Origin of the sequence: Tumidithrix helvetica PCC 7403 (assembly GCF_965232925.1) — a bacterium.
Classification (GTDB): Bacteria; Cyanobacteriota; Cyanobacteriia; order Pseudanabaenales; family Pseudanabaenaceae; genus Tumidithrix; species Tumidithrix helvetica.
On sequence record NZ_CBDDRA010000027.1, the window covers coordinates 1 to 57,671 of the forward strand.

The window sequence follows — 57,671 nt, forward strand, 5'->3', positions numbered from 1 at the left end:
TTGGAGTTTCTGGAAAATCATTATTGTCAATGTCAATTTTGGTTAATTGATCATTGCTCTTTTGGCAGTTTGTGCCAAGCACCTGCTGCCTTTTTTTCTTTTTCTAGTCCAAAGTCCAGTAAATCATCAGCCAGAAGCAAAGTACGGTTAACCCAACGAGCAAAAACAGATGGGGGAGATTACTCAACCACGATCGCTTCGTAATTCGCAATAGCGGATAGGGACTGAAGGCCAGCGCCGAGAGCAGCGTCACCCCTTGCAAAAATTGAGCTACATCCAAACTCCAAGTCAGCGTCGGCAAACCCGCACCGCTCAAGCCCAAAGTACGGGCAGAGATAGGCAGAATCCGACCCGCTTCCATAATAAAAGCGGGAATATAGTGAGCCAGATTTGCGGCAAGCGTCAAAGGCAGATAGGCATAGATAACCGTGAGATAATCGGGTTGCTCTGGATCGAAGAAACGGGCGATCGCATGGGTTGCATAGGTTAACAGGGCGGGAATACTGAGGAGTGTCAGCGCGATGGGGATACTTGTAAGTAAGCGATCGGCATTGACAGGAATGGAACCAAATCCCAACCATTCTAGAAGCACTTGGGAATGATGCATAAATACGCCACCCAACAACAGCAGCAACAGCGCCACCTCTGCCCAAAAGCCTTGGTGATTATCTAGCAAATCGGATGCGGGGAATCGTAAATTTAACTGCGCCGAGCGATTGGGACATGCCTTTAGACAGGTCATACATAGCATACAGTCTCGGTTATCCTGCAATTGCGCTGGATGGGAATAGAGCGGACATCCCTCCGTAGCCTGACCTTCGTTGGGAAGGGCATCGACAAAGGTGACTGTCGTGATACTACTGCCTTTATAGCAACCAAAAGTATTGCACTGACTCCCACAGACCTGTTGGGTCGATCGCAACTCTACCATTGATAGTTTGGCGAACATCCCATTCATACCCCCGATCGGACAGAGATAGCGACACCATAATCTTCGTTCGTAGATCAGGCTGAAAATCACCGCTCCAGCCGTAATCGCCAGTAACAGCCATGCAGATAGATAGGCATGATGTGGCAAGTCCCAGAGTTTTTCCCACAGGTAAATCGCTACGAAGCCTATGAACAAAATCCAAGCTCCCCATCGGTTCAACCATTGTGTATTCCAAGTCAGTTGCTGGCGTGGAAATAGCCAGAGAGAAATCCGTCGCAACCATTCAGCAGCAATCGTAAATGGGCAGACGGCACACCAGATCCGCCCTAAAAATGCAAATAGAAATAGATACCCAGGCCACCACCATGCCCAAAACAGATTTAGAGTGATACTGCTATCGCGATCTTGCGCCCCCACGAAGCCCAAGATCGTGACGGGGACAAAAATTACCATCATCACCATCCAGATTCCCTCTGGATACCAGCGGCTTAGCAATACTTGACGCAGCCAAGGCACATGGGTTAGCAGATCCAGCCGAAACGCATTTTTGTTGGACTGTACCGACCACAGAGCTTGTTCTGGCACGACCGCACAACCTGCTGGCGTCATGATTACAGCTCGGTGCAAAATCTCTGCCAGTTCCGCCAGATTGCCAGGGTATTCGTAGCTGAGCAGGCGGCGCAGATCGGACTGATCCAGTTGCAGCAACGGGCGATTCTGTTCGCGGCAAAATAGGTTCAAAAAGTAGCGGGCAAACTCTGGAATATCTGCCTTGCGCTGCGGTAGGGTAAAAAGTTTAATCGTAATGGCGTTCATATCGGGCAAATCCAGCTTGTTCGGCGATGCCAAAATCAGACGCACCCAAGATTGAATCGGCTGTGGCGGTTCCGTCGCTAGATCGGTTTTGCCCATAATGCCGTGATTGGGCAGAACCAATCCAGTCTTGAGGTAGTGGCATAAACGGGTGCGATCGCCCTCACTCAAGACCTGCACGTTATCCAGCAGTAGCGTTCCTCGTTCCAACAATTCGAGAATGCCCGATCGCTGACCAATTCGACCAAACAGGGCATCCGTATCCAGCCGACCATCCTCTCTACGGGGCAGATCGGCACAGTCCATTTCGGCAAAAGGTTGGGATGCCAGCCCAGAACGCGTATGGATTGAGCTTGCTAGGAATGTTTTCCCAGTGCCAGCCAGTGCCTGAAACACAACAGGATTAAGATTCGCGGCGGCAAGATCGATCTGTTCTGCCAGTTTTTGTGTGGCTTTACTACTGCCCAGAATCCTGATGTCGCTGGGGACTGGCTGGATATAGGACTGCAAACCTTGAATTCGCACCTGTTCCCAAGCAATGCGAGCCGCATACTCATTCAAATCCTGAGAGAGCAGGGAATGGATTGCCTGTTGCATCGATGGGTATTCAAGCATAAGTGCTTGAAATGCCGCCTGTGGGAGAAACCAAATTTCGCTAGCCGTGAGCGCGATCGCGCTGGTTTGATAGGTATCTGTCTTCGCTACCAGCGTATAGCCAAACAAATCCCCTGCATGGCGATCGCAAATCAGCGATTTGCCAATGGACGATCGCCGAAAGATTTCCACCGTTCCAACTTTGAGTAAATAAAGCCCAATTGGCGTTTGCCCCTCTTGGTAGATCGGCGTCTTGGGTTCTACGCAAAAGTATTGAAAAGACTGGGCGATCGCTTGCAATACCTCGGTTGGTAATTGACCCAAAAAACGATGAGAACTCAACCAATCTCTACATACATCAACAACTGCGCCATCGGTAGGAACATCATTCATTCCCTCTGCGATCGCTGGCAATGGCTGCTCCAGAACAGTAGTTCCCGCTTGACTCTCAATGGTTGCGAAGGTTACGGTGGAATCCATTTCAGCCCTCATGAATAATTTAAATCGGCTTCACAGCAACAAGCGTTCGATGACGCGGATCGCTGGCGACGGTTGTCTTATAGTCTAGTCCCACCTGTTGAATCGCACCTTCGATCTCGAAGGTATAGTATTCATCGCTCCAAGGCTCCGTACTTTTCATCAATAGAAATAGGGCTGGGGGTAAGCCTTGAATCACTGGAGAAGCGGGATTATTGTCCACAATTGCTAAAACCCCACCCGGACGTAAAATCCGCTTTGCTTCTCGAAAGATTTGACAGGATGGAAGCTGAGGCAGTTCGTGTAAAAGGAACTGAATCGCGATCAGATCGAAGGTGTTGTCGGGAAAGTCTGTCCTTTCAGCATTGCCATGCACCCAATTCGCAATCTCTTGTTTTTCATCCAATACCTTTGCTACCGACAGCATATAGGGTGACAAATCCAGCCCCATCGTCTGAATCGGTGCGGATTGCCGTTGTTGCAGATAGCGGTGGAGCGCGAGCGTCGAGATTCCCACGGAACAGCCAATATCTAAAACCTTTTCTAACCGATCGGGCAAATAGGCAGCGATCGCCTCATGAAAACAACCACGTAAGCGCTCGTGGGCTTCTTCCCAAGTTAAGGATTCATTTTTCCAAACCCGCAGGGCGATCGCATAGGTGGCAGAGGGAACTTCCAAGGCAGCTTGCCAACATAAATTGCCCTGCTCGTAGGCATGAAAGGGAACTTGATAATAATCGGGATAAGCGATCGCGGAATTCGTCACAGAGGCGAGTAGCGATTTTGCAGGACTATTCTCTAAGGCTTGATAGTTTTTGCGCCAAGCCACGCCTTTTTTCTCGGCGGTATCGATCATGATGCGACGCGCTTGCTGTTTCATCAGTTGATACAGCGGCTTGGTCTGAATTAAGAAATTCACGACATGAGAGAGGAAATCGGTTCCTGCCCAATCGGGTTTTAACTTTTCTACCATAACGATTTCAGTAAACGGTGGGCATGAGTGACGGTATAATTTGTATTTGTATTATTATATAACTATATAATTGTTAAAATCGCGATCTGTCATCAACTCCATAGGTCGAAGGCTAGCATGAAGGCGATCGCTCAAGACACTGTCTAATCGAACAATTTTTCCAAGCCTGCCGAATTCGTTGAGATTTGATACCATTTTCAAAAAGTGATGCAACGCATCTTTTTGAAAAGACCGCGCTCCACGCGGAACATAAAACCCGATCTGTCGCAATTTCAAGAGAAATTGGTATGATTTCACCTTTTGGTTGGCATGCAGGGCATCCACAGAGTTTGCGATCGTGCGCTTCAGGAAAATATCGTCAAGCCAAAACCTGCGGCAAAGAACGGATACGGTCGATTTCACCTACCTTAATTTTACGAGGAATAAAGATTTCGTATCCTTCAATTTTTGATTACAACCAGTTCCATTTCAATTTGCTTAGCAACATTATTAAATTGCTTGAGGATTTGCATGATTTCTGCACCTCCGACCTTACCAGAGATATATTGCGATCGCCAAGGTTCATCTAGGTAATAGCACCAGCGTACAAGTTCAAAATCAATATTGAGATACAAGCCCAGCAGTGAGTTTGCGACTTTATTGGCAATCCAATCGCGATTTTGGGCTTGCGAAAACAACATCAGCCCCTCTGGGGTAACTGCGCGGACATGACTGGGGTCGTTCATAAAATCATCATGACGCGGATGGGGAACGTTGATATGAATCCTTGCATAGGGCTTGCAAATGCGATAAAGCTCTTTAAAGACGCCCAAATAGATATCTGGTGTAGCACCAAGATGCTCGAGCACATGATTGAGCCTGACTTCACCCACACTATTGTCAGCCCATTGCCATGGGAAAACTTCTAGGTCAACGCGCAAATCTGGATTGCCAAACTTATCGACATTGATAAACCCTTCGAGATGCCTTTCTCCACAGCCCAAATTTAATTTTATATCGGTATCGTCAGGTAAAATATGAGCGATCTGCTTAGTATTGACAAAGCTGATTTTGCCCTGGTGTTGATAGGCTTTCGCAAGCTGCTTGAGAATTTCAGAACGAATTTCAGGTTGGGGTGATTGCATCAAAAGACAGTCATAAAAGCAGGCGATCGCTTCCTCAACTTGTCCAGCCTCCAAATGTAAATTGCCCAAACCAATTAGATTCTCTATATTTTCTGGGGCATTCGCCTGGATATGCTGGCGAATTAACCAAGATTTGGCGAAGTTTCCCTGAGATTCCCACTGTTTTGCCTCGACATCCAATGTCGCAATTAATTCAGAAGTCCATTGTTCCACTTGCTCGGGCGTTCCGTCTGAAATTGCAGAGAACCAGACCATTTGGGCATCCTCTTCTCTTTCGAGCAATAGCAAATTCAATCCTAAATGCCAATAATTAGACTTATTCTGCGGATCGTTGGCGATCGCTCGTTCGTAAATCTCTATCTCTGTTTCTAGTTTTTGCAGAGAATCTAGAATCGTTGCCTGTCGCTGCTCAGTCAATGCCATCAGCCATTTGCTCCATTCCGTCGCACGTACAGCCCAAATACAAGACTGATTGATGTAATCAACCTGTTGTCTCAACTGGGATGCAATCCCATGCGTTGGCTCGCCCTGCAAATCACTCAACAGGTTTCTGAGGAATTGGACTGTAGCATCCACAAACTGCTCTTTATAAACTGCCCAATCCCCTATCTCAATTAGCTCGGCAAAACCACGGGTTGTTTCAGGGAGTGCCCCTAAATTACTGGTAATTACCTTGCAGCCACTAGCGATCGCTTCCATAACCGCAATACAGGAAGTCTCGGCAAAGGTATTGGGATAGGCTAAAGCTGAAACAGATTTGAGCGCTTTGGCTAACTCAGGTTGAGGCAGCGAACCAATATATTCCACACCTTCTGTATTGTAACAGCGCTGATAAAGATTACCAAACTGCTCCTTATCCATTGCATCGGATGCTTGATAGACCTTCATGCTAGAGAAAATCTGCAATCTTGCATTGGGTATAGCTTGACGAATTTTGGGGAAGACATCTAAAAGAATCTCTAGACCCCGAAATGGAGTACTGGTATAGGCAAGGATTGGATCTCCAGATTTCTGACTGAGAATATTTGCATCCCGCTCGAAGAGATTGGTGAATGTAGGTGCGATCGCATTACGAAAAACAGCGATGCGATCGGATGGAATACCAAAGTAGCGACAATATTCTTGACGTTGCCATGCGCTCACGCAGGCGATCGCATCATAGATATCCTGTTCGGTGCGATCGAGCAAAGGCTGCATCGCAGGCTGGTCGATGTCATGCTGCGTCCAAAGTACAAAGCAAGTTTGTTCTCCTAGTTGCGATCGCAGGGTTTTACTATATCCCGTTGAGTTTAGCGTGATCGCAACATCTAGATTTTGCAAAATTTCACTCGGAACCTGATTTAAATTGAGGCAGGTAACCCCTCTGGAAATTCCTGTTTCTGCGGTTTGATTTAGTAAGAATACTTCATGGTTTTGCTGCGCCAAGGCTTCCGCTAGGTAACATAATGCTGATTGCGAACCTCCTAATGGTCTTTGGTAGGCACTTTCAATCCGATAGTCCCAATCAATCGTGTCTACAAAGGCAATTTTCATAAGGTACTAATGGTTAATCTTAATTTTTGAAAGGTTTGAGCTTTCTAAGGGTCTGGGAAAATTTAGGGGCGGTATCCATTCATATTACTGTAGGACGTGGAAATACCAAGCTGTAAGCAAGCAAGTACCAGTCTATAGCTACCCTATTTTATTTGTAATTTGCTGCATAAGCAGTCGGGGGCAATTCATGAATTGCCCCCGACGATTCCTAGCTGCATCTAGAAACTGCCATTTACCTAATTCACCATCCGTTCAGAAAATCAACCCTTAATGCAAACAACCTGCTTGAGTGTTGCCACAACCTCCACCAAATCTGCCTGATTTTGCATCACTTGGTCGATGGACTTGTAGGCAGATGGAATTTCATCAATCACACCTTCGTCTTTACGGCATTCCACACCCTGAGTCTGTTCGATCAGGTCATCTAGGGTAAATTGCAACTTCGCTTTATTGCGAGACATCAGCCGCCCCGCACCATGCGAGCAAGAACAGTAACTATCAGCATTTCCTTTTCCCTTGACAATGAAAGACTTTGCTCCCATTGAGCCAGGGATAATGCCATAGTCCTCCGTATGGGCGCGTACAGCCCCCTTACGGGTGACATAAACATCTTCGCCAAAATGGACTTCCTTTTCAGCATAGTTGTGATGACAATTGACTTCTAACAAAGGCTTGATTAATTTTCCACCCACAAGGTGCTTTTCCACCACCTTCTTAAAGCGAGCCATCATCACGTCACGGTTAAAACGGGCATAGTTTTGCGCCCATTGCAGATCGTGCCAGTAAGCATGAAATTTAGGAGATTGCGTCACAAAATATGCCAAATCTGGATCGGGCAAGTAAGTGTTGGTCAGCTTGGCTAAATCCTTAGCCGAGCCGATATGACACTGCGCCATGATATTGCCGATACCACGAGAGCCAGAGTGTAACATCAGCCATACCTGTCCCTCCGTATCAAGGCAAACTTCGATAAAGTGATTGCCACCACCCAGCGAACCGAGTTGACGCATGGCTTTGCCAAATTGATCTTGCACGCCAGGGTGAAGCTGTTTAAATTCGTTCCATCCCTGCCAATTCTGCACAGATTTTTCGACTTCCTTATTGTCGTTAAAACCTACGGGAATCGCAGCTTCTAGATCTAGACGAATCTTTTTGAGCTTCCCTTCTAGCTGTTCGGCTTTAAATGGAGTCTGGATCGCAGCCATGCCGCAACCAATGTCAACGCCTACCGCCGCAGGAATGATGGCATCTTTGGTCGCCACTACGGAACCAACCAACGCTCCCTTGCCTAAATGAACATCTGGCATGAGCGCAACGTGCTTGAAAACAAAGGGTAAAGAGGCAACATTCTTTGCCATCTTGACTTCTTCATGCCCTAGTTCATGATTTGCCCAAGACAGCACGGGACTAGGGGTAGATAATTCGAGCTGTTCGTAAGGCATCGCTTTGTCCTTGTAATTAATCTGTCGCGCTTATACTACAACATACTACAAGATTTAGCAAGACACCGATCTTGGATGAGTTCTGTGAAACTACTTACCAATCGTATTAGATAGACTCTTTTCTATGGGCATTCTGAATTTCTGATATTGAGATTTCAATACTGAGTGAATTAACTTTCTATAGCGAGATCGAAGGCAGCGCGATCGGGCAAGATCGTGAAAATCTTATCCATCTTTGTCATTTCTAGAATAATTTTAAGCTGATCGTTGAGCGAACAGAGATAAAGAGTAGCTCCTTTTGCACGTACTGCTTGGAGTGTGGCAACCATAGCACCAAGCCCCGAGCTGTCCATAAATGTAATATTTTGGAAGTCAAGCAAAATCGTTTCTATACCAGCATCAAGTAAATCGGCTACCTCTCGACGCAACTGATTACCACCTACGCTATCGATCATACCTTCGGGTTCTAATACTCTTACAGATGTACTCATGGTTTACTCCTCATTTGTAAATGAATCACAGATTTTATTTAGTTTCTTCTTTAGGTTGCCATACAGCGGCTTGAATTACAACAGATAGTAAGCAAAGGTTATAGATTGCCCAACTACTATTCAGTAAATGTACCCAAGGATCGGGGAGCGTTCCCATCGCAAAGCGAATCAGGCTAAATGCCATTCCGACGATCGTAAGAATCACAATCGTCAACTGGGGAGTAACTAATTTCAGATAGTTGCCTGATTGTCTTTGTTTGGGCGTAACTTGAAAATTAAGTGGTGTGCGTGAGAAAACGCTCCAAACAGATTGGATAAATAGTGGGAAGAGCGCGATCGCATATTGTTCCGATCGCCAGAGTTCGCGAGCTGGTATTCCCCAAGTTGCGGCGAGGAAGGTCAGACGGTTGATGATAAAGGCTGGGAAAAAATGGATTGCGAAATCCGAACCAAAAGCACTGACAGGAATGATACCCGTAAAGAAGAAAATAATGGGACAGATAATAAAAATGAGCGTGAAAAAGCCAGAGAAATAGCTATACATGGTTTGAAAGTATTGCAGTCTTTGCCAAAAGCTCAAACCTGACTTGGTTAACGGATTTTCTTGCAACAATACTTGAATAGTTCCTTGTGCCCAGCGCAAGCGTTGTTTGAGCGTGGAGGCAAGATCGTCGGGGGCAAGTCCCTCGGCTAGAAGTTCGTTGTGATAGACAGACTGCCAACCCGCACTATGTAAGCGCATGGCAGTGTTCATATCTTCAGTAATGCTACTACTCGACATCCCACCGATGAGGTGAAATTCATCAATCCGAGAGGCATCTTTATCTAAAGCATCCGAAAAGTATTGCAAACCGACATTCAGTAAGGCTTCGCGGCGCAAAATCGCATTGGTTCCCGTATAAAAAGCCGAGTTTAAGCCATCTTTTCCCTGTTGGATCGGGCCGTAAAATAGGTGGGCTGAATGTCCGTAAGGATCGCCTTCAGGTAGATTGTAAAAGTCTTGCGGCGTTTGCACGAAAGCAATGCGATTGCCTTCATATTTACCAGTCCACTGATTATAGGTATAAAAGTAGGGCAAGACGCGCTTGAGAAATTGCGGCTTGGGAATATGATCGGCGTCAAGGGTAAGAATAAACGAACCATTGGTCTCGCCTGAGAAGATGGCATGGTTAATGTTGCCTGCCTTGGCGTGATGCGGCTTACCTGGAACTTTGGTGCGGGCGATATAACGACAACGAGCTAGGTCGCTCGATTCTCTCTCTTTTTGTTGAATCGCTTTTTCAAGGCGTTTTTGTTCGGTGGCAAGGCGATCGCTGACGCTAACCCCAGATGAAGCATTACCATGAATCAAAACAAAGGAATCTCGAAGCGTCTGCAAAAATCTAACCGCAGGATGGGAGTCTGTGGGATTTTGCAGAAAGACCTCTGCCGCTTTGGTGTCGGGTAGAAGTGACTGTAATTGCTGTAGCCTTGTCTCTAGTTCGGCACGTTCGTTTTCAATACGTTCGGCTTCGGCTTGCATTTTGGGCGATCGCAAATCTTCGATCGCTAAGCTCTGCGACATCGCGCGCATGGCATCGGACTTGCCATCATCGAGAATATAGACGCGCAGCTTGTTTGTAGGATAGTCAATGGTAAGAGCGGCTCTTGCAGTTTCTTCAACCATCTCGGTCGGTTCGTTGTAGCAGGTGATAAACACATCGACGGTCGGATAATCGATCGCAGGTAAAGGCGGGCGCATTTGGTCGAGCGATCGCACTTCCCGTTCTAACGGTCGCCATAGCCCAATCGTAAACATGGCTCCCCCGATAAAACTGTAAATCTCGGCAAGCAGGAGGGGAATCGACAGCCACAGCGCGTTAAAGTTGATGGAACTTGTAATCCGCCAGCTTAAATACCATAAGCCTAAGATGAGATTAATCTCGGCAAGATAGCGAAATAACAACGTGCGTTGCTTGAGCCGCGATCGCAGATTGCCAATAAAGCTGGGTGAGTTCTCGATGATGGTGGTGGGTGAAGTCATAAACTACCTGTGCGACTAAGGAATTCTGTACGAAAGCGAAAGAGCAACTGCACGAAATTATTTTGGAACTTTTCCCATTGGGCTAGGTTTTGGGAGCGTTACTTGAGAAAAAGAATCTACAACTTGGGCGATCTCGCGCGGATCTGCATAGCCAAAGGCAGGATTCGCCACGATCGCTTTATAGCTTTCGGCTGCATTCTGACTTTGAGGATTTAAAGCCCAATCGCATTCTTTTTGAATGTTGAAGTAGAGAATTGCTTGTACAGCTGGAGCTTTAGCTAAATATCCATAGGATTCGTACAACCATTTTTCTTTAGCCAGATCGTTGGGATAGTTGGGAGTGCTGTAGCTGCTGGAAGCCATTTGAGTAATAAAAATCGGTTTGTCGGGTGCCATCTTTTGCATGCGATCGATATAGACACCATATCCTTCTTCGGGTCGATCCCATAGCCTTCTTTGGTTGAGAGAGCTATGACAATAACCCCAGTTATAGGAGCTAAACCCTACAATATCGACGCGAGCATCAGAGGGATAATAGTTCTCAAAATCGTGATTGCGTCCTCGACTAAAGCCATTGGGTGAAAATACCCAACGCACAGCTTGTGAGGAAACACCAGATTCTGCAAATATTTGCTGGATGCGTTTGTAGGAAAGTTTGAAGTTCTCAGGGTCGAGACTGTAGGATTCGCCTTCAATATTCATTTCTTGGAGAGGCGCAACAAACATCATGCGTCCATCTCCTTTGTTCGTCCAATCTGCCACCGCACTGGCAACTCTGCGCAAGTCACTGTCTAGATCGCCTCTAGCAATCTCGGCAGCTAAACGCGTAGATTTGAGATTGATGAAGGCGGTATAACCATTCTCTCGCAGGAGTTCCAAACGATGTCCGATATTGTAGGCAGGATTGTCCCCTTGGATATCCATAAATATGCCCACAATCGCGTGTTTTTTGCCAGACCATTCATCTACCTGATGCAGTTCGCGATCGATCGTACTTTGACTGCCTGCATAGCCATCAGTGTATAAACCAAGTAGTACGGGCGGTTTGGCAATTGGAGCCGTTTGGAGCAAAAGGCGATCGGGTGGTTTGGGAGAGAGAGGGTCTCGTTCGTTCGCAACTGCCATCAGATCGTGCCCGCTTGCGATCGCAAGAACGAATAAAAGCCCCAAAACAAACATTCCAACCCATAACAAAGTACGTTGTTTGACTCTGAATTTGCGAGTAGGATGCTTGTTTTTGCTTTTCATAAAACTGTCCATAAATTCTAAACGCTGGCTTGAAGTGATAAGAAGGCTCAATGAGAGCGAGCAATCAGGTCAAGAAACCAGAGTGATATTTCCCCTTGCTTTATACAGCAAGCTTTCCAAGATGATGCCGTTGGTGTTGACATCCATGACGCGGTTTACCCCAAGACCAGGATTCTCATATTGACCCGAAAAATAGCCCCGATCGCCATCTGCAAGATTAATCACGGTATTACGCAACGTAGAAGCATAGGGATCTTTTGCCATCAAAGCGCTCCAACCAAAGGCGGCTTTGGTACTGACGAATTTTAGGTCGGGATAGGATTTGCCAAAACTGTCGATCGCTTGCCAAGGTTGTCCGTTCACATAAACGCTGTAGTAGAGAAAGTAGGGCGATCGGTCGATCGAGTCTTCGTTAATACAGGTAACGATTTTGGTTTGCCCAAACCGCTGGGCTTGCAATCGATAGAGTGCCTCCGATTGACGCTTGCCTGCTTCATCCCAACCTATCTCTAACCCCCAGAGTACGTAGGGGTCGTTGGTGAGATGGTTGCTAGCCCCAGAAGTCGCCAGATCGCGTCGATCGACGTCGATCGCGATGCCATCGATTTTGATGTTTTGTACGGGGGGCTTAGACAGGGCATTGGTTGCTTCAAGGTTCCACAGCTTCAAACAATAGGCAGCATATTGCTCGTAGCCAAGTCGTCCTTCTTGCAAATATTGCAGGCGATCGCTGGCGTCTGGATGCCCCCCATACAGCCAACCGTCCTTAACCAATTTGGTCAGTTGCCAGCGCTTTACGATGCGCTCGACGCGATCGCGGTAGCTGGGATAGTGCGTTCGCAAAACATGCATCGCAGCCAAAAAACGCGCCGTATCAAGCGTCGACCAACCACTGATGCCTTCAGGATCGGGGGTATTGTCTAGCTGGTACATTGTTGCTGAGATCGTGCTGTATGCCTTATTAGGCAGACCATGTTGCGGTAAAGGTAAGGTTTCGAGCGTTCCTAGCAGCTTGGTGAGATGCTGTTGAAAGGTTTCAGCCGAGATTACGCCTAACTGATTGGCGGCATGTAGGCCAAACACCGCACTGCCCTGATCCCAAAGAGTCGTCCATTCGTAGCGATCGACTGCATTCACTAATCCTGTGGAGGCATTCCAATTACGCTCAAAATATTTCCAAGCTTTTTTTGCCACACCCTTATCCTCTTCCGATAAGGCGATCGGCATTATTTTCACAGGCTGTGTCACGACCGTCTGAGTCGGTTGCGGCTTTGGGGTTGGTTTTGATTGCGGCTTTATGGTCGGCTTTGTGGATGGTTGCGGAGTCGGTTGCGGGGTTGTTACTACTGTCTGAGTTGGTTGCGGCTTTGGTGTAGGTTTGACTTGGATCGGAGTTGGTTTGGGAGTTGGTTTAGGCGTTGGATTGGCAGCGATCGCAGGGGGTGTTGGTACGCTTGAGGTTTCGAGGCTCGACGATACCCAGTAAGTATCCGTTCCATCGGTGACAAATTTTGCTGTTTGTTGCTTTTGACTGGGCAGCCCTCTAGAGTTATCACCCGCACCGATCGCCTGCCACCAAGCAGAATTCATCGAGGCTGGACGCAACAGAGGTTGGCGATCGGTGGCACGATAGAGCAATGCTTGCAAAATCAGGCTATTGGTATTGGAAGTATGGTTGTTTTCTCTTTGTCCCGAAACTTCGTAAAAGCCTTCATAGTAGCCGAGTTGGGGATTATAGAGGTCGATAACAGATTGCAAGAGTTCGCGGCTGTAAGGCTCGTCAGGATAGAGGGCATAAAAGGCAAAAGCTACGCCCGTACTCACAAGACGCTCGCTGGCGGGCTTCCCTTCATCGTCGATCGCTGCCCAGGCTTTCCCATTGCCGACGACTGTACTGTGCAGGATATAGGGAGGGGCATTCACTGCTGCCGAGTTCGCTGCCGTAAACAACTTCGTGCGGCGGTAGCGATCGGCTTGCGCCTTAAAAATCGGCTCGGCGAGGGCTTTCATTTGCGGGTCGAAGCCAAATTCTAAGCCATAGAGCAAAAATGGTTCGCTGACGGTTACTTCATTCTCTTTGGTTTTACTCTCTTTCGTTTTTAAGACATCTTTACGCCTTATGGGAATCTCAAACCCGTCCAAATTAATCTTGTCGTACTGACCGCCGACGGCAACGCGATCGATATCAAAGCCCCATAACTGAAATCCGCGTGCGGCATATTCGCTATAACCTAGCCGAGTTTCAGGCACAGTTCTGGCTAGCGATCGCCCCGAATCGTCCCTGGCAACCGTGCCATTGTATAGGGTGCGATCGCGTACAGCTCGCAAATACGACCAGTCCAACAAGGTACGATCGACCGCATTGGTATATTCAGGATGGCAGGACTTTAAACCATACAAAGCAGCTAAAAGTCTGCCCAAATCGGCTGCCGACCAGCCCGTTCCCCCACTGATGGGATTGCCACCATAGTCTACGGGCTGCAAAGACCAAGGGTCGTAGCCTCGACTCGGCAGTTCGCCGCCAAACAAGGGGAGTTGCCGCACCGTACCGAGTAGCTGCCGAACGCGTTGATCGAAATCATTTTGTGGAATCAGCTCTAAGACTTTTGCCGATCGCAATGCCATCAAGTAATCGCCCAAACCCCACAGCGTTACTCCTTTAAAATCGCTACGATCGTTGATTAAGCCTGTTGCTTGGGTATTACTGCGAAAATATTGCCAAGCCGTTTGGGCATAGCGTTGCTCGACCAAAGACAGGGCTTGCGTTAATTTAGGGCAAGGCGTTGCTTCGGCAGTGACAGGTGCGATCGGGGCAGGGATTTCTACACTCGCGACCGTGTCACTACTCTCGATCAGGGGACGATTGCCCCGTGCCTTGTAATATAGAATCTCTAGAATTAAGCCGTTCGTATTGCCTGTAAGGGATTTATTCGGCTTCTTTGAGGCTTCGTACAGCCCTGCATAGAAGCCATCATTTTTGGGACTGCGCAAATCTTTGACCGCATCAAAGACCTTACGAGCGTAGGTGTTACTGGGATAGAGATAACGCCAGCCAAATGCTGCCTTGGTGCTGATACTGCGAAATTGTGGGATAGGTTTATTCTCATCAGTGATCGCCGCCCAAGGTACGCCATTGGAATAGACGGTGTTGTAGATAAAATAGGGCGCTTCGTCGATGTTGTCTTCGGTGACAGCAGTGAGTTGTCCAGTGAGCGAATAACGACGCCTTTGAGCCTCTAGGACTCTACCTGCATAGTCAGCTCCCTCAGCATCCCAACCAAACTCAATCCCATCCAGAATGTAGGATTCGCTAACCACATAGTTATTGGCGTTTGTAGTCTGATAGTCGCGCAGATCGGCAGGAATTTGGACGCCGTAAATATCGACAAATTTGAAGGGTTGGTAAGCTTTGGCTTTATCGGCTTTATAGCCCCAAAGTTCGTAACCGCGCACGGCATACTCTTCGTAGCCTAGGCGTCCCTCTTGTACTAGCAGGGTTTTGTTATCAGGCAAAACCGTTGCCCCATAAAGTTGGTCGTTGGCAAGGGATTTGGCGATTTGCCAGCTGTTAATAATTCCCTTCATCCAGTCGCCATACTTAGGGTGGCAGGTGCGAATAATATGAAAAGCCGCTAATAATCTGCCGATATCCAGTGCCGACCAACCAATACCGCGTGGGGTGGGCTGGTTGCCATAGTTCACCATGGCACCATTGGAAGTGTTGTAGACCTTGTTAGGTAAAGCGCCTTCAAAGAGTTTAAGCGAGCCGAAGGTAGCAAGAAATTTATTAAGTTTTTCGTCAAATTCTTTTTGGGGAATCAAATTGAGCCAACGGGCTGTATTGAGCGCTACCAGATAGTTGCCTTCATCCCAAAGGGTTGCCGATGGGTAGCCTCCCGTGGCATTCACAAAACCTGTGTTGGGTTGATAGTTTTTGACAAAATATTGCCACGCTGCTCTGGCATAGCCTTGTTCTTCAGACGTGAGCGGAGATGCGATCGCCGCGCAAGAATTAGACGAAGGCAACACGCGATTGCGCTGTGCAATCGCCGACTCTAGGCTCACCTGCGAGCACAAGAGCGAAAACATCACCCCCACAAGAAACAATGCCACCAGTTTGATCCAACGCGGATAAACGCTCAAGGTTGAATTCCTGCCCATACGGTTAAAGGCTGTCCCACTTTTTTGTAAAGTATACTTTCCAAAATCACCCCGTTATTGTTGGCTGTGAGGGCTTTATTCGGTTCGTTTAAAGACTCGTAAAAGCCGTTATACCAGCCCCATTCCGCTTTGAGCTTGCTGTTGACAAAATCATAGAGACTGCGCGTGTAGGGCGTACCATATAGCACGTACCAGCCGATCGCTGCCTTGGCACTGAGAAATCGTAGATTGTTGGCTGTTTTGCGCGAGTCGGTAATCGTTGCCCAGGCTTGACCGTTTACGAATAGCGTGTTGTAGACAAAATAGGGCTCGCGATCGAGGTTGTCTTCGGTCAAAGCGGTGAGTTGCTTGGTGGCTTGGTAGCGCTGCTCTTGGGCGGCAAGAATGCGATCGGCATAGGCTTTGGGTAACGTTTGAAACCCTGTTTCAATGCCATCTAAAAAATAGGGTTCGCTCAAGACATAATTATTTGCCTGTGAAGTCGCAAAGTCGCGCTTGTCATAGGGAACTCCCTGTCCGTAAAGCTCCACAAAGGCAACTTGCGATTTGATATCCATTGCTTGAGAGACATCTAACCCCCAAAGCTTTAAGCCATAGGCAGCATAGCTTTCGTAACCGAGTCTACCCTCTTGGTTATATTCTTCCTTACCTTTGACGACACTGGTTCCATACATCTGTCCGTTTTTGGTGAGACGAGCGACTTTCCAACTGCGCCATACGGCTTCGGTATCGTCTTTAAATTGAGGATATTTAGTACCAACAATTTTGAGCCAGATTGCCATTCTGCCAATATCGAGCGCCGACCAGCCAATTTCCTCGCGCTTGTCTAGTTGCCCGTAGTTAACTGGCATGAGTGTTTGCGAGTTGTAGACCTTGTTGGGCAATTCACCTTTGTAAAGGGGTAGTTTTGCTAGAGTTTGCAACATCCGCCGCATTTTTTGCTCGAATTCCGCTTCGCTGACAAAGCCTAATTCTTTGGCACTGACAAGGGCTGCGATCGCAGCCGCCTGATCCCATAGAGTTACAGAAGCGAATCCATCGGCAGAGTTGATCAAACCTGTTTCGGCGTTCCAGTTGCGCTCAAAATATCGCCATGCTTGCCTTGCGAGCGCGAGTTCCTCAGGGCTGAGATTGCCAAGTTGAGGCGCGACATAGGGTGGGTTGCTAATCTGCTGTTGCTCTGGTGGTACTGCTTTTCCAGTTGCTTTCACTGAGGCTGCATCTAGTTGGGCGATCGCCTCTGTATCCTTCTCTAACTGAGATTTGATAGGAGCAACGGTTGCTGGCGTTTTTATAACGGGTGGGGCACTGGCAGTCACAGGAGGCGATGAGGTTGATGACTGCTTGAGATAACTTGAAAGTTGTTCCATTCCAACAACGATCGCGATCGCAGTCGCAATCCCCCCTACGATTGCAAGAAAAGCCCATTTCTTAGGTGGTGGTTCAAAGTCAGAATTCATAACATTTAAGAATGACCGTTAAACAACTTACAGATAGCTATCTTTAGGGGCAGAGATTTTTGCCCATTTACAGATACGATACCATTGCTTTCCATCAGATTTTTATCTTTATTTCCGCATTTGACACCCTTATATCGTCGCGATATTGCCGCAACATATCGTTTAAAATTTTACGCGCAATTGCCCTGAGATGGCTTCACTCACAGAAGTAGCATCTGTCTCAGTTTTGCGGATGTTACTGTAGGTATACCCCAAGTCTGCCTCAATACTCGGTGAAACCTTGAGCGTACAGAGACTCTGAAAACTTCTTGCTGGTGAAAAAGCATCATTTCCTCTTTGCTCGCCCAAATTGGCTGCCAAGCGGCATTTTAAGATATCCAACACCTGTCCTTCCCAAGCAACTTCGCCGCTATAAACTAGAAAATCAGGTGGGGCAAAGTAGGTATTTCCTGTAGCTTCGCGATCGTAGAACCAAATAAACAAATTTCCAGCAACGGAAAACTGTCCGAATTTTCGTTCGATGCGGCTAAACGACTGTTGCTCGTTATTGCCGTCGTTATAGTTACCCCAACGATATAGCGAAAATAGGGTGGTGTAGGGGTCAAGCTGCCAGTAAATCGTGGGACCAAATCGACGCGTTTTGATTTGATTGTTCAACGAAGTAGCACTGGACTTGTAAGGCTTTTGTTCGAGAAAACCAAAGAGGGTCATTCCCGGTAATACAGACATACTGGTATTGACCTCAAAGTTTGCCGTTGTGGGCAAGCGATCGTAGACATCAATGCCTGCACGGGCGTCAAGGGCAATTGACCCCAATTTTGTGACAATACCAAATTGTAGAGGCACATTACGAACCGACTGTTTGCCCACCAAATCGAAAGAATTAAATCCTGTTTGAAAGCTAACTACCGTGCCGTCTTGAAAGCGCCACTGCCAAGTTGGCTCAATAATTTGATTGTGTTGTCCGCTGCTATCCGTAGAGTTTTGAAAGTTGAGCTTCAAGTTATCCAAGACGGCATAATCTATAACCGTTGGTTCTAGTTTAGAAGGTGCAGTAAAGTCTTGAACTGATAATGGCTCGGGAATACGATCGCGCAAACCAGGATTAAACCCATCAGGGGTTGCTAACAGCAATTGGCGATCGCCTTCCATCGATCTTTCTATTTCCTGAACTGTGGTAAATCGCGATCGGGAACCGACAAAAAGCGATCGCTTCTGGTTCTCTATGGTTTGGAATGTGGTTGACCTAACTTGATTGTCGTTATCCTGGCTATCTTTATTTCCCCTATCCTGCGCCCATACTGAAGCTGACTGACTGACAGTTAACCAGACTCCGATCGCGATCGCAGGCAGAATAAGGAGCTTGTCCAAACTTAACTCTTAATACTAAATTCCGAATAAGTCGTCTACACAAATATCCTAACCAAAACCATGCTTGAATATGCGAAACATCAAAAAGATTTTTGTATTCAGAATATATTCAGAATACAAAAAGCATTGTATTCTTACAACTAGGGAACTGTCCTAAAAGCTATAAATTCTAGTTCTTGCCAGAGCAGCTAGGATAACGATTGGGTCGCAGGGGCGCATTCGGGACGTAGGTGCAAGCCGATCGCCCCCCGCCTTGGTTTTCCTCCCAACTAGCAAAATGAAAGAAAGCTAGAAGGTAAGTCTAAAGTCCTAATATTGACGGCGATCGCTATACATGGATATTCAAAATATTAGAGAACAGTACGATCTGGGAAAAAGGAACTTTATTGGTCGAAGCTTAATTGGTATCGATCTGTCTAATGGCTGTTTTAACCACATAGATTTCTCTGGCTCGAATTTGATGGGGGCAAAACTAAATTATGCTGAGTTTTCTAAAGCGAATTTATCGGAAGCCTCATTGATCGTGAGTTCTGCGATGCAATCCGATTTCAAAGGAGCGGATTTTAGCAAAGCAGACTTGAGTGGAGCCACTTTTATAGACTCCAATCTAGCAGAAGCAAACTTTAGCGAAGCAATTTTGGTGGGAATCAATCTGAGTCTATCAAATCTTACCGAGGCTAATTTGAGTAAAGCCGATCTTAAGGGATGTTCGCTTTTATTGGGGGCGATCTTAGTAAAAGCCAATCTGAGTGGAGCTAACTTATGTGGGGCGGTTTTGAGTGGTAGCAACTTACATGGAGCTAACCTAAATGGAGCGAATTTAAGCGAAGCAAATTTAAATGGAGCCGATCTTAGCAATGCGAACCTATGCGACGCAAATTTACGTGGGGCCAAATTGGACAAAACGAATTTGCAAGGAACCAACCTAACTGGCACAAAAGGACTTCTTACTTAAGCCATTCCCTAAAATCGTAGGGGCAATTCATGAATTGCCCCTACGATTTAAATCAATTCAAATCAAATATGGTTCTGATTTTTTGTTAGAAGCTTCCCAATAGAAGTTTTCCGTTTGTTAACTACGATCTCTTGATACCCATGCCTAGTTTACCTAAAGTATCCTTTGACTTTCTCCAAGGGCCTTGGCGCTACGATCCGAACTCGGATGAAAAGCGTGACTTTCGGCTCGATTTTTTACGCGGAATTGCGATTTGCTCGATGGTGATCAACCATTTAGAGAGCCGTTCTTATTTTAATAACATTACCCAAGGACATATCTATGCCACGGCGGCGGAGGGATTTGTTTTCCTGTCCGGCTTTGTGTTGGGCATGGTCACCTTAAAGCGCATTGCCAAAGTGGGCTTGCAAGACGCCATGAAGAAATTACTGGAGCGATCGGGCATTCTCTATGCGACCAGCTTTATCCTGATGTCAGTTTTAGGATTGTTAAGTATCTTCGCACCAGGGTGGACGCTTCCCTGTTTCGATCGCGCTCCAGGATCTTGGTGGCAGATTTTACTCGCGGCTGCCACCTTTCACCTCGCGCCCCCTGTAATTGATATCTTGCAACTTTACGTGCTCTGTTTGCTGGCATCTCCTGCGATGTTTTGGTTGTTGAGACGACAGCTTTGGTTGCCTCTGCTGACAATATCTTGGTCGTTATGGGGGCTGAACCAATTGCATCCTCATGTGTTTAGTTTTTATCCCCTCGATCGCGATCGCCCCTACTTTACTTTCGCCACTTGGCAACTTCTCTACGTGCACGGTCTAGTGATGGGCTATCACAAAGATACCGTAGGCAAGATTTGGAATCGCATCCCTAAATTGCCATTCTTGTTCGTGATGGGGGCGATCGCGATCGCCTCGATGGTGGCGGCTCACTACGATTTGCAATTGGGGCTTTGGCCTGCCAATGTTTCCGATCGCGCCCTGTGGCTAAATCTGACCGATCGCAGCATTAACGGACCTGTGCGGTTAGTCACCCTATTTGCGCTGTTTTCTCTGCTGTTTTCCGCGATCGATGCCTGCTGGCAACCCCTCTATAAAACCCTCGGTAATTTACTGATTCCTCTAGGTCAAAACTCGCTTTACATCTACATTACCCATGTCGTCGTCGTGGTGATTTGGTTCCTGATTCCAGGTCTAGTCGATGGCAGTGCATGGTTGACCACCCTGTTACAAGCGATCGCGATCGGAGGCTTTTGGCTTGCGGTCAAATACAAAGTACTTTTCAATGTGATTCCTCGCTAACCTATGACAACTGTCCCTTCTTCTCCAATTCGACGTTTTTTGCCGTTCATTTTGAGTGCGATTATTCTTCTGATTGGCTGGGGAACTCATCAAGCTTTACTTTGGCAACAGAGTGCTACTCTTCCCACCCCAGTGTTACGGCGCATTCCCTTAGGTGCGGAAGAACGCAATCTCGCTAGATATGCATGGCGTTTTTTCGAGCTAAATCGTCAGCCTTCTGGCTTAGTCTCTTCCGCCGCCTCTTTTCCTGCGACGACGATGTGGGATATTGGCAGTCAGTTTGCAGGCATGACCGCTGCCCGCGAGTTGAACCTGCTTTCGGCTGAGGAGTTCGATCGTTGGATGGGGCAAGCTTTGACTTCCCTTTCCAAGATCCAGCTTTATAAAAACGAACTCCCCAATAAAGCCTACAATGCCGCCACCCTCATGCCTGTCAACTATGGCAAATTGGATGCCTATCAGGAAATTGGATTTTCGGCTTTAGATCTTGGACGACTGGCAATGTGGTTGGACCTGATTGCTGCCCGCTATCCCCAACATACTGCTGCCACCAAAGCTGTGTCCGCACGTTGGAACCTCACCCGACTCTCACGCCAAGGGCAACTGATGGGTGTCGATGCCCGAAGTGGCAAAGAAGACTGGCAGCAGGAAGGAAGACTGGGCTACGAGCAGTATGGGGCATATGGCTTAGCGAAGTTGGGACTGAATGTGGCTGTAGCCTTAAATCCCAAGACAGAGATGATGACAGTCGATGTCATGGGAGTTCCCGTTCCTGTCGATCGCCGCACGACTTATCACAACTATGTCACCAGCGAACCCTATATTCTGGACGGCTTAGAAAGTGGGTTTAAAGCCCTTCCTGCCGAGTTTGCTGCCCGCGTGCTGCAAGCCCAACAACGACGCTATTGGGCAACCAATCAACTAACGGCTTGGTCGGAAGACAACCTCGATAAAGCACCTTGGTTTGTCTACAACAGTATTTTTGTCGATGGTCAACCTTGGAAAACGTTAGATCCTTCGGGTAAAGATGCCGCCGCGTTTCGCGGGAGTAGTACCAAAGCTGCGGTAGGTTGGCATATGCTTTTTCGTACCGCCTATAGCGATCGCGTTTATAAAGGACTGCGATGGTTGGCAGATCCAGAACGTGGCGTATTTGCTGGCTATTATGAAGAAACCCAAGAACCAAATCGAGCCCTGACTGTAAACACAAATGGCATTATTCTAGAAGCTCTGCTCTATAGTCACGTTGGAAAACCATTGGAGGATTGGGCTCATGCGCCTCACTAGCTGGTTAAAAGGTTCGGTATTGGGATTGTTGGTCTGTCTGCTTTGCTGGCTGGGAAGCGTAGGTATGGGAACCTCCATGCCTGTGATAAATTCCCCAAATACTGAAATTGCCAGTAGTTCCACTCCTGTTATGAATCAAGCGCCTCCCAAAGTCGTGTTTTTTGGCTCTAGTACCACGGTCGGGCTATGGGCATCGAGAGGCGATCGGCGTTGGAGCACCCTACTGTCTCGCTATCTAGGTTGGCAGGAAATCAATGAAAGCCTATCAGGTTCGTCCCTATCCAAAGCGCCGCGCACTGACAAGTCCTGGCCGATTCCAGCGGCAGTACAACGGTGGAAGGAAATCGTGGGGCGACATCCCGATCGCATAGTGATGTTATACGGAGTCAATGATGCCTTCTGGAAATTGCCCTTGGGCGATCGAGCGAACCCTAAACCAGAAACCTTTCGTGGCGATCTAGAAGCCTTGCTTGCAGGGATAAAGACTGCGTTACCACCCGATCACCTGATCGTGGTCACCGCTCAACCCAATAAAGCGACCCAAGATCGGAGATTACCCTACGATCGGGCTTTGCAAGCAGGTGCTGAGAAAATTGGGGCTCATTTCATTGATGCGGGTCAAGAGGCTTTTCCTTTAGAAGAATTAGCCAATTATTCTGCCGATGGACTGCACTTAAATAACCTAGGACATGCGGCTCTAGCTTCCTACATGGCAGGGAAACTTGTCGATCTGGGGGTAGTGCCTGCCCCACCGATGGCAAAAGGAGGGCATCAACTGCCCGAAGCCCGCGAAACACTGTCGGGTGGATGGTTGCGAATTGATTCTGGGGCTCTGTCGTTTGGGGAAATTCGCAAGATTTCGGCGCGTTGGACTGCTTCGGGTCGGGCAAGATTTGCGGTCATGCGCCCCGATGGGCGAGGTGGCTATGAAGCACTTTATCGCACGCCCATTTTTTCTGTATCTGCGGGCATCACGGAAACAGAAGTGCCACGTTGGTGGGTACTGGAGGGCGATCGCTTAGCCGTATGGACAGATAGCAATTGTTTGGGTTCCCAGTCCACTGATGCGGGGAGCACCCAGCATCTGACCAGTAAGCTACAGGGAGATACGACAATTTCTGATGTCAGCCCTAATAGCATGAGTTCTGATTCTCGCAAACTAGCCGTTTGGACTTCATAGACTGTATGAGAACAAAGCTCTATAGGCAATGCATAGTTGTTGTTTTGGCGATCGCGATCGCCAGCCTAATTGCGATCTTTCAGTCATCCGCAGAAGTCACTTCTACCCATCTTCCATCCACGATCCCCTTGTCTGGTATGTGGGAATTTGCCCCAGAACTCCGCGATCGAGCTGATTTGCAGCTTGTGCTGAAGCCGACTCGATCTTTTCCCAACGATCTAGATCGCTATGACTGGCAAAAAATTAAGGTTCCGTCAAACTGGTATTTGCAAGGGCAAGATTTGAGCGGTGCTGTCTGGTATCGCTATCGCTTTCACGGCAAGCCGCAATTAAACAACAAGCTCGTCAGACTCGTATTTGAAGGCGTAGACTATGCTGCCGACGTCTGGCTCAATGGCGAATATTTGGGATTTCATGAAGGATATTTTCAGCCATTTTGGTTTTGGGTGTCGCAACAGTTGAAATTGGACAGTGAGAATACTTTGCTCGTGCGCGTCAATAGTCCCAAAGAGGATGAAAGCAAACCAGACTGGTCGCTACACAAACGGCTGATTAAAGGAATTTTTAGCCATCACGACACCAGACCTGGGGGGGCTTGGACGGATAGAGCCCAAGAAAAAAATACAGGCGGGATTTGGGCTCCTGTTTACTTACAGGTTTCCGAAAAGGTCGCGATCTCCGATGTCCTAGTAACTCCAGAATTAGAACTGGATCGGAATGAAGCGATCGCCCATATCGACCTTGAGCTTACCCATCCTCAAGCGATTTCCGAATCTGTAGAAATCAAGGCGCAACTGATTCCCCATAATTTCTCAGATGCCTCGAGTAAGACGCTAACAGTAACCAAACAACTCAAGGAAACTTGCGATCGCATCCAACTATCGATTGCCCAAGACAATCCCAAACTTTGGTGGAGTTGGGAACATGGCGATCCTAACCTCTATAAATTGCAGATTGAAGTCTCTCAGTCAGGACATTTGCTCGATCGCAAAGAAGTCGTGTTTGGGTTTCGTTCGATTCAATTAGAACCCAAGACAAAAACTTGGAAGCTGAATGGCAAACCGATTTTCCTCAGAGGAACGAACTATATTGCCACGCAGTGGCTCAGCGAAATGACGCCTGAGAAATATAGTTTTGACCTTGCCCTGATGAAACGCAGTAACATTAATGCGATTCGCGTCCACGCCCATATTACAGGAAGGGAATTCCATCGCCTCAGCGATGAGATGGGTTTCTTGATCTGGCAAGACTTTCCTTTGCAATGGGGATACGAAGAATCGCTGGAGTTTCGGACTGAGGCAACTAGGCAAGCCAAAGATATGGTGCGCTTGCTATACAACCATCCCGCGATTGTCGCTTGGTGCTTGCAAAACGAACCTCCTTGGGATGCCGATTGGATGAAATATAAATACCGTAACTACAACCCCAACCAAAACCGATCGCTAAATGCGGCGATGTATGACAGTGTTAAGCATATCGATTCAACCCGCTATTTACATCCATTTTCTTCAACGCGGGAACATCCTTGGCTAGGCTGGTACTTTGGCTCTTGGTTAGACTATGCCAAACCTGTTCATGAACCCATGATTACTGAATTTGGCGCTCAAGCCTTGCCCAATCTGACTTCTTTGCGGCGGATATTTACGGAAACCGAGCTGTTCCCTAATTCTGAACCTACATGGAAAAAATGGGAATACCATAACTTCCAGCGTCATGAGATGTTCGAATTGGCAAAGGTGTCGATGGGAAAGAATCCTCAGGAATTTGTAGAGAATACGCAAAAAAATCAGGCGCGATCGATCCAATTCACCGCAGAGGCTTTGCGGCGGCAGCGGTTTCGCCCAGTCACTTCGATTTTTCAATTTATGTTTGTGGAAGATTGGCCCTCACTTAATTGGGGCATTGTCGATTACTGGCGCAATCCCAAACCTGGCTATGAAGCCCTAAAAATAGCCTATCAGCCCGTACTGCCTAGCATTGCTTGGGTACAGGAGGAATGGAAACTAGGTGAGACAATCAATCTGGATTTATGGATTATCAATGACCTATGGCAACATTTTCCCAATGCCAAAATCAGCTATGCGATCGCACGTCACGGCTTCCTGCAATGGCAACAGCAGCAAAGCAGCGAAACAGAGGTAGATGTTTCGCCTAACAGTGGCTCTCTCGTCCAAACAGTCAAATACCAACCCAAACAACTTGGCAAACACGAAATTGTTGTAAAAATTCTCGATCGCGACGATAATCTTTTAGGACAGAACTCCTTTGCATTTGTGGTAAAGCCCCGTGAGAAAAAATCTCCTTCGTCTTCGTAAATTTGCTGCGCTATTTGTAGCTTGTTTGGGACTTGCCTTCCTACTTGTCTATATCCAGTGGAATGTTTATAGACCGTTAGATGCAAGTTCTTACGATCGCGATCGCCCTAAAATTTTGGTAAATCAGGTGGGTTATCTTCCCAAACAGACAAAAGTTGCTTTACTGGCAAATTTTAAAGGAAACGATGCTCAAACTGTTGAGTTGGTCGAGGTCACCACTCAGAAAGTGCTTTTGGCAGTTCCTGCTGCTATAGGAGTTCGCGATAAACTCAGTAACGAAGTGTTGCAAGCTGTCGATTTTAGCAATTTCGATCGCGAGGGAGAGTACATTCTGCGGATAGGGGACTTGAAATCCGTTCCTTTCCCCATTGGCAAGCAAGTCTATGAGAAACCTCTGGCAGTGCTATTGCGTTCCTATTACCTCCAACGTTGTGGCGTCGCGATCGCCGATCCTGTCACGGGTATTTCTCATCCGCCCTGTCATCTTAAAGATGCTGCCTTAGCCCATAGCGATTCCCAGCATAAAGAAGGTACGCAACTGCAATCCTTGGGGGGATGGCATGATGCGGGCGACTATGGAAAGTATGTGGCGACGGCAACCATTACCATTGGCAGACTGCTCCATCTCTACGAAAAGCATCCCAACCTATTCAGTGACGGTCAATTGCAGATTCCTGAAAGTGGCAATCGCGTTCCCGATCTGCTCGATGAAATGCAAGTGGGTTTAGACTGGTTGCTTACCATGCAACGAGCAGATGGAGCGGTTTATCGGAAACTCTCAGGGAAAAACTGGCCGATTGGCTTAGCTCCAGACAAAGATACGCAATCACGCTTTATTTACGGGGTCTCCACCCCCGAAACGGCTAAGTTTTCTGCAACCATGGCGATCGCGGCACGAGTGTATTTGCCTTTTCAAAAAGAGAGGGCAGCAATTTATTTAGCCGCTGCTAAGTTCGCTTGGCAATATCTAGAAACCCAGCCAGTAATGCAGATTGATAAGGTTGATGGTGATGATAGCGGCTCGGGAGGTTATCTCTATTCCGACATCGATAACGAAGCCAGCCTACTGACTGATACTGACGATCGTCTATGGGCTGCCGCAGAGTTATGGATTACAACAGAAGGAACTAAATTCCAGCAATACTTCACTGAGCATGTTGATGGTTTTGCCTATACGCTGTTTGAATGGAAAGATCCGTCACCCCTAGCATTGACAAGCATTCTAGAGCAGGAGAAAGCATTCATTTCTCCCGATATTAAAGACAAAATCAAACGCAAGATTTTGCACCGTGCCGAGGGATTGCTACAAAAAGTGAATAGCAGTGGCTATCGCCTTGCCAACCATCGCTTAATCTGGGGCTCCAACAAAATGGCAGCCGAGGAAGGAATCACCCTTGCCTATGCCTATCAATTGACCCAAAACCCTGCTTTCCGAAATGCCGCGATCGCACAACTCGATTATCTATTCGGGCGCAACCCTTTTAATCAAACCTTTGTTACGGGTATAGGGACGAATCCAGTTCGCAAAACCAATCATCTCTTTGCCCGTGCCACTGCGATCTATATCCCTGGTCTAGTCGTGGGTGGGCCCAATCGTGGCGCCCAGGATGGCATTGCACCCAAAGAACGCGGTTTATGGAGCTACATTGATGACGAGCGTTCCTATGCCACCAATGAATATGCGATCGACTACAATGCTTCTCTAGTTGTACTGATGGGGGAAGTATTATCCTTTATGCCCACTTAACTTTGAGACTGATATTCAACCAAGAGCTTGCCCAAAGAGAAAAGTGCAGTAGGTTAGTCACGTTTCTTTATCGTCTCTACGTTGCGATCGCGATCGCAGGTAAGCTATGTTAAATTGTGAAAATTTTTTCTTGGTTTTGGATAAACAAGGGAAATGTAGGCATGTCATCGGCTCTGCGAGAAGCACAGTTGAATATGATTCGTAGACCGATCAAACAGGGAGAAGTTAATTTTAATCATCCCTACTATTGGTCAGCGTTTGTTTTGATTGGGAATGGGTTGTAGTACGATGCATTTTTTCTGTTAGAACTCCTGTTCTTTATTAAACACTTCTTTCTTTTTGCGTGATTTTTATACTCTTTTTGTTCTCATGAATAATGTCGGACTAAGATCGCTTGTATTTTTTTGTGGTCTGGGATTGTATTGGTGCAGGGGGTGGTGGTAACACTGGTTCTACTGGGGGTGGGGGTGGTAATACTGCTGGTTCGGGACGTGTCATAGGTTCAGTTACAGATGGGGCAGGGGGCGGCGCGATCGCTTCAACAGGAATAGAAGTCGCAGACGGTGGCTCTGGAATTTTTACCTCTATCGCAGGCTTAATATTCACGGGTGAAGATTTAGGTGGCTCAGCTTCCAGCCGTTGGCGTTCCCGATCTAACACATTTTGCTGTTGCTGTTGTTCTACTTCTCGACGGCGGCGTTCCTCATTATTTCGTTGCTGAAATTGCGAGCCATTTTCCTCAAAGGTAACGCGAACTTTGACATCTGTGCGTCCACCCTCTGGGACAGTTTTTGGATTAAACTGCCATCTGCTCATCGCTTCCATGGTTTCGCGATCTGTTTGAGCATCTCCACTAGATTGACGTAGCCTAATATTGGTGACCTTACCATCGGGATCGATATCATAGGTGACTCTGGGGGTTCCCTCCTTACCTCGATATTGTGGCTTTGGACAACTCAAACACTCTAGTTTCAGGGGTGTATTGGTGATAGGTGGCGATGGGGGCGGGGTAGAATTTACGCCCGTACCATGGATTTTCCCGTTCAAAACACCCATTTGCACACCATCTTTTTTGCCATTCGGATTTCCAAATGGTTTGCCACCAAAGACAAAACCTGTAGGGTTCTTTGCATTTCCAAACCCCGAACCTGTTCCATCTTTATTTATTATAGAACCACCCCCAGACTGGATTTTTGTGTCGCTCGCACCTGTGGTCGCTAACGGCTTGAGATTGTCTGGTGCGGGGGCATCTTTTCCTTCTGGGAATGTTGTTGTGATTTCTGGGGCAAGTGCGATCGCGGCGGGTGCAACTTCTATCGACATATCTTGTGGGATTTGCTCGGGCTCCTTGACAATTTCTGGGGCTTTCTCTTCAAGTACAGGAGCTTTGTCGGGGTTCTCTACTACGACCTCTATGGTGTCATCTTTTTCTTTAGAAACTGATTTCCAAAGAGATGGAACTGGTGCAACCATTGCTGCTACATGAAGGCATGCTGAGCCTATAAAGCTAATAAATAGAATACTTACTAAGGTTCGGTTTTCTGTTTTTTGTCGAGTAGTTTGTTGAATGTTTTCCAAGTCAGAACTATTTTCAAATATCTTCATTGATTGTCTTCCTCATCAGTCTTCTTAACACCAATTGCAATAAAATTTACGTTGAATAGGAATTTGAGTTCTACGTTTTAGCTATGTTTAGCGTGCAACACTTGAAGCTAGAACTAACTGCTTTTGGTGGCGATCGCCATTTTGACGCGGGGAATCTGTCGTAATCGATCCATGATTTGGACGATATCCCCATGCTTTACGCTGCGATCGGCATTCAGAACTACGATCAAATCTTGATTGGGTTCTAATAATTGCTTAACGCGATCGCTAACCTCATGAATCTCGATCTTTTGCTTGTTTAAAAACACTTCAGCTTTCTCATTTACGCTGACCGTGGCTCTTGCTGCTGTTGTTTGCTGCGCTCCAGATTGAGCTTTCGGCAGGTCTACTGGCAACCCCTCCGTGCGGTTGAGAAATAAAGAGGAAAGTACAAAAAATGTGAGTAAAGCAAAGAGAACATCCAGAAGTGGAACAACGTTCTTAATTTCAAGCGGGTGATCCAACAGATCTTCGTCGTGGCGACGGCGAGTTCTTCTAGACATGAGCATTTACCTTTTGTCGGTGCGATCGCAAATGTTGCAGTTCCAATTGCGTACAGCATTCATCAAAATAGGCAACTTGTTGGGCATAGAGCGATCGGAACACACTTGCAGCAATCAATCCAATCACCGCTACAATCAACCCAGTCGCAGTACAAATTAGGGCTTCACTAATACCACCTGTGACATTGAGGGACTTAGAGCCGCCCACGTCGCCTAGGGTGAGCGAACCAAAAGAAGTAATCAAACCAATTACGGTTCCAATTAATCCGAGTAATGGAGCTAAGCCTACAATAATTTCAAAAATATTGTTAAAACGCTTGAGGCTGGGCATTTCGGCTTGCATTCTGGCATCAAGCGCCAGAGAGAACTCGGTGGGTGTGGCGTTGGGGATTGATAGCGCTTCTAAATAAATGCGGGCGATCGGTAAAACGGTATGTTTTTGTAGAAAATCTTCAGCTTGAGTGGGATCTTCTTGATAAATTTGCAGTGCTGTCCTGACGATTCGCTTTTGTTGTTTTCTGACTCGCGACCAAAAAATAGAGCGCTCGATCGCTAAAGAAACCACCAAAAATGAACAAAGGATTAGCGGAATAATCGTAATTCCACCCGCAACAAGGGTGTCAAAGAGTTTAGACATTGAGCGTAAGTTGTAATTTCATGGATGGGTTTTTGGATGTAGTTTCGCTAAATAGGCAGCAAAACAAATTTAAAAAATTCTACAACATCGCAAGAGATTATTGCAAATGACTTGCATTAATTATAGGTTTATTGCTAAATTATTTAATCTAAATAGTAATTGGTGTCATTAATTTTATGTAGCTTTTAATCCACATAGCTATTTAGGGGTAAGTTTTGTAGTTTTTGTGAAGATTTATGATTTTTTTTCAGCGTTCGCTAGTTTCCAATTTAGATTTTCCTGTATGGTTTGCTGTCAGTACATTATTGATTGGTTTACCTGCTGATGTCCAAGCACAAACACAAGTTGCAAATAAGTCTCAAAGTAAAATTAGTAGTAGGTCGCAACAGTCTAAGCCTGTTTCTGTACAAGATCTAAAAAATTCGTCAACTACAGCCCAAGATTTATTGGCGCAAACTGCCTCTGTCAAAATTACAGGGGTGAAGGTAAATACAACAAATAAAGGTGTTGAGATTCTCTTAGAGTCTCCTTCAGGCTCTATCCCCCAACCTGTGACGCAAAACTCTAAAAGCACGATTGTCTACGATATCCCAAATGCTACGCTAGCTTTACCTGATGCATCAGAATATCGTGCGACAAATCCAGTTAAGGGGATCGCTGCTATTTCGGTCACGCAAGTCACACCTATCTACGTGCGGATTAGCATTGCGGGTATGGATGGATTACCTGACGTAAAGGTAACAGTGGGGGCAAATGGCTTAACTCTTAGTGCGACTCCTTTCCTTGCAACAGGCGATGAGGAAGATATTGTGGTCACTGGTGAGCAGCAAAACAGAGGCTATCGCGTTCCCAATGCCTCCTCTGTTACAGGCACTAATACCCCCATTCTAGAAACACCTTTTTCCGTACAAGTGATTCCGCAGGATATTATTCGCGATCGACAGATTACTCAAGTTAAAGATGCTGTTGGAAATGTCAGTGGGGTTACATTTGGCGGAGATGTGCAAGGACGAAGCGGAAATACTTTTAGTATTCGCGGGTTTACTGGATCGCCAGTTTTGCTGGATGGGTTTAGAAGATTTGGCTCCTCTGGAGAAGGTGGATCTCAACCAAGTTTTGAAGTTGCTAATTTGGAGCGAATCGAAGTTCTCAAAGGCCCAGCCTCAATTTTGTATGGGGCGATCGAGCCAGGTGGATTGATTAACTTAGTTTCCAAAAAGCCTTTAGCAACGCCATTTTATGAGGTGGAACTGCAAGCAGGAAGTCGAGGCTTCATTCGTCCTCGATTCGATATTTCGGGAACTTTGAGTGACGATGGCAAGGTGCTTTATCGAGTCAATGGTTTATTCCAGAATTTCAATGCTTTTCAGAACTATACTCAGCCCGATCAAAAGTACTACATTGCACCGACGATCGCTTGGAAAATTAACGACCAGACCGATCTAAATATTGGGTTTGAATATGCAAATAGCACCCGTCCGGCCACCTTTGGTATTCCTGCTGTAGGTAAAGGAGTTGCTGATATACCACGCGATCGCATTATTACCGAACCCAGCGACACAGTTACAAATACAACCGTAAATCTTGGCTATACCCTCGAACATCGCTTCGATCCCAATTGGAAACTGCGTAATGCTTTTCGCTATACATCCTATAACTATGACTTTGGCGTAGTGGCTCTGCCATTGGCTTTTATCGAAGCAACTGGCAATGTATTTCGCGTTCTTGCTTCTCAAGAATCCCAAAACAAAGATTACACTTTTCAAACCAATGTAACTGGTGAATTTGCTACGGGTGATGTCAAACATACGTTGCTTGCGGGTATAGACTATGTTTACAGAGATAGCCGCATTGTATCAGCCGTAGACTTTACCCCTAGATTTCTCGATCTTTTTAATCCAACCTATGGATTGACAAAGCCCAATGAAAATACATTGCCAGCCTTTGGCGGTAGTACCACAACGGGTAATAGCTGGGGCTTCTATCTACAAGATCAAATTTCCATTCTCCAGAATTTGAAACTACTTGCAGGTATCCGTTACGATACACTTTCTCAGAAGACTACGAACATTCCTGGCTCATCAACAGATCCTGGTGAAACCAACCTCAATGCGAGTGCCTTCACGCCTCGGCTGGGACTTTTATATCAAATCACTGACACGCTATCGCTGTATGGTAGCTATTCTCAATCTTTTACGCCTAATACAGCAACGACAGTTTCAGGCACGCCTTTGGAGCCGCAACGAGGTAGAGGATACGAATTTGGACTCAAAGCGGATTTGCTCGATAAAAAACTTTTTGCCACACTGGCATACTTTGACATTACTAAGCAAAATGTCGCAGTTACCGATCCTAACTTCCCTCTCTTTTCGATCGCCTCTGGAGAACAACGCAGTCGCGGGTTAGAGTTCGATGTCTCAGGTGAACTATTGCCTGGATGGAGGATCATAGCTTCCTATGCCTATATTAATGGCGAAGTTACTGCGGATACCGATCCTAGCAACGTAGGCAAGAAGTTGTTTGGAGTGCCAGACCATAGTGCCAGTTTATGGACAACCTATGAGATTCAAAGTGGAGATTTGCAAGGGCTAGGTTTTGGTCTGGGCTTTAAATATGTTGGCGATCGCCAAGGAGATCTAGCAAACAGCTTTTCCCTTGGTAGCTACTTTACAGCCGATGCGGCAATTTTCTATAAACGTGACAACTGGCGATTTGCACTTAACTTCAAAAACATTGGTGATATCAAGTATATCGAAAGTGCTTTTGGAACTAGAGGTGCAAGCAACAACTTTGGGGATCCATTTACGGTAGTTGGTTCTGTTTCCGTACAGTTTTAAGCAATCAATTCCAAATTATTTGCACTAAGTAACATGAAAAACCCTTCAATATCGACGATCGCATTCAGTCTGGCGATCGCCACCACTGCTTGTCAAATAGAAACTCCACCAGTCGCAATTACACCTGCGACTACTCCTTCAGTCGCTCCAAAAACTGCTCCATCCGTCCAAAATGAGGCGGCATACTTCAATGAAGCAGTGTATCTAATAGGCAATCCTGATGTTGCTGACTTGATTAAACAGGGTAAGTATAAATCTGGACTAGAACATTACACCACAGTTGGGAAAACTACTAAAAAGCCTGATGGGGAGGACTATGAAACATTTTATACTGGCACAAGTGGCAATGATACGGTGCAAGGCTTGGGCTATGGAAAGCACGCTCACTTTGTCGGTGTAGGACTTGAGGTTGTTAAAGACAAAAAAGTACCTTTCCCTTTGCGTCCTGAGAGTTTAGGGAAAGGAGAAGTAGATGTTCTAATTGGTAATAAGGGTGGCGGCGGGAATGAGTTCCTTTTAGGTAGTTTTATTACCCCAGTTAACCCTAAATCCGAACCATTTTATGTCGGTAAAGGTGATGCTGACTATGCCCGCATTCAAAATTTCACGAAGTCTAAAGATGTCATCATTTTGGCTGGAGAGCTAAGTCAATATAAATTGATCCCTAAGGAAAGCAACCTGCAAATTGCTACTGCTGATGGCGATTTAGTAGCGATCGTTGAAGGTGTGGACAAGTTGGAACTAGGTGATGTTGTCAAAGATTTTGGCGTATTTACTTTGAAATAGAGTTTAGGATATTCAGCGTTTCGCGCTGAATATCACCAAAAGAATTAGTGATAACCTTAAACAAAGCAGTGAATCAATTATTTAAGCACAGTCCCATTAACGATCGCCAAATCGAAACTGTTTTAAATCGACTTCACAAAGAAGCAGATCGACAAACTGGCTCCTTGATTCTTCACTATTTGCCGCAACTACCGCGATTGTTCTTAGGCAAGGGTATTCAGTGGGATCGGACAAAAACGGATTTCTATCGTGACAAATATATTCCCATTGAACCCGATCAAGGAGAATTTATGTATTTGTTAGCGCGATCGCTCAACGCTAAAACCATTGTTGAATATGGCACTTCATTTGGCATTTCTACTATTTATCTAGCGGCGGCTGTGAGAGATAACGGAGGTAGTCTGGTCATTGGTACAGAAATTGTGCCTGAGAAAGTTGCCCAAGCTCGCAAAAATATCGCTGAAGCAGGACTAGAAAACTATGTAGAAATCCGTGAAGGTGATGCCTTAGAAACTCTCAAGACGCTCGATCGACCTATTGATATGGTTTTAATAGATGGTTGGGCAAACCTAGCGCTTGATATTCTCAAATTACTCAATCCTCTAATCCGTATCGGAGGAATTGTAGTTTCTGATAATGTTAATACCTTTAAGGAAGCGCTCAAGCCATACGTTGATTTTTTGCAAAACTCTCAAAATGGATATTGTTCTTCTACGATTAATTTGAAAGGTGGAACGGAATTTTCTGTCAAGATCGACAACACTTCCATCCCTAATTAAGGAGAAATCATGAAGTTTAAACAATTCTTCTCAAGATGGTCGCGCACAATTCATCGATGGGTTGGGCTTTATTTTGCCTTAGTTATAGCAATCTACCTGATTGAAATTATTGCCCTTCCACCGATTTTTAGTTTTGGATTACCGATAGTTGATGGTAAGCCACCTACTCAATTATCTCTGGCAAATACCTTGCCATTGCTCTCCCTAGAACAGGCTTCTCAAATTTTTATTGATTTACATCTAGAAGGCGTTGACACAATCAAAGATATTGATGAAATTGCCTATGTCCCATCTCTAGGAGTTTATCGATTAGAAAACCAAAAGAAACTGTTTGAGGGATACATCGATGCTCGTAGCGGCAAATTACTAAAGTATGGCTTTAATAGTGTTGATTTTCTGGAGAATCGCGGCTTGCTAGGATGGATTTCCCCCTTCATTCACGATTCGATCGAAATGTCCTTTTTATTTTTTATGGCAACACTCGCTGTGAGCGGTGTTTATCTATTTATCTATCCGTTTTTGTCTAAGAAAACTTCAGAGGAGGTAAAAGATGAAAGTTCGTAATTTAGTCCGATCGCTACATGGTTCTATCGGACTACTGATGGGATTGTTATTCCTCATTGTCAGTTTAACAGGAACTGGTATTGTTTTTCATGAAGAGTTAGATCATGCCATTAACCAGTCACTGCATACTGTTGCCATTCAATCGGTTAGTGTTCCGTTCGATGACATTCTTGCCCCTGCCCAGAAAGCCCATCCCGAACTTCCCGTTCAATATGTGCGCTTTCCTAAACAATCTGATGGAACTTATACTGTCACCATGACTGACAAGAATGGACATCGACTTGAAACTTTTGTCAATCCTTATACAGGTGCGGTTTTAGGAGAAAGAGTTTGGGAATATTCCTTAACAGGATTTCTGTATACGCTCCATCATGAGCTTTTTTTAGGTAATACTGGTCAAATTATTCTCATTGTGGTGGGGATTGCTTTACTTCTGATGTCAATCACAGGCGTAATCCTTTGGACAGGTTGGCGGAAATTGAGATCGGGCTTTAAGATTCGCTGGAATGCACCTTTATCAATCCTTAGCTTCGATCTGCATCAAGTATTAGGAACAATTTCTCAAATCTTTTTAGCAATTCTCTCCATAACAGGTGCGATCATTGTATTGCTGCATCTTTTCCCAACTTTAGTTTTGGGTAATGGAGACACACAATCTCCCCCCCCTAATCAGCCCCCCATTGCCCTCAATCAATTATTGCAAAAAGCTGATACTGCACTCCCTGGAGGACAAATAATGGCTGTATCCTTCGATCCTAATCAGCCTCGAAAATTCATCGTTACCAAACATTTCCCAGAACAAGAAACAGGAAGATTTGATCTGAGCACAGTGGAACTCGATCGCTACAGTGGTGAGGTATTACTAGCCAATAAAGTAGTTAAGCCCAACGCTCTTTTTAGTGTCCTCATCGTAATTGCCAACCTTCATTTTGGCACGATCGCGGGACTTCCTTCTCGCGTGCTCTATATGTTTGTGGGAGTTGTGCCTCTGTTGTTATTTATCACAGGAGTAAAAATGATGGCAGCGCGAAAGTGGGATAGAGCCGTCAAGAAAGAATTGAGGGATTTGGAAATCGCGCAAACCCAAAATCAAGACACAGAAATTAATCTCTAAATCATTGGGTTCAATAGATGTTTCAGGGAGCTACTTTGACTTAAAAACCCGAAATGTTTGATGGGCAATGTTTTTAGGCTTAGTGGTCTTCGGCATCCCTGAAAATACCCATCATTAAAAGTATGGATCTGTTTATCGTGTTTAACATCCCAAAAACATCTATAGAGCGAGTCAATGAGAATTTGGGATGACTAACTATTTGACGATCCTACGTTTGCGATTGTAAATAGTTAGGTAAGCCGAGTCGATCGATTAGCCTTAGCTGTTTCTCCAGCCAATAAGCATGATCCTGTTCTGTATCGATAAGGATTTTGAGCAAAATATCGCGACTCTGGTAATCTTGTTCGCTCTCACACACCGCGATCGCCTCCTTAAGATCGCCAACCACCTTATACTCAACGTCCAAATCATTCTTCAGCATTTCTGGAACGGTTTTTCCAATCTTGAGCCCATCTTGCTGTGATAGATCGGGTGTACCCTCCAAAAACAGAATTCGCTCGATTAACCAACTAGCGTGTTGAGTTTCATCTGCCATTTCATGATTAATGCGTTCGTATAATTTGTTCAATCCCCAGTCAGCATAGATGCGTGAGTGTGTGAAGTATTGATCTCGCGCTGCTAACTCACCACGCAACAACTTAGACAACTGTTGTAAAACTTTCTCACTGCCTTTCATAATTCTCTCACTTATCTTTTCTAAAGAAATTTATAGCTCACAATTGCAATTAGTTCTCAAAAACTAAACCATCGACTGCAAGAAATTGGGCAAGCCTGAATTTTCGATCAACCAAAGTTGGGACTCTAGCCAATCGATTTGCTCCTCAGTCTCTTCTATTAGTTTGGTAAACAAATCGCGGCTTACATAATCTTGCTGGGTCTCACTAGTTACTACCGCCGATCGCAGTCCATTCAGAATTTCTGTACATAGCGTGCGATCGCTCTGCAGCAGTTCAGGTACATCTTCGCCGATTCGCAAACTGCCTAAACTTTGTAAATTGGGCAGCCCTTCTAAGAAAAGCACGCGCTCAATCAGTTCATCGGCTTGCTTCATCGCCTTGATCGAATAACGATATTCGCGATCGTTAAGTTGATTTAGCCCCCAGTTTTTGCACATTCGGGCATGGAGAAAATATTGGTTAATTGCAGTCAGTTGCGCCTTTAGAGCTTCGTTTAACTGACTTTTTACGTCCAGATTTCCTTGCATAACGGTCTATCCTAGCCTAGTCGGTGAAATTCGTTTGTCGATCATAACTTGACTAATTGGTTCAAAGTTCAAAATATCCAAAATGTCATACTTATTAAGTAAGGCTTTTGTCCCAAGTAAAATCATTAACTCATGACAGTTTTTCTGACCGATACAATGACGCAAAATTGTTCCAAATTTTAAGTTATTGACTTGACTAATTTAGCTGACGCAGGCAATAATGATAATTAATTGCAACAAGCTGTAATTATCTTTACATTACATACTTTCTTTAAAAGGAGCTTTAGCTCAGATGTACGTTTGTATTTGCCATGCGATAACAGAAAAGGATATCCAAAAAGCTGCGAGCAAAGGGGCTTCCTCGATCGCAATGCTATCGGAATTAACGCTATTGGGTAAGCAGTGTGGCTGTTGTACCGAACACGCCCATCAGGTTTTGAACCAGTGTTCTGGTAAATCTGGAAAAGTGTAGGGTTTATAGGCAACGTTGGTATCAACAAGGAATGGATATTACTTTTTTGTGAACTGTTAGATGATGTTCCCCAATTGTTACCATGCCTTGTTGGAGGAATTAGAGGAATTGGAACTCATTAAATTTCTGTAGACAGAGCCAGCTAATTACAGCAGTTTTCGAGCATATTCACTGCAAGGCTGGCTTACAGGGTGTGGCTCCACATTGGTTTTTATACCAATTTAAAGACAGAGGGTAACAGATCTAGCATATCGTTAAGAACTACAGTGTCTTACATTTCTTATCTGTTGCTTGCACCAATTAAATTGGTATTAGGCTTCTGACTGTAGTACTTTTGAAGCTGATTTGCTGTACGATCTCGCGATCGCGTTATTGTGGCAACAGCTAGCGATTGTTAAAAAGAGAAGTGGGTAAGCTCATTAAGATCGATCTGGTTGTGCTATTTAGGTACTCCGATCGCGCGCTCGCTACTTTACTGGGAGGTTAAGTGTAAAATTAAATGATTGAAGAGGTAATTGTCATGAGTCAAGCGATCGCCCCAGACACTTCATCTACTCCCACAGCAAATCCTCTAGGTTGGACGAGTGCCGATCTAGAACTGCTACCTGAGGACGGAAAACGCTATGAAATTATTGATGGAGAGCTTTACGTGACCAGAGCGCCTCACTGGAAACATCAAACCACCTGCGGTCGATTTTTTTCAGCCCTAGATGCTTGGTCGATCGCTACAAAATTAGGGGCAACAGCCATGGGCGCAGGTGTAATTTTTGGCGATAGCGATGATGTAATTCCTGATGTGGTGTGGGTGAGCAAAGAGAAGTATGAGATTTTGCTAGATCGAGCTGGACATTTGCGAGGTGCGCCCGATCTTGCGATCGAGGTGCTATCGGCAGGAACTGAAAATGAAAAACGCGATCGCGAATTAAAGCTTAAACTCTATTCATCCCGTGGAGTTTTGGAATATTGGATTGCCGATTGGCGATCGCCACAAATTCAAATCTATCGTCGCGAAAATGGAATCCTAAAATTAGCAGTTACGCTATTTGCCAACGACACCCTAACTTCGCCTTTGCTTCCAGAATTCTCTTGCCCCATTGCCCAGATTTTTGCTTAATTGATTCGCGATCGCATAAACTATTTCGTGCAATATCGATTGCTTAATCCTGAGTATGAACCTGTGACTCTACGGACTTTAGATAAGGCAGCAAGAGCAGTAGGTAAGCGCATTAAGATTGATTTGGTTGATGCTGTTTAGTTACTCCGATCGCGCGATCGCTGCTTTGCTGGGGGATTGAGTGCCGATTTCGTCTTTCTATTCATAATGAGACCAAACGGAGACAACCCTAATGGTTTTAGTCTCATCATTAACCGAATAAACTAGACGATGCTTGATATTGATTCGTCTAGAGAAATAGCCTTTTAAGTTACCTGAAAGTTTTTCATAGGGAGGTTCATAAGGATTATTTTTTACAGTTTCCAATAAACATTTGAGATTAGATTCTAAGTTAGCTGCCTTGAGCTTTTTGGCATCTTTAAGAACATTGCGACTAAACTCAATCTTCCAGTTCATTCAATGCTCCCATAAATTCCTTCTCAGAAACCCAATCGCCTGCTTGTTCAGCACTTCTAATGGATTCCACTAAATTGGGAATAGATTGTAGATAAAGAGTTTCTTGAATGCTTTCCCAATCTGCTTTAGAGAGTAGCACTGCATCTCCTTGCCGACTAGTGATAAATCTTGGCAAGTGATCTTTATTAACTTGTTCGACCAGACTAAAAAAATTAGCTCTCGCTTCGCTAGCATTAATAATTTTCATTGAATACTTAAACTCGTACAACTAATTGTACCATTTTTATCCATTGTCATGCGATCGTTCTTAATTCAGCCTAAACAACCCACGATGCCTATCAATTTCTCAACTTCGCGATCGCATTATTGAGACAACGGCTAGCAATTATCAAAACTCAAGCGGCAAGAGCAGTGATAAATTCCGATCGCGCGATCGCTACTTTACTGAAAGATTTAGTATAAAATTCAGATTGTTACAAAGATAATTATGATAGAAACTACAGCGCGATTACTGGAAGAATTGCAGCAAATCTCTGAAGGTTTGGTTTATAGAACTGAGAATGAATATCCAATTGAGACATTTGTATGGGAAGTGTCACAAAACGGTGAGCTAACTCCAGATAAGCTCTTGCAATCAGAAGAGTATCTTCAGCGGGGTGAGATTGATGATGTATTTCCACAGAATCTTAAGTTCCAAGAGGGTGAACTGTCTGAGGAGATGCAAGCGGAAGACCGCAAGCAGATAGAATTTATTGACTTTCTGCGATCGCGTTGTAAGTCTTTAGAAATTTACATCGCAGAAAAGTACGATGCTCCCGAAGACAAATTTGAGTCATTCCCACTGATTTTGGCAGAAACATCAGACGGTGAATGGATCGGTGTTGCTCCAGAAGTTGACGCAGATTTCAATGCACGACTCAGGAAGAATATTTCTCCTTTTGACTCTGATTTAAAAAAAGAAAAAGGATTTTGGGAACATTCAAGATGGAAATCCGAGAAAATCCCATTCCAAATCTGGGATAATATCTCGTTACAGGCTAAAGCAGATTTCTATATAAGATTCGATCTAGAAAGCCTACTTAGAAGTAGTGACATTTCTGTTCCTGATTTTATATTAAAACAGAATCAATTTGGTAGTACAGTCCCACAGTCCTATACCCGTATGGATTGGTCATATAACTTGCGAGAAGAGTTGTCAAAAGAGGATCGCATCGATAAGTTATTGCAAATTGATACGCTTAAAAGGCAACAGGCAAACAAAGTAACGCATTTACTAGCTGCCGAAATCAAAGAAAAGCTCTTGGGCGTGAAAATCTTAACACGTCAGTACTACGAACCGAATCACCCAGTTGAAAACTTTGTTATGTCAGCATCTGCGAACAAAGAGTTCGTATTGACTTCATTGTTAGAGGCTGTAGGATTTGTTCGCACTTGCCCATTTCAAAAATTTAGTAAAGAAGCGGAGCATTATGAAGGAAATCCCAAAGAAGCCAGTCATTATATAAAGTTAAAACCGATAGATGATTTCCTAGTCAATAATCTGAGTAATCTACGGGAATATGTGGTTGGATGCATGTCTGTTTACTACCTTTACGATGTTGGGCAAACCTCAAATGGTGATTGGGTTGGTGTTCGTACAGTTGCGATATGGACATAAGCATCCATCTTTTTTAGCTAATGATTACGATGCACTTCCATGAATCTCAACACCTGCGAGTCTTCCTTCGAGTGGTTCGTATTCATCTTCTAACAGCCAACTCTGGGTTTCTTTATAATTACCGCAGTTTTTGATAAGTCTGTAACCGTCAGCAGGGTCAAAGATATGACAACTTCCAGTTTTATCGCCTAACAGCAGCAAAACATATTGAAAGCTTTTGCTCCTCCCAAACCGCTCCTAAATCTAGACCAAAATTATAGGGCAAGACATTTAGGCTCGACCCCGTATCCAATAGACCAAAAACTTCTAAAGCGCGATCGTGTTAGCTTAAAGCGATTGGTACACAGGGAAAAACATTTGCTTCTCCTCTTTGGTTCCTTCGTTCAATAAAAGGAAATCTTTTAGGATTGAGCATTTTCTGGTTCTAATAAGCTCATCAATTTCTGAGCAGCATCACCATAATCATAGGGCGACCAAAGACGATAAGCGGCAATGTTATCTAATGGCTTCAGCCCTTCTTCTTTTGCTAATTCAGCCATTAAAAACTGTACCATTTGAAACTTTTCAGCACGCGATAACTGCCCAACCTGAGCCAATAGTTCAAGATTTGACATAAAACACCATTTCTTGCGTTTCCTTATTTTACTAATACTTCAAGGCTCTCGTTCAATTCTAAGTTTAACGACTTAATACCAATTTGTGCCCCGACACATATCTTAAATCAACATTACCCATCAACAAATTAGTTGTGAATTTTCATGAAAACCAATAACTATGCTATTTGCATCAAGGGCTACATATTGCACAATCGCGATGAGGCTATAAAATGAAGTGCGAGTTACCCCAATATAACGAGATTTTATGCCCCGCCGTAACGACATACACAAGATTTTGCTGATTGGGGCTGGTCCGATTGTGATTGGACAAGCCTGTGAGTTTGATTATTCTGGCACTCAAGCCTGTAAAGTTTTGCGTGACGAGGGTTACTACGTGATTTTGGTTAACTCCAACCCCGCCACAATCATGACTGACCCCGCCACCGCCGATCGCACCTATATTGAGCCAATCACCCCCGAAATTGTGGCTCAGATCATTGAAAAAGAGCGCCCTGACGCAATTTTGCCGACAATGGGCGGACAAACTGCCCTCAACACCGCCGTCGCCCTCGCCAAAATGGGAGTCCTAGAAAAATATGGCGTCGAGTTGATTGGTGCTAAGTTACCCGCGATCGAAATGGCAGAAGATCGCAAATTATTTAAAGAGGCAATGGCACGGATCGGCGTCGCGGTTTGCCCTTCTGGACTGGCGAACACCATGGCAGAAGCCAGAGACATTGCCCATCAGATTGGTAGCTACCCCTTAATCATTCGTCCTGCCTTTACGATGGGTGGTACAGGTGGGGGCATTGCCTACAACCAAGAAGAATTTGAGTTCATTGCCGACTCGGGTTTAGAGGCTAGTCCCAATTCGCAAATTTTAATCGAGCAATCATTGATTGGCTGGAAAGAGTACGAGCTAGAGGTAATGCGCGATCTTGCCGATAATGTCGTAATTATTTGCAGCATTGAAAACATCGATCCCATGGGCATTCACACGGGTGACTCGATTACGGTTGCACCCGCCCAAACCCTGACAGATAAAGAATATCAACGCTTGCGGGACTATTCGATCAAGATCATTCGCGAAATTGGCGTAGAGACGGGCGGCTCGAATATTCAATTTGCGATTAATCCCGAAAATGGTGACGTGGTCGTAATTGAGATGAATCCCCGCGTTTCCCGCAGTTCGGCACTAGCCTCTAAAGCTACGGGATTTCCGATCGCGAAATTTGCCGCCAAATTAGCCGTGGGCTATACGCTCGATGAAATTCCCAATGACATCACCAAAAAGACCCCAGCCAGTTTTGAGCCGACCATTGACTATGTGGTCACCAAAATTCCTCGGTTTGCCTTTGAGAAATTCCCCGGCTCTGAGCCTACCCTGACCACCCAAATGAAGTCGGTGGGCGAAGCGATGTCGATCGGTCGTACCTTTCAAGAGTCATTTCAAAAAGCCCTGCGATCGCTGGAAGTCGGACGGTTTGGCTTTGGTGCCGATCGCGACGAAGAAATGCCGACCCTAGAACATATCAAATCAAGCCTACGCACACCTAACCCCGATCGAATTTTTTCAGTACGCCACGGCTTTTTGTCTGGCTTGTCAGTGAAGGCGATCGCCGATCTCACCCATATCGATCCTTGGTTTTTGCAAAAAATGCGCGAAATCGTCGATGTGGAACTGGCGGTCAAGGGGCGCAAGCTCAGCGCAATTCAGCAGACAGAAATGCGCGAAATTAAGCAACTGGGCTTTAGCGATCGTCAACTTGCCTACCTCACAGACTCGACTGAGGATGAAGTGCGAACCTATCGCAAGTCCTTAGGCATTATTCCCGTTTACAAGACTGTGGATACCTGTGCGGCTGAGTTTGAAGCCCTCACACCCTATCACTACTCCACCTACGATCGAGAGTCCGAAATCTTGCCTTCGACGCGCCGCAAGGTGATGATTCTCGGTGGTGGCCCCAACCGCATCGGTCAAGGCATCGAATTTGACTACTGTTGTTGTCACACCAGCTATGCATTAAGGGCGCAGGGCTTTGAGACGATCATGGTCAACTCCAACCCTGAGACGGTTTCCACCGATTACGATACCAGCGATCGCCTTTACTTTGAGCCGCTCACCCGCGAGGATGTACTGAACATCATCGAAGCCGAAAATCCTGAAGGTGTAATCATTCAATTTGGCGGACAAACGCCGCTGAAGTTGGCAGTGCCCATACAGAAATACCTCAACAGCGATGCATCTACCGTGCAGACCAAAATTTGGGGAACTTCGCCAGATTCCATTGACGCTGCCGAAGATCGGGAGAGATTTGAGGCAATTTGTCAGGAATTGGGGATTTTACAGCCTAATAATGGCTTGGCGCGTTCCTACGAAGAGGCGCTCGTGGTTGCTAAAAGAGTTGGATATCCTGTGGTCGTGCGTCCTAGCTATGTTCTCGGTGGACGTGGCATGGAAGTGGTCTACTCCGATCACGAACTGGAAAGCTACATGTCCAAAGCAATCTTGATCGAACCAGAGCATCCCATTTTGATCGATCAGTTCCTCGAAGGAGCGATCGAGGTGGATGTCGATGCGATCGCGGATGCTTCAGGTAATGTCGTCATCGGCGGCATTATGGAACATATCGAAGAAGCAGGCATTCACTCGGGTGACTCCGCCTGCTCGATTCCCACTTTCTCTCTGTCTGAGCAGGTTCTGACCACCATTCGCGAATGGACGGTCAAGCTGGCAAAACGACTGAAGGTAATTGGCTTGATGAATATCCAGTACGCCGTGCAGGTGAATATCAACAATTCCAAACAGGAAAAAGTATTCATTTTAGAGGCAAATCCTCGCGCTTCGCGGACAGTTCCCTATGTCAGTAAGGCAACGAGCGTACCTCTGGTCAGCTATGCCTCCCAAATCATGGCTGGTGCAACGCTTGCAGAATTGGGATTTACGAAGGAAGTAATTCCCAAACATATTTCAATTAAGGAAGCGGTTTTACCATTTGCAAAATTTGCGGGTACTGACACGATTTTAGGCCCTGAGATGCGTTCCACGGGTGAAGTCATGGGCATCGACTTGGAATTTGGACGTGCCTTTGCCAAAGCTCAAATCGCCGCAGGTGAGAAGCTACCGCTGACAGGAACGGTGTTTATCTCAGTTAACGATCGCGATAAAACAGGCATCACTTCCGTTGCCGAAGGCTTTATCGAGCTTGGCTTTAAGGTAATCGCCACCGAGGGAACCTATAAAATTCTGCGTCGCAGTGACATCGAGTGCAAACTAATTCTCAAAGTACACGAAGGTCGCCCTCATGTGGGAGATGCGATTAAAAATAGCCAGATTCAGTTAATTATTAATTCCCCCAGTGGTGAGGAGGCGAAGGTGGATGGTAAGTTAATTCGTCGCAGTGCGCTTGCCTATAAAATCCCTGTGATTACGACCCTTGCTGGGGCAAAAGCGGCGATCGCAGCGATTCGTTCCTTGCAAAATGACACGCTGACCGTGAGGGCTTTACAGGACTATAGTAACTAGTCGCTCCCCTCTTTTTAGCTCTCTCTCAAAGCTCCTGTAAGTATAGCGATCGCAAACGATCTATGAGAGATGCTTTCCTCTGCATGGAGACGTAGGGGCAATTCATGAATTGCCCCTACGTACTTGGTACTTCTATACTTCTACCTTGTAGTTCAAGGTATGCTCGTCACCTGGGAGTCCGCGAAATCCCCAGTTGTGTTTGGGTGTTTCAAAAATGGTAATCTCTAGGTCTTGGGGTAAAATCCCCAACTCTTGCTGACAATGGATAAATAGGAGCCGCATCAGTTGTTTTTTTGCTTCTACACTGCGCCCCTCAAACATGCTGAATTCGAGAATTGTGTAGCGATCGCTGCGTCCCTGTGGATAGAAAAAATCCTCCGCAGCAAGGGTAAAAAATCGATGGGCGCGTTTGTCGGCTGGATAGTGTAAAGCCTCCACGACACAGGCATGAATTAGATCGGAAAGCTGTTTTTTGATGGGGTCTAGATGCGATCGCAATCCAAAAATTTTTACTTGTGCCATAGCTCATGGGATGAAATGCAATTAAAGTCCAGGAATTTCAGATAATTCGCCTTCTAATTCTTCCACACTAAAATTTGTCATTTCTTTCCATTCTTCGACGGTAAAGTCATAACCTGCTTGCTGTGCCATTGCAACAAAGCGCTCTAGATCTGGAGCTGCATTCAGCTTTTCTTTAAGCTCAGGATCGGCTTGAACCGCTCGATATAATTTTGCCACCTGCTCTTTAGCCATCGTTTTCACTCCACTTTAAGCAAATTTTTATAAATAGGATTATGGCACTAGGCTAACAAGTTAAATCGTATTTGCGTCTAAGCTTAAGAAAATCTCAAGGGGAGACCTAAGAATCTGAAATCCGCCTATCCCCAAAATTAGCGCTAAAGCTAGCTGACTGACTCAAAATTGTAAGCGAATTTGCTTAGATATAGCCATCTTAAACTCTTTGTGAGAGCTTCTTTTCTATGCATGCAACAGGTAGGGGCAATTCATGAATTGCCCCTACCTGTTCTGGAACCACTAGGCTAAATCTTGTTGTCGTTCGGCGATCGCGTCCTGAAAAGCCTTGAATTTAGGCTGTTAGGTGTCTTTGGGCGCGAAAACAGCTTAATATTTTAGGATGAGGTTATACCATTTTCAAAAAGATGCAACGCATCTTTTTGAAAAGACCGCGCTCTGCGCGGAACCCAAAAATCGAACTGTCGCAAATTTAAGAGAAATTGGTATTAGGTGAGAGGTTGAGACTGTGGCTGACAAATCGCCAAATATTCTACAAAAGCTCGGTCAAAGAATTGGGAATGTCTTTAAATCGATTCTCAGCACAATTGATGGCTTGATTGGGTCGGGGTTTAACGACTTTTTATTGAAAGTTGTTCCTAAACCTCTTCACTTCCTAATTCCGTTCTTAAAGGACGATTTGGGGATTGCGCCACCTTCGGTGACATCGGTTAAAGGGATTGGGTTGCCAGAGCAAAAAGAAGCAAAAGCCCTGATCGAGCAAATTGCCATAGAGCCCCGTACAGCCTCTCTTTGGCAAGTCAAGCCACTATATACAAAGTATCGTTGTCTTGAAGGAAATCCCTTTCGATGCGAAGTCCCAAGGGAAACAATTGAAGAAGATCCCAACAATCGCTACTGCGTTACCTGTCAGTTTCCAGCCATACTGCCTCCCGAAGCAAAATTAAGGGGAAGATCTGGCATCTATCAAATTGAAAATTATATTGGCTGTCGAGGACAGGGCAGGATCTATGAGGCAACCAACCTAAATGATGGGCAATCTGTCGTGCTTAAGGAATATATCATTCCCGATCGCGACTTTAGCCCCGATGAAACCAAGCTCTGCAAAGATAGTTTTGAGCAATTAGCAGGCATTAGCCTCGCAGATGGGAGAGTTCAAGATTTTCGCCTGATCGCGCCGATCGAAGCGATCGCCGATCCTAAAGAAGAGCGCTGCTATGCGATCGCCGATCATCCTGCTGCCGATGCCCCCACGTTAGCCAGCTATCTAGCTGGTTACGGAGCGATGAATAACTGGCAAGTGCGCCAATTTCTCAGTCAAACATTGCAAACTTTAGAATCTTTACATGGTCAGAAATACACCCTGCGATCGGGCATTGTGCAACAAGGTTTACCCCACGGAAACCTCAGCTTTTACAGTTTGTTAATCAAACCTAATTTACAGGGCTTCTATATTTATCTGACCGATTTGGCGTTATGGGAACATCGGTTTAATTCGCCCCTCGCTCAACCCACGATCTACTCTATAAATCGCGATCTCGAAGATTTAGGTTACATCGCTTTTTATTTATTTAGGGGGGGGATTGTCGATCTTGACAACCGCATCTATCTCGATCCCAACGTAGAAGAACACTGGATTCCCACGGTTCAGCCTGCGCTCAAGACCTTTATCTTAAATCTGATAGGAATTGGGCCCATCAAGTATGAAAGTGCAGAAATCGCACGGCGAGCCCTCTTAAAACTACCTGTAGAACGTGCGATCGATTTGCCTCCACTTGAGGATGTAGAACCAGAGGTTAAGCCCAAAAAGAAACGTCGTTGGCTGCGCGCGGCGATCGTTGCAGGATTAGTCTTACTCTTGTTATTACTACTGGGATGGTGGCTGAGCAACCTGCTTAAACCACGTCCTAGTTTGAGTAATGAAGCCCTGCCCTGTTGCATCGAGCAGGTTTCAGGTATTCCTACGGGTAAATTTACTTACACAGCCGAAAAAAATGCCACTTGGAGTTATGTCTTACTGCAAGATAACCTGATTGCAAAGGGGACAACTTTAGAAACAGAGTTGCAAAAACGTCAACCCAAGATGCAATTGAGCTTTCAACCCGTTTTGAGTGCTGTGGAGGGTATTAAGAAGGTAAAAGACCAAGAGTCAGAATTTCTGATTACTAGCTTGATTGGAGACTTAGGTACAGACCTTGTTTACAAAGAATTTGCCTACGATGGCTTGGCGGTTTTTGTGGCTTTTAGCTATGCCGATCGCGCCAAGAGTTTGCCTACTGCCTTAAAAGGCCAGATTACCTTTGCTCAGCTCAAACAAATTTATACGGGACAAATTCTCAACTGGAAGCAATTGGGCGGGCCAGACCTGCCGATTAAGCTTTACATTCCGACCGATGAAGAATCTGTTCGAGTTTTTGAACAGCGAGTTTTGAAGGATGACGAAGCGATCTCAACTTTCCGCCAAACGATCAAGCAAAATGTGCCCAACCGCAGTTTGCTCGACGACACAACGACAGATGGGATTACTCCTTTACAAACTTTTGACACCTTTCGACAGGTAATTCGCGATTTTGAAGACCGCAATATCGGTGGCATTGCCTTTGGTTCGATCAGCAGAGTCTTTGGGCAATGCTCGGTGTATCCGCTAGCGCTGGTTGATGGCAATAAGGCATCTGTTGCTCCTTTAATCAAAACCAATGGTGAGCCAGTCACTCCTACGACAGATCTGTGTAATGACAAGGGCAGCTATAACCCTGACGCGATCGCTTTTATCACACAAAACTACCCACTTGCCTATCAACTTGCCGTGGTCTATCTGAGAGATAATCGCCGCGATCCTGTGGGGGAAAGATTTGCCGCGATTCTAAAAACAGATGAAGCGCAAAAACTCCTACAGAAAACTGGACTGATCCCGTTACAAATTAAGTCAAAGTAAGCGGTGCGATCGAACAGTTGTGCCCCATTGTCAAACCTTAATATCTTTGAATCCAAATAATCGCGATCGCACCCAAGTATTTATACATATAAGAAGATTTAATCTGTAAACGGGAAGCCTCTTTAGATAAGGGTATGAGGGCAGTTTGAAGGCAATGTCTTCATGTTTCGTAAAAAATATTTGTATATCAGCGAACTATTTAACGTATATTTACATATGAGTATTTAGACTCACAGTTAGTTCACCCTGTATGCAGCAAAAGCAAATCTTAGATCTGAGTTATCTTAGCCGTGCAAAGCAAGAACTGTAGCTTCTAGATTGGGTTGGAACTGACAGGTCTTATAGTTTTAGACTGGCTCTAAAGCAATAAGACATCCCAAAAACAAATTAAATTTGAATCTGTATCACCACACTATGAACGTTAAAGCACTTTTTCTAATCGCTGGTCTAGGTCTCTCTATCGGTTTGACTTCCTGCGCCACCACACCTGAAGTAACCCCATCCGCTCCTGCAACCGCAAAGCCTTCTGCTGCTGCAACTCCTGAAGCCAAGCCATCGGCAAAGTCTGATGCCAAGCCAGATGCTATGAAGAAAGATGGCGATGCCAAGCCTAGTGAAACCACTAAGCCTGCTGATACCAAGTCTGATGCGAAACCAGATGCAATGGGCAAGCCTGGTGATGCGAAGCCAGATGCAATGGGCAAGCCTGCCGATACCACCAAGCCAGATGCAATGGGTAAGCCTGCTGATACCACCAAGCCAGATGCAATGGGCAAGCCTGCTGATGAAACCAAGAAGCCTCAGTAGTCTTTCATACTCAGCTTTCAGAATTTAAACTTCTGAATCTAGATTTCTGAATTCTAAAGCCTCCTTTTTTACAGGGAGGCTTTTTTCGTTGAAGTCGTGTAATACCATTTTCAAAAGATAATGCGACGCATTATCTTTTGAAAGACCGCGCTCCGCGCGGTCTTCAAATCTTGAGCTGTTGCAAATCTAAAATTGGTATAACTTCAGCGTCTATAGGTTAAAGTGCCAGCATCTCCATCCAGTTCTGCGGTACAGCCAATACATAGGGATGTGTTGACACCGTCATGCCCAAATGGCAGATTCACAACAATCGGAATTTCTAAATTTTGCAGGCGATCGCGCCAAACTTCTTCCATGCCTAAAGTGGGTGTTGAAACTTCGCTTTGACTAAATCGACCTAAAGCGACTCCTTTCACTTTTTGCAATAAACCGCTCAGCCGCCAATGGGTGAGCATGCGATCGACCTTGTAGGGCGGCTCAGCGACATCTTCAAATGCCAAAATTACATTTTCCATGTCAGGGCAGAGTGAAGTTCCAATGAGATGCGTAGCGACATTGAGATTTCCTGCTAATAAGATTCCTTGGGCTTTGCCACCACCCCAATCGACACCTGATAAGCTTATCGAGGTGATTTTCCCTTCAAGCCAGTCAAAAAATTTCTCTATACTTTCTAGGGGCTGATTGCCAAGCGTACTCGCTACAGAAGCATGGAAACTGCCGATCTGTTTGTTTGCAGCCAAGCCCCATTGCAAAGCCGTAACATCAGAGAAGCCAATCAGCCATTTAGGATGATCGGTCTGTAGATCTTGCCAATTGAGGATTTCTAATAAGCGGATTGAGCCATAGCCCCCTCGGGCGCAGATAATCGCACCGCATTCAGGATCGTTCCATGCCTCCAGAAACTGTTGGCAGCGATGCCGATCGCTTCCTGCTAGATAGCCCCAAGGCTGATTCATATCGGGCGGAACTTTGGCTCTATAGCCGCGATCTCGCCAAATTTGTAAGCCCTGCTCTAATCGTTCCCAGTCTCTAATATCGCCACTAGGAGCAATGACACGCACAGTTTGTGTCCTGTCTATATGGGGTGGAATTACAAGCGATCGCATAGGGCACAATGTCTGGTACAGGCTAAATGCATCATCACATACTCACTGATGTCCTTAGTAGCCTGAGGGAGGCATATTTTTGGGGATTGTGCCTTATTAAGTTCTAAAACAATTTCTTGCGATCGCAAATCAATTATTCGTATCATAAGCTACAGAAATATTTTTTCGCCTGATAGAGAAATTTCAGCCTCTATTAGATATGAATCGTTGTAAATCCTGACATAAGGTAAAGGCAAGGTAAATAGAGATGAAAACAGCAGCTCTTAACATCAGACTGAGAAAGGCGACAACTTTGGCTCCGCGCAACCAACATTATGAGCCATCGCCTCAAGATTCAACATGGGTGACACTGCTTGAGCTACCTGACCCTTACTGCTTTAACGAAGCCCTTCTGATGTGTGAGTATCCCGATGGTAAGTGGGCAGCTTGGATTCCCGATTTTGGTGAAGTCACTCTACACTCAGGTCAATTTTGCCGCGATCGTATCTAGCTTTTTTGAAGCTTTAGACAAAAGTCTTAGTAAGACGTACAAATAAAATGCAAAAAATTTAAAAACCTTGAAAGGTGCGTTGGGGTAATGCTCTTTTCAAGGTTTTCGACTCTCTTCCTTTCTGGGAGAGGGTTTAGAAAGAGAGTTGCCTAAACTCTCTTTTTAATTTTGTAATAGACCGCCCATGCCAACAACAAAAATTTCGATAAATTTCGATCTTGTACTGGAAATGTGTTGCTTGCTTTGGTATGATGAGTTGCTCAAATAGAGTACTCCCAAAAGGAGAGGTGGCCGAGTGGTTGAAGGCGCAGCACTGGAAATGCTGTTTAGGGGTAACTTTAACGAGGGTTCGAATCCCTCCCTCTCCGTTGATATTTTGATATGCTACATCTGCCATGCTAAATGTGCTTGAGCATTTGCCCGAGGGTCTGCTAGAACTTGAGTCTACTGATTTATATAAGTTGCTCGAAACACCTACGTTAATTCACCTTGTAGGTGAGAAACAAGCTCCTTTGTTTGTCTCAATATTGCTGCATGGTAACGAGACCACAAGTTGGTTGGCGATGCGATCTCTGTTGCAACGCTATCAAGGGAAAATCTTACCAAGATCGCTCTCGATTTTTTTTGGGAATGTTTCCGCAGCGAGATATAGACAGCGTAATCTAGACGATCAGCCTGATTACAACCGCATTTGGCAGCCTGGCGACAGCCCCGAACAGCAGATGGCACAACATGTAATCGAATCAATGCGATCGCGTGGTGTGTTTGCCAGTATTGATATTCATAACAACACGGGACTCAACCCTCATTACGGTTGCATTACCAGACTAGATCGGCAATCGCTCAATTTGGCGAAATTGTTTAGTCGTACCGTCGTTTATTACACCACACCCAAGACCGTTCAGTCCCATGCCTTTGCAAAGTTATGCCCGTCAATTGTGATCGAGTGCGGGCAACCCGATCTGCCTGATGGTACTGCTCATGCCCTTGAGTATGTGGAAACCTGTTTAGCTTTAGAATCAATTCCCAATCGAGAAGTTACAGATATTGACCTGTTTCACACTGTAGCAATCGTAAAAATCCCCAAATCCGTCAGCTTTGGCTTTGCTGATTTAAATTCTCATCATTCCACTGTGAACCTAAATCCTCAAACGCCAAACCACGATCTCTACTTCCCTACCGATTTGGATCGCCTAAATTTTTGCGAACTTCCGATTGGTACAAAAATAGGAGACATTCGCGCTAGGGTCGATCGACCCTATTTAGAAGCATGGGATGAGTCGGGGCAAGATGTTAGCGATCGCTTGTTTACCTACGAACAGGGAGCCATCCGAACACGCTTACCTGTAATGCCCTCTATGTTGACGTTACAGCCTGATATTATTCGCCAAGATTGCCTCTGTTATTTAATGGTGCGATTAGATATTTAGCCCTTATAGTCATTAGCATTTAGCTATCAGATTTTTTAAAAGCCTTGCTACGCAAGATCGTCATCTATAAATTGCTGCCCTAATTTATCGTGCGATCGCTACATCAACAGAATCTAATCATTTATATAAGAATTTCTGATTTCCAAACCTGATGAATATAACATAAACTTAATTGAGCTTTAGCGATTCGGTTCCATCAAAACGAGCAAAAGGAGAAAGCGATGCCAAAAAGCCAAGATCGACTAGCAGGTCAGCCAATTGCTTGGATCGAGCGCAATCTGATCGTGCGTGCATTGGAATCTATTCAAGACTTGATCGTGATCTCTCTATGTATCGGTTTGTTTAGCGTGATGGTGCTTCAACTCAAAGATATGTTCGGATCGCTGCTCTCTCCATCAAATTTCCATTTTCATGCCATCACTGCGGATATTTTATTCGTCCTCATTTTGGTCGAGCTGTTTCGGCTATTGATTATCTATTTGCAAGAACATCGCGTTTCGATTGGGGTAGCTGTGGAAGTTTCCATCGTTTCGGTGCTGAGAGAAGTGATCGTGCGCGGTGTGTTAGATACGCCTTGGGTACAGATCCTCGTAACGGGCGGATTTCTCTTAGTGTTAGCAGTTCTGCTGGTGGTTAGAGTTTGGATACCCCCTACCTTTGAGGGCATCGATCCTGAGACTCGCATCCTACAAGCCTATAACTCACAGAAGGAAGTGTCAAAAAATTAACCCAAAGTCCTTACTACTCTAAAAAACTATGGTATTTGAAAATTTGCGGCATAACCTTGACTTTCTATCTACCCTGAAAGGGGTTGTCGCTTTATTGCGAGATCCCGGTCAAACGGAATCTGTTTATGATGTCGAAGATGGACTAAGAAATACCAAAGCGACAGGGTTAGCCGTTGAGTTTGTCAAATCTAAGCCTGGCGTGGTTAAACTTTTTCAAGAGCGTTATCTAGCGCCATCGGTCAATATAGAAGCTTTGCTACAACTCCCCCAAGCATCTCTCGGATATGCCTACGCCACGTATATTCGAGATTCTGGGTTCGATCCAAACTTCTATCGTCTTGTCAAAGTCGAAGATGATATCAGCTATTTTCTCTTACGGATGCGGCAAACCCATGATATTTGGCATATTGTTGCAGGATTTGGCACGGATGTCCCTGGAGAATTGGGATTAAAGGCATTTGAACTGGCTCAAACCCATCGAACAATGTCAGCAGTCCTGATCGCAGGGGGACTCCTCAGTACTCTATTCAAGCATCCTGAAGAATTAGACAATTTATTGAGTCAGCTTGCGATCGGCTATCGGTTAGGGGCAAAAGCCAAGCCATTTCTTGCCCAGAAATGGGAAGAAAATTGGGAGCGTCCCTTACAAGATTGGCGGCAAGAGTTAGGGATAGAACCGACCAAAGAATATGTTCCGTAGGGCAAAATCTACATCCACTTTAACAACTGGCACTGTAGGGAGAATCGATCGAGGATTACCTGCCTACAATGACACACATACCATTCGTTAAGGATTTAAACCTATGCAACAAACTGGACTTGGCAAAGATACACCCGCTTGGATTATGCAAGTTTGGGCTGCATTTGTAATCTCTACCATAGGAACTGGTGTTGGTATCTTTTATCTAGAAGGAAATACTTGGCAAAAGGCGTTTGTGGGTATGGGATATGTTTTCTCGGTGTCATCAACATTTACTCTCGCAAAGACCATCCGCGACAATCAGGGAAAATAATTCTATTTTCCCAAAAGCTTCTGTACAGAAGCTTTTGGGAATGACCTCGCTTTGCGGGGTCATTCAACTCTCTGGTTTTAAATCTCGTTCCATTAATCCTTCTACTGCTTGTTGAGGATTGATTTCGCCCTTGAGCAAGCGATAGACATAACGAGACACGGGGACGGCAATATTCTCGCGATCGCTAATCGCAATTAAAACATGAGCCGTATTTACACCCTCGGCAGTACCGCTAATTGAGGCGATCGCTTCATCAAGTTGTTTTCCCTGTGCTAACGCAAAGCCCACCTGATAGTTACGGCTGAGATGACTATTGCAAGTTGCGAGTAAATCGCCTAGACCCGATAGCCCCCAAAAAGTCTCAGGTCGAGCGCCAAAATAGGAGCCCACGCGGATAATCTCCATGAGGGCACGCGTAATTAAAGCAGCCTTAGCATTTGTACCTAGTTGTAAGCCATCGCAAACTCCGACGGCGATCGCGATCACATTTTTTAAGGTACCGCCTAACTCCACACCAATCGGGTCGGAGTTGGTATATACCCTGAAGTTTTTAGAAGCGAAAGCAGTCTGCACAATTTGAGCAGCTTTGGTATCATCGCTGGCAACCACCGTAGCTGAGGGTAACCCAGCGTCAATCTCTTTGGAAAGATTCGGCCCCGACAAAACCACAATCGGGTGATTGGGCAGAGCTTTGCGCCAAATCTGAGCTGGGGTATTGCCTGTGATCGGTTCTAAACCCTTGGTGGCACTGACCAAAATCGTCTGCTCAGGCGAGCAAATTTCCTGAAGTTGTTTGGCAATACTCGCAACCCCTTTCATCGATATCGCAGAAACAATCATGTCGCTGCCTGCGATCGCCTCGGCTAAGCTTTGAGAACTCTGGCGCGACCATAGTGTGACTCGATGCTGATTGGCATTGGCTAACTTTGCCAGTGCCGATCCCCAAGCTCCTGCGCCTAGAATGGCGATCGTAGAGGCTTCAGGTAGATTTGTTTGACTATCCATAATTTGAGTGATGAGAAACTTAGAGCAAGCGTATTGGTCGGGGATCGATAGCAGCGCAAGGGGCACTGCTCGAATTTTGAGGTGGGACTAGGCTACCCTCGATCGGTGATCGAGCGGATTAGCGGATTGATGAAATTGAGTCTGGGTGTAAGAATAGGTCAGTGATATAATATGCAGCATCCTTCACAAACTTGCAGGAATCTAGGGGAAAGCAATTTATTCGACTCAATCAACTTAGATTGGCTTGTATGATTTATTCCTTAGACTTACTTTAAGGGTGGCAGTAATACAAGGATCTTGGTATTAACTCACAAAACCTTATCTGTAAGTGCCTCTCAGATAGCTGAGAGAAGGTCGCTATTTGAGGTTTAACTAATTTCAAGAGGGTGGCATACAATGATCGAGATGAAGGTGGCTGGAATTGCGATTGATGCTGTCAGTCATAACCCCATCGTTTTATTGCGCGATACAACCGATCGCAGGGCATTGCCGATTTGGATCGGTGAAGCTGAAGCGAAAGCAATTGTGAATGCGCTCGATCCCAAGCCTTTAGCAAGGCCGATGACCCACGATCTGATTATGAATATCATTGATGGTTGGTCGGCAAACCTAGAGCGTGTTGTGATTCATGCCCTCAAAAATAGTACATTCTACGCACTGTTAACGATCTCGCAGGGAGAAGTCAAAAAGGAAATTGATGCCCGCCCTAGCGATGCGATCGCCCTTGCTCTGAGAGCCCGTTGCCCAATTTGGGTTATGGAAGAAGTGATTTTAGAGGCTTCCATTCCCGTCGATCAAGATGCTGACGAAGCGGAAAGACGGGCATTTCGCGAGTTTTTATCAAATCTGAGACCCGAAGACTTTGCCAAAGGTCCAAAGCTAGGAAATTAGCAGCCTTGCTACGATCACCTATTTCTGGAGCCTCCATCGCCAAAGAAGTTGTCAATAAACCCATTGAGGCGATCGCGATCTTGAGCGGTATTTGAGTTTGTCCCAATCGTGGGAGCTAAACCAGTAGTTGATACGCTGGGTTTATAACCTTGGTCAAATTTCTTTTCGACGACTTCCCCTTCTTTACCTAGCTGCTCGGATGGTAGGTTGTTAAATGTGACGGCAACAGCACCAGCATTACCAGCTCGAATTGCCACGCGGCGATCGGCAGACCAAGACAATTTTCTACCCTCAGACAACACACCTTCAAATTCGGTTTTGCCATCTACAAGCACCCGAATCCAAGATTGTCCAGTCATTACAATGCCAACATTGACCGACTTGTTTCCCGTAAAGCTGAAGTTAGCATTGGTCGGATCTTGACTCAAAATACTACTGCTAAAAGCCAAGGAACTAGAAGCACTTAGCGCTTCACCTGTAGAACCAATAAAATAGCTGGGATCGCTACTAGTAGAGGTTTTGTCAGGATTATTTGCAAATATTGTAGATCCTGGCGTTTTGAGGGCATCTACAGCGGTAGTTGTAGGGACAAAGCTGTAAATAGGAGCTGCGATCGCGGGGGTAGGCTTAACTGTTTTAGGCGTTGCCTTTGGCGTTAGCTGCGCCGCCTTACCTAAGTTAGTTTTGCTATCGTCAATTTTGTTCGCAAGGGGCGGATTGAGAAATGCCGCTAAAGTTCCTACTGCCCCACCGATCACCAAAATGTATAGGGCATAGAGATGGAGAGGACGCAGTTCACCTGCGGGAGACTTGGACCAATTTTTTTTCTCTTCGACCACAGGGGCAAGGGGAAACTCGTCGGCAATCTTTCCTAGTCCAACGGTTTCACCATATTTACGAATGAACCCTTTAATGTAGACAGGCTCAGGCAAAGACTCGAGATTTCCTTCTTCAATGGCTCTGAGATGACGCTCGGCAATTAGCGTAGTAGCAGTAACTTGCTGAAGCGAAATATCTTTTTCTTCGCGCATTTGCTTGAGCTGTGCGCCTATTTCTGCCAACTTATCCGCTTGATTACAATTGCTAACCACAGTATCTATACCAAAACTTTAACTATCTTAACTACCTAGACCGATCCCCGCAAGTCAAGGTTTCCGTACCTTAAATATAACATTTGTTTAAGAATTATTGCTTACTGGGGCAGATG

General features: G+C 45.5%; 49 protein-coding genes and 1 tRNA gene. 25 read left to right on the plus strand and 25 right to left on the minus strand.

The genetic code is table 11. From position 1 onward, the window contains the following. Positions 1-103: 103 nt before the first annotated feature. The 11 genes from ACP2WE_RS20480 to ACP2WE_RS20530 all read right to left on the minus strand — a co-directional run bounded on the left by ACP2WE_RS20480 (position 104) and on the right by ACP2WE_RS20530 (position 18,641). Positions 104-2,818, minus strand: a complete 2,715-nt coding sequence (locus tag ACP2WE_RS20480; RefSeq protein WP_425217391.1) for a cyclic nucleotide-binding domain-containing protein — start codon at positions 2,816-2,818, stop codon at positions 104-106. 19 nt (positions 2,819-2,837) lie between these two features. Then, positions 2,838-3,788 (minus strand): class I SAM-dependent methyltransferase, encoded by a 951-nt coding sequence (locus ACP2WE_RS20485; RefSeq protein WP_425217392.1) that lies wholly within the window; start codon positions 3,786-3,788, stop codon positions 2,838-2,840. Positions 3,789-3,842: 54 nt separating this feature from the next. Continuing rightward, positions 3,843-4,190, minus strand: a complete 348-nt coding sequence (locus tag ACP2WE_RS20490; protein ID WP_425217393.1) for a hypothetical protein — start codon at positions 4,188-4,190, stop codon at positions 3,843-3,845. 38 nt (positions 4,191-4,228) lie between these two features. Then, on the minus strand, positions 4,229-6,445 hold the full coding sequence (locus ACP2WE_RS20495; RefSeq protein ID WP_425217394.1) for a glycosyltransferase: 2,217 nt from the start codon (positions 6,443-6,445) through the stop codon (positions 4,229-4,231). Between the two features lie 260 nt (positions 6,446-6,705). Next, entirely contained in the window at positions 6,706-7,887 is a 1,182-nt protein-coding gene (locus ACP2WE_RS20500; protein ID WP_425217395.1) for an RtcB family protein, read from the minus strand. A 170-nt stretch (positions 7,888-8,057) separates the two neighbouring features. Next, complete coding sequence (locus ACP2WE_RS20505; protein WP_425217396.1) at positions 8,058-8,378, minus strand: STAS domain-containing protein; 321 nt, start codon at positions 8,376-8,378, stop codon at positions 8,058-8,060. A gap of 34 nt (positions 8,379-8,412) precedes the next feature. Beyond that, on the minus strand, positions 8,413-10,401 hold the full coding sequence (locus ACP2WE_RS20510) for a glycosyltransferase (RefSeq protein WP_425217397.1): 1,989 nt from the start codon (positions 10,399-10,401) through the stop codon (positions 8,413-8,415). 57 nt (positions 10,402-10,458) lie between these two features. Continuing rightward, positions 10,459-11,649 carry a glycoside hydrolase family 26 protein gene (locus ACP2WE_RS20515; protein ID WP_425217398.1) on the minus strand — a complete coding sequence of 397 codons (1,191 nt, stop codon included), beginning with the start codon at positions 11,647-11,649 and terminating at the stop codon, positions 10,459-10,461. Between the two features lie 69 nt (positions 11,650-11,718). Continuing rightward, positions 11,719-15,810 (minus strand): DUF3131 domain-containing protein, encoded by a 4,092-nt coding sequence (locus ACP2WE_RS20520; RefSeq protein ID WP_425217399.1) that lies wholly within the window; start codon positions 15,808-15,810, stop codon positions 11,719-11,721. Further along, positions 15,789-17,270 carry a DUF3131 domain-containing protein gene (locus ACP2WE_RS20525; RefSeq protein WP_425217400.1) on the minus strand — a complete coding sequence of 494 codons (1,482 nt, stop codon included), beginning with the start codon at positions 17,268-17,270 and terminating at the stop codon, positions 15,789-15,791. The genes ACP2WE_RS20520 and ACP2WE_RS20525 overlap by 22 nt, the downstream gene beginning before the upstream one ends. 162 nt (positions 17,271-17,432) lie before the next feature. Continuing rightward, positions 17,433-18,641, minus strand: coding sequence for a hypothetical protein (locus ACP2WE_RS20530; RefSeq protein ID WP_425217401.1), 1,209 nt, complete (start codon positions 18,639-18,641; stop codon positions 17,433-17,435). A gap of 334 nt (positions 18,642-18,975) precedes the next feature. Here ACP2WE_RS20530 and ACP2WE_RS20535 point away from each other — a divergent pair, with 334 nt between their 5' ends. The 7 genes from ACP2WE_RS20535 to ACP2WE_RS20565 all read left to right on the plus strand — a co-directional run bounded on the left by ACP2WE_RS20535 (position 18,976) and on the right by ACP2WE_RS20565 (position 27,701). After that, positions 18,976-19,596: a pentapeptide repeat-containing protein gene (locus tag ACP2WE_RS20535; protein WP_425217402.1), complete on the plus strand. Its 621-nt coding sequence runs from the start codon at positions 18,976-18,978 to the stop codon at positions 19,594-19,596. 140 nt (positions 19,597-19,736) lie between these two features. After that, a complete protein-coding gene (opgC, locus tag ACP2WE_RS20540) occupies positions 19,737-20,888 on the plus strand; it encodes an OpgC domain-containing protein (RefSeq protein WP_425217403.1) in 1,152 nt (383 codons plus the stop codon). Between the two features lie 3 nt (positions 20,889-20,891). Beyond that, a complete protein-coding gene (locus tag ACP2WE_RS20545; protein ID WP_425217404.1) occupies positions 20,892-22,175 on the plus strand; it encodes a DUF3131 domain-containing protein in 1,284 nt (427 codons plus the stop codon). Continuing rightward, positions 22,162-23,355, plus strand: coding sequence for an SGNH/GDSL hydrolase family protein (locus ACP2WE_RS20550; RefSeq protein WP_425217405.1), 1,194 nt, complete (start codon positions 22,162-22,164; stop codon positions 23,353-23,355). The genes ACP2WE_RS20545 and ACP2WE_RS20550 overlap by 14 nt, the downstream gene beginning before the upstream one ends. Positions 23,356-23,360: 5 nt before the next feature. After that, the gene (locus ACP2WE_RS20555; RefSeq protein ID WP_425217406.1) at positions 23,361-25,670 is read left to right on the plus strand and encodes a glycoside hydrolase family 2 protein; all 2,310 of its coding nucleotides are present in this window, start codon (positions 23,361-23,363) and stop codon (positions 25,668-25,670) included. Continuing rightward, on the plus strand, positions 25,642-27,417 hold the full coding sequence (locus ACP2WE_RS20560) for a glycoside hydrolase family 9 protein (RefSeq protein ID WP_425217407.1): 1,776 nt from the start codon (positions 25,642-25,644) through the stop codon (positions 27,415-27,417). The genes ACP2WE_RS20555 and ACP2WE_RS20560 overlap by 29 nt, the downstream gene beginning before the upstream one ends. A 161-nt stretch (positions 27,418-27,578) precedes the next feature. Beyond that, positions 27,579-27,701 (plus strand): CHAT domain-containing protein, encoded by a 123-nt coding sequence (locus tag ACP2WE_RS20565; RefSeq protein ID WP_425217408.1) that lies wholly within the window; start codon positions 27,579-27,581, stop codon positions 27,699-27,701. A 100-nt stretch (positions 27,702-27,801) separates the two neighbouring features. Here the strand turns inward: ACP2WE_RS20565 and ACP2WE_RS20570 are convergent, their stop codons facing one another. The 3 genes from ACP2WE_RS20570 to ACP2WE_RS20580 all read right to left on the minus strand — a co-directional run bounded on the left by ACP2WE_RS20570 (position 27,802) and on the right by ACP2WE_RS20580 (position 30,201). Continuing rightward, positions 27,802-29,022, minus strand: coding sequence for an energy transducer TonB family protein (locus ACP2WE_RS20570; protein ID WP_425217409.1), 1,221 nt, complete (start codon positions 29,020-29,022; stop codon positions 27,802-27,804). A gap of 113 nt (positions 29,023-29,135) precedes the next feature. After that, entirely contained in the window at positions 29,136-29,564 is a 429-nt protein-coding gene (locus ACP2WE_RS20575) for an ExbD/TolR family protein (RefSeq protein WP_425217410.1), read from the minus strand. After that, complete coding sequence (locus ACP2WE_RS20580; protein ID WP_425217411.1) at positions 29,557-30,201, minus strand: MotA/TolQ/ExbB proton channel family protein; 645 nt, start codon at positions 30,199-30,201, stop codon at positions 29,557-29,559. The genes ACP2WE_RS20575 and ACP2WE_RS20580 overlap by 8 nt, the downstream gene beginning before the upstream one ends. Before the next feature lie 236 nt (positions 30,202-30,437). Between ACP2WE_RS20580 and ACP2WE_RS20585 the strand changes: the two genes are divergently transcribed. The 5 genes from ACP2WE_RS20585 (at position 30,438) to ACP2WE_RS20605 (ending at position 36,281) form a co-directional block, all read left to right on the plus strand. Then, positions 30,438-33,038 (plus strand): TonB-dependent siderophore receptor, encoded by a 2,601-nt coding sequence (locus tag ACP2WE_RS20585; RefSeq protein ID WP_425217412.1) that lies wholly within the window; start codon positions 30,438-30,440, stop codon positions 33,036-33,038. Between the two features lie 33 nt (positions 33,039-33,071). Next, a complete protein-coding gene (locus ACP2WE_RS20590; RefSeq protein ID WP_425217413.1) occupies positions 33,072-33,824 on the plus strand; it encodes a hypothetical protein in 753 nt (250 codons plus the stop codon). Positions 33,825-33,892: 68 nt separating this feature from the next. Continuing rightward, positions 33,893-34,603 (plus strand): O-methyltransferase, encoded by a 711-nt coding sequence (locus ACP2WE_RS20595; RefSeq protein ID WP_425217414.1) that lies wholly within the window; start codon positions 33,893-33,895, stop codon positions 34,601-34,603. 9 nt (positions 34,604-34,612) lie between these two features. Then, positions 34,613-35,167, plus strand: a complete 555-nt coding sequence (locus ACP2WE_RS20600) for a PepSY domain-containing protein (protein WP_425217415.1) — start codon at positions 34,613-34,615, stop codon at positions 35,165-35,167. Continuing rightward, positions 35,154-36,281, plus strand: a complete 1,128-nt coding sequence (locus ACP2WE_RS20605; protein ID WP_425217416.1) for a PepSY-associated TM helix domain-containing protein — start codon at positions 35,154-35,156, stop codon at positions 36,279-36,281. Before ACP2WE_RS20600 ends, ACP2WE_RS20605 begins: the two co-directional genes overlap by 14 nt. A gap of 208 nt (positions 36,282-36,489) precedes the next feature. Here ACP2WE_RS20605 and bfr (ACP2WE_RS20610) read toward each other — a convergent pair whose 3' ends face one another. Together bfr (ACP2WE_RS20610) and bfr (ACP2WE_RS20615) are read right to left on the minus strand one after the other, a co-directional pair. Further along, the gene (bfr, locus tag ACP2WE_RS20610; protein WP_425217417.1) at positions 36,490-36,957 is read right to left on the minus strand and encodes a bacterioferritin; all 468 of its coding nucleotides are present in this window, start codon (positions 36,955-36,957) and stop codon (positions 36,490-36,492) included. 63 nt (positions 36,958-37,020) lie between these two features. Next, positions 37,021-37,485, minus strand: a complete 465-nt coding sequence (gene bfr, locus ACP2WE_RS20615) for a bacterioferritin (protein WP_425217418.1) — start codon at positions 37,483-37,485, stop codon at positions 37,021-37,023. Positions 37,486-37,777: 292 nt separating this feature from the next. Here bfr (ACP2WE_RS20615) and ACP2WE_RS20620 point away from each other — a divergent pair, with 292 nt between their 5' ends. After that, positions 37,778-37,957, plus strand: coding sequence for a (2Fe-2S)-binding protein (locus tag ACP2WE_RS20620; RefSeq protein ID WP_425217419.1), 180 nt, complete (start codon positions 37,778-37,780; stop codon positions 37,955-37,957). Positions 37,958-38,477: 520 nt separating this feature from the next. Continuing rightward, positions 38,478-39,071, plus strand: coding sequence for a Uma2 family endonuclease (locus ACP2WE_RS20625; protein WP_425217447.1), 594 nt, complete (start codon positions 38,478-38,480; stop codon positions 39,069-39,071). Between the two features lie 198 nt (positions 39,072-39,269). On the opposite strand, the gene ACP2WE_RS20630 is transcribed toward ACP2WE_RS20625, so the two are convergent. Together ACP2WE_RS20630 and ACP2WE_RS20635 are read right to left on the minus strand one after the other, a co-directional pair. Then, complete coding sequence (locus ACP2WE_RS20630) at positions 39,270-39,527, minus strand: Txe/YoeB family addiction module toxin (protein ID WP_330485599.1); 258 nt, start codon at positions 39,525-39,527, stop codon at positions 39,270-39,272. After that, entirely contained in the window at positions 39,511-39,774 is a 264-nt protein-coding gene (locus ACP2WE_RS20635) for a type II toxin-antitoxin system Phd/YefM family antitoxin (protein WP_425217420.1), read from the minus strand. The genes ACP2WE_RS20630 and ACP2WE_RS20635 overlap by 17 nt, the downstream gene beginning before the upstream one ends. A 240-nt stretch (positions 39,775-40,014) precedes the next feature. On the opposite strand from ACP2WE_RS20635, the gene ACP2WE_RS20640 reads away from it, so the two are divergent. Beyond that, positions 40,015-41,184, plus strand: coding sequence for a nuclease A inhibitor family protein (locus tag ACP2WE_RS20640; protein WP_425217421.1), 1,170 nt, complete (start codon positions 40,015-40,017; stop codon positions 41,182-41,184). Positions 41,185-41,585: 401 nt separating this feature from the next. Here ACP2WE_RS20640 and ACP2WE_RS20645 read toward each other — a convergent pair whose 3' ends face one another. After that, on the minus strand, positions 41,586-41,798 hold the full coding sequence (locus ACP2WE_RS20645; protein ID WP_425217422.1) for a hypothetical protein: 213 nt from the start codon (positions 41,796-41,798) through the stop codon (positions 41,586-41,588). Positions 41,799-42,045: 247 nt separating this feature from the next. Here ACP2WE_RS20645 and carB point away from each other — a divergent pair, with 247 nt between their 5' ends. After that, the gene (carB, locus tag ACP2WE_RS20650; RefSeq protein ID WP_425217423.1) at positions 42,046-45,306 is read left to right on the plus strand and encodes a carbamoyl-phosphate synthase large subunit; all 3,261 of its coding nucleotides are present in this window, start codon (positions 42,046-42,048) and stop codon (positions 45,304-45,306) included. Between the two features lie 132 nt (positions 45,307-45,438). On the opposite strand, the gene ACP2WE_RS20655 is transcribed toward carB, so the two are convergent. Both ACP2WE_RS20655 and ACP2WE_RS20660 read right to left on the minus strand, forming a co-directional pair. Beyond that, on the minus strand, positions 45,439-45,828 hold the full coding sequence (locus ACP2WE_RS20655; protein WP_425217424.1) for a tautomerase family protein: 390 nt from the start codon (positions 45,826-45,828) through the stop codon (positions 45,439-45,441). 21 nt (positions 45,829-45,849) lie between these two features. Further along, positions 45,850-46,059, minus strand: a complete 210-nt coding sequence (locus ACP2WE_RS20660) for a Nif11-like leader peptide family natural product precursor (RefSeq protein ID WP_425217425.1) — start codon at positions 46,057-46,059, stop codon at positions 45,850-45,852. A 508-nt stretch (positions 46,060-46,567) separates the two neighbouring features. On the opposite strand from ACP2WE_RS20660, the gene ACP2WE_RS20665 reads away from it, so the two are divergent. Next, a complete protein-coding gene (locus ACP2WE_RS20665; RefSeq protein WP_425217426.1) occupies positions 46,568-48,994 on the plus strand; it encodes a PstS family phosphate ABC transporter substrate-binding protein in 2,427 nt (808 codons plus the stop codon). Positions 48,995-49,408: 414 nt separating this feature from the next. Beyond that, the gene (locus tag ACP2WE_RS20670; RefSeq protein WP_425217427.1) at positions 49,409-49,801 is read left to right on the plus strand and encodes a hypothetical protein; all 393 of its coding nucleotides are present in this window, start codon (positions 49,409-49,411) and stop codon (positions 49,799-49,801) included. Between the two features lie 203 nt (positions 49,802-50,004). On the opposite strand, the gene ACP2WE_RS20675 is transcribed toward ACP2WE_RS20670, so the two are convergent. Together ACP2WE_RS20675 and ACP2WE_RS20680 are read right to left on the minus strand one after the other, a co-directional pair. Further along, positions 50,005-50,907 carry a S66 peptidase family protein gene (locus tag ACP2WE_RS20675; protein WP_425217428.1) on the minus strand — a complete coding sequence of 301 codons (903 nt, stop codon included), beginning with the start codon at positions 50,905-50,907 and terminating at the stop codon, positions 50,005-50,007. Further along, entirely contained in the window at positions 50,892-51,053 is a 162-nt protein-coding gene (locus ACP2WE_RS20680; RefSeq protein ID WP_425217429.1) for a hypothetical protein, read from the minus strand. The genes ACP2WE_RS20675 and ACP2WE_RS20680 overlap by 16 nt, the downstream gene beginning before the upstream one ends. 101 nt (positions 51,054-51,154) lie before the next feature. On the opposite strand from ACP2WE_RS20680, the gene ACP2WE_RS20685 reads away from it, so the two are divergent. The 6 genes from ACP2WE_RS20685 to ACP2WE_RS20710 all read left to right on the plus strand — a co-directional run bounded on the left by ACP2WE_RS20685 (position 51,155) and on the right by ACP2WE_RS20710 (position 54,568). Then, positions 51,155-51,397 (plus strand): hypothetical protein, encoded by a 243-nt coding sequence (locus tag ACP2WE_RS20685; protein ID WP_425217430.1) that lies wholly within the window; start codon positions 51,155-51,157, stop codon positions 51,395-51,397. Between the two features lie 281 nt (positions 51,398-51,678). Further along, a tRNA-Ser gene (locus ACP2WE_RS20690) sits at positions 51,679-51,765 on the plus strand. Positions 51,766-51,792: 27 nt separating this feature from the next. Beyond that, complete coding sequence (locus ACP2WE_RS20695; RefSeq protein WP_425217431.1) at positions 51,793-52,827, plus strand: M14 family metallopeptidase; 1,035 nt, start codon at positions 51,793-51,795, stop codon at positions 52,825-52,827. Positions 52,828-53,048: 221 nt separating this feature from the next. Next, complete coding sequence (locus ACP2WE_RS20700) at positions 53,049-53,555, plus strand: phosphate-starvation-inducible PsiE family protein (protein WP_425217432.1); 507 nt, start codon at positions 53,049-53,051, stop codon at positions 53,553-53,555. Between the two features lie 28 nt (positions 53,556-53,583). Next, a complete protein-coding gene (locus tag ACP2WE_RS20705; protein WP_425217433.1) occupies positions 53,584-54,255 on the plus strand; it encodes a Coq4 family protein in 672 nt (223 codons plus the stop codon). 103 nt (positions 54,256-54,358) lie between these two features. Next, on the plus strand, positions 54,359-54,568 hold the full coding sequence (locus ACP2WE_RS20710; RefSeq protein ID WP_425217434.1) for a YiaA/YiaB family inner membrane protein: 210 nt from the start codon (positions 54,359-54,361) through the stop codon (positions 54,566-54,568). 63 nt (positions 54,569-54,631) lie between these two features. Here the strand turns inward: ACP2WE_RS20710 and ACP2WE_RS20715 are convergent, their stop codons facing one another. Further along, positions 54,632-55,573 carry an NAD(P)H-dependent glycerol-3-phosphate dehydrogenase gene (locus ACP2WE_RS20715; protein WP_425217435.1) on the minus strand — a complete coding sequence of 314 codons (942 nt, stop codon included), beginning with the start codon at positions 55,571-55,573 and terminating at the stop codon, positions 54,632-54,634. 396 nt (positions 55,574-55,969) lie between these two features. Between ACP2WE_RS20715 and ACP2WE_RS20720 the strand changes: the two genes are divergently transcribed. Continuing rightward, a complete protein-coding gene (locus ACP2WE_RS20720; RefSeq protein ID WP_425217436.1) occupies positions 55,970-56,464 on the plus strand; it encodes a bifunctional nuclease family protein in 495 nt (164 codons plus the stop codon). 14 nt (positions 56,465-56,478) lie between these two features. Here the strand turns inward: ACP2WE_RS20720 and ACP2WE_RS20725 are convergent, their stop codons facing one another. Beyond that, on the minus strand, positions 56,479-57,555 hold the full coding sequence (locus tag ACP2WE_RS20725) for a helix-turn-helix domain-containing protein (RefSeq protein ID WP_425217437.1): 1,077 nt from the start codon (positions 57,553-57,555) through the stop codon (positions 56,479-56,481). Between the last annotated feature and the right edge of the window lie 116 nt (positions 57,556-57,671).

Bases quoted from the DNA above. Each gene is read 5' to 3' on its own strand.
- ACP2WE_RS20500 (WP_425217395.1), bottom strand. From the start codon at position 7,887: ATGCCTTACGAACAGCTCGAATTATCTACCCCTAGTCCCGTGCTGTCT.
- ACP2WE_RS20585 (WP_425217412.1), top strand. From the start codon at position 30,438: ATGATTTTTTTTCAGCGTTCGCTAGTTTCCAATTTAGATTTTCCTGTA.
- ACP2WE_RS20710 (WP_425217434.1), top strand. From the start codon at position 54,359: ATGCAACAAACTGGACTTGGCAAAGATACACCCGCTTGGATTATGCAA.
- ACP2WE_RS20535 (WP_425217402.1), top strand. From the start codon at position 18,976: ATGGATATTCAAAATATTAGAGAACAGTACGATCTGGGAAAAAGGAAC.
- ACP2WE_RS20635 (WP_425217420.1), bottom strand. From the start codon at position 39,774: ATGAAAATTATTAATGCTAGCGAAGCGAGAGCTAATTTTTTTAGTCTG.
- bfr (WP_425217418.1), bottom strand. From the start codon at position 37,485: ATGCAAGGAAATCTGGACGTAAAAAGTCAGTTAAACGAAGCTCTAAAG.
- ACP2WE_RS20570 (WP_425217409.1), bottom strand. From the start codon at position 29,022: ATGAAGATATTTGAAAATAGTTCTGACTTGGAAAACATTCAACAAACT.
- opgC (WP_425217403.1), top strand. From the start codon at position 19,737: ATGCCTAGTTTACCTAAAGTATCCTTTGACTTTCTCCAAGGGCCTTGG.
- bfr (WP_425217417.1), bottom strand. From the start codon at position 36,957: ATGAAAGGCAGTGAGAAAGTTTTACAACAGTTGTCTAAGTTGTTGCGT.
- ACP2WE_RS20600 (WP_425217415.1), top strand. From the start codon at position 34,613: ATGAAGTTTAAACAATTCTTCTCAAGATGGTCGCGCACAATTCATCGA.
- ACP2WE_RS20695 (WP_425217431.1), top strand. From the start codon at position 51,793: ATGCTAAATGTGCTTGAGCATTTGCCCGAGGGTCTGCTAGAACTTGAG.
- ACP2WE_RS20715 (WP_425217435.1), bottom strand. From the start codon at position 55,573: ATGGATAGTCAAACAAATCTACCTGAAGCCTCTACGATCGCCATTCTA.
- ACP2WE_RS20485 (WP_425217392.1), bottom strand. From the start codon at position 3,788: ATGGTAGAAAAGTTAAAACCCGATTGGGCAGGAACCGATTTCCTCTCT.
- ACP2WE_RS20655 (WP_425217424.1), bottom strand. From the start codon at position 45,828: ATGGCACAAGTAAAAATTTTTGGATTGCGATCGCATCTAGACCCCATC.
- ACP2WE_RS20545 (WP_425217404.1), top strand. From the start codon at position 20,892: ATGACAACTGTCCCTTCTTCTCCAATTCGACGTTTTTTGCCGTTCATT.
- ACP2WE_RS20660 (WP_425217425.1), bottom strand. From the start codon at position 46,059: ATGGCTAAAGAGCAGGTGGCAAAATTATATCGAGCGGTTCAAGCCGAT.
- ACP2WE_RS20495 (WP_425217394.1), bottom strand. From the start codon at position 6,445: ATGAAAATTGCCTTTGTAGACACGATTGATTGGGACTATCGGATTGAA.
- ACP2WE_RS20565 (WP_425217408.1), top strand. From the start codon at position 27,579: ATGTCATCGGCTCTGCGAGAAGCACAGTTGAATATGATTCGTAGACCG.
- ACP2WE_RS20480 (WP_425217391.1), bottom strand. From the start codon at position 2,818: ATGGATTCCACCGTAACCTTCGCAACCATTGAGAGTCAAGCGGGAACT.
- ACP2WE_RS20720 (WP_425217436.1), top strand. From the start codon at position 55,970: ATGATCGAGATGAAGGTGGCTGGAATTGCGATTGATGCTGTCAGTCAT.
- ACP2WE_RS20505 (WP_425217396.1), bottom strand. From the start codon at position 8,378: ATGAGTACATCTGTAAGAGTATTAGAACCCGAAGGTATGATCGATAGC.
- ACP2WE_RS20625 (WP_425217447.1), top strand. From the start codon at position 38,478: ATGAGTCAAGCGATCGCCCCAGACACTTCATCTACTCCCACAGCAAAT.
- ACP2WE_RS20640 (WP_425217421.1), top strand. From the start codon at position 40,015: ATGATAGAAACTACAGCGCGATTACTGGAAGAATTGCAGCAAATCTCT.
- ACP2WE_RS20670 (WP_425217427.1), top strand. From the start codon at position 49,409: ATGAACGTTAAAGCACTTTTTCTAATCGCTGGTCTAGGTCTCTCTATC.
- ACP2WE_RS20705 (WP_425217433.1), top strand. From the start codon at position 53,584: ATGGTATTTGAAAATTTGCGGCATAACCTTGACTTTCTATCTACCCTG.
- ACP2WE_RS20675 (WP_425217428.1), bottom strand. From the start codon at position 50,907: ATGCGATCGCTTGTAATTCCACCCCATATAGACAGGACACAAACTGTG.
- ACP2WE_RS20550 (WP_425217405.1), top strand. From the start codon at position 22,162: ATGCGCCTCACTAGCTGGTTAAAAGGTTCGGTATTGGGATTGTTGGTC.
- ACP2WE_RS20590 (WP_425217413.1), top strand. From the start codon at position 33,072: ATGAAAAACCCTTCAATATCGACGATCGCATTCAGTCTGGCGATCGCC.
- ACP2WE_RS20645 (WP_425217422.1), bottom strand. From the start codon at position 41,798: ATGTCAAATCTTGAACTATTGGCTCAGGTTGGGCAGTTATCGCGTGCT.
- ACP2WE_RS20510 (WP_425217397.1), bottom strand. From the start codon at position 10,401: ATGACTTCACCCACCACCATCATCGAGAACTCACCCAGCTTTATTGGC.
- ACP2WE_RS20555 (WP_425217406.1), top strand. From the start codon at position 23,361: ATGAGAACAAAGCTCTATAGGCAATGCATAGTTGTTGTTTTGGCGATC.
- ACP2WE_RS20605 (WP_425217416.1), top strand. From the start codon at position 35,154: ATGAAAGTTCGTAATTTAGTCCGATCGCTACATGGTTCTATCGGACTA.
- ACP2WE_RS20525 (WP_425217400.1), bottom strand. From the start codon at position 17,270: ATGAATTCTGACTTTGAACCACCACCTAAGAAATGGGCTTTTCTTGCA.
- ACP2WE_RS20520 (WP_425217399.1), bottom strand. From the start codon at position 15,810: ATGGGCAGGAATTCAACCTTGAGCGTTTATCCGCGTTGGATCAAACTG.
- ACP2WE_RS20685 (WP_425217430.1), top strand. From the start codon at position 51,155: ATGAAAACAGCAGCTCTTAACATCAGACTGAGAAAGGCGACAACTTTG.
- ACP2WE_RS20630 (WP_330485599.1), bottom strand. From the start codon at position 39,527: ATGAACTGGAAGATTGAGTTTAGTCGCAATGTTCTTAAAGATGCCAAA.
- ACP2WE_RS20700 (WP_425217432.1), top strand. From the start codon at position 53,049: ATGCCAAAAAGCCAAGATCGACTAGCAGGTCAGCCAATTGCTTGGATC.
- ACP2WE_RS20680 (WP_425217429.1), bottom strand. From the start codon at position 51,053: ATGATACGAATAATTGATTTGCGATCGCAAGAAATTGTTTTAGAACTT.
- ACP2WE_RS20515 (WP_425217398.1), bottom strand. From the start codon at position 11,649: ATGAAAAGCAAAAACAAGCATCCTACTCGCAAATTCAGAGTCAAACAA.
- ACP2WE_RS20575 (WP_425217410.1), bottom strand. From the start codon at position 29,564: ATGTCTAGAAGAACTCGCCGTCGCCACGACGAAGATCTGTTGGATCAC.
- ACP2WE_RS20580 (WP_425217411.1), bottom strand. From the start codon at position 30,201: ATGTCTAAACTCTTTGACACCCTTGTTGCGGGTGGAATTACGATTATT.
- ACP2WE_RS20620 (WP_425217419.1), top strand. From the start codon at position 37,778: ATGTACGTTTGTATTTGCCATGCGATAACAGAAAAGGATATCCAAAAA.
- carB (WP_425217423.1), top strand. From the start codon at position 42,046: ATGCCCCGCCGTAACGACATACACAAGATTTTGCTGATTGGGGCTGGT.